The organism is Oerskovia enterophila, assembly GCF_044748475.1.
Taxonomy (GTDB): Bacteria; Actinomycetota; Actinomycetes; order Actinomycetales; family Cellulomonadaceae; genus Oerskovia; species Oerskovia enterophila.
The window spans coordinates 169,178-223,940 of the sequence record NZ_JBIVFZ010000005.1 but is presented as its reverse complement, the minus strand read 5'-3'; the positions used below and the strand labels follow the sequence as shown (position 1 = coordinate 223,940).

General features: G+C 73.5%; 56 protein-coding genes and 2 pseudogenes (1 of these 58 only partly in view). 26 read left to right on the top strand and 32 right to left on the bottom strand.

Annotated features, from left to right (window positions below; genetic code table 11):
* Positions 1–211 precede the first annotated feature (211 nt).
* The gene (locus ACIPWA_RS17185) at positions 212–547 is read right to left on the bottom strand and encodes a YnfA family protein (RefSeq protein ID WP_056654325.1); all 336 of its coding nucleotides are present in this window, start codon (positions 545–547) and stop codon (positions 212–214) included.
* Between the two features lie 240 nt (positions 548–787).
* On the opposite strand from ACIPWA_RS17185, the gene ACIPWA_RS17180 reads away from it, so the two are divergent.
* A complete protein-coding gene (locus ACIPWA_RS17180; protein ID WP_400291777.1) occupies positions 788–1,462 on the top strand; it encodes a hypothetical protein in 675 nt (224 codons plus the stop codon).
* Positions 1,463–1,482: 20 nt separating this feature from the next.
* Here the strand turns inward: ACIPWA_RS17180 and ACIPWA_RS17175 are convergent, their stop codons facing one another.
* The gene (locus ACIPWA_RS17175) at positions 1,483–1,698 is read right to left on the bottom strand and encodes a hypothetical protein (RefSeq protein ID WP_400291776.1); all 216 of its coding nucleotides are present in this window, start codon (positions 1,696–1,698) and stop codon (positions 1,483–1,485) included.
* Between the two features lie 111 nt (positions 1,699–1,809).
* Here ACIPWA_RS17175 and ACIPWA_RS17170 point away from each other — a divergent pair, with 111 nt between their 5' ends.
* From ACIPWA_RS17170 to ACIPWA_RS17155, 4 genes are all read left to right on the top strand, one after another.
* A complete protein-coding gene (locus tag ACIPWA_RS17170) occupies positions 1,810–2,811 on the top strand; it encodes an NAD-dependent epimerase/dehydratase family protein (protein WP_400291775.1) in 1,002 nt (333 codons plus the stop codon).
* Between the two features lie 103 nt (positions 2,812–2,914).
* Complete coding sequence (locus ACIPWA_RS17165) at positions 2,915–4,054, top strand: ABC transporter permease (RefSeq protein ID WP_400291774.1); 1,140 nt, start codon at positions 2,915–2,917, stop codon at positions 4,052–4,054.
* On the top strand, positions 4,051–4,761 hold the full coding sequence (locus ACIPWA_RS17160) for an ABC transporter ATP-binding protein (protein ID WP_056654314.1): 711 nt from the start codon (positions 4,051–4,053) through the stop codon (positions 4,759–4,761). The genes ACIPWA_RS17165 and ACIPWA_RS17160 overlap by 4 nt, the downstream gene beginning before the upstream one ends.
* 51 nt (positions 4,762–4,812) lie before the next feature.
* Entirely contained in the window at positions 4,813–5,421 is a 609-nt protein-coding gene (locus ACIPWA_RS17155) for a TetR/AcrR family transcriptional regulator (RefSeq protein ID WP_056765295.1), read from the top strand.
* Here the strand turns inward: ACIPWA_RS17155 and ACIPWA_RS17150 are convergent.
* On the bottom strand, positions 5,406–5,888 hold the full coding sequence (locus ACIPWA_RS17150) for an Lrp/AsnC family transcriptional regulator (protein WP_056654308.1): 483 nt from the start codon (positions 5,886–5,888) through the stop codon (positions 5,406–5,408). The genes ACIPWA_RS17155 and ACIPWA_RS17150 overlap by 16 nt on opposite strands.
* 190 nt (positions 5,889–6,078) lie before the next feature.
* Here ACIPWA_RS17150 and ACIPWA_RS17145 point away from each other — a divergent pair, with 190 nt between their 5' ends.
* The gene (locus ACIPWA_RS17145) at positions 6,079–7,482 is read left to right on the top strand and encodes an NAD(P)/FAD-dependent oxidoreductase (RefSeq protein WP_400291773.1); all 1,404 of its coding nucleotides are present in this window, start codon (positions 6,079–6,081) and stop codon (positions 7,480–7,482) included.
* A 248-nt stretch (positions 7,483–7,730) separates the two neighbouring features.
* Complete coding sequence (locus tag ACIPWA_RS17140) at positions 7,731–9,782, top strand: hypothetical protein (protein WP_400291772.1); 2,052 nt, start codon at positions 7,731–7,733, stop codon at positions 9,780–9,782.
* A gap of 49 nt (positions 9,783–9,831) precedes the next feature.
* On the opposite strand, the gene ACIPWA_RS17135 is transcribed toward ACIPWA_RS17140, so the two are convergent.
* Positions 9,832–10,239, bottom strand: coding sequence for a MerR family transcriptional regulator (locus tag ACIPWA_RS17135; protein ID WP_056765287.1), 408 nt, complete (start codon positions 10,237–10,239; stop codon positions 9,832–9,834).
* A 66-nt stretch (positions 10,240–10,305) separates the two neighbouring features.
* Between ACIPWA_RS17135 and ACIPWA_RS17130 the strand changes: the two genes are divergently transcribed.
* Positions 10,306–11,664 carry an MFS transporter gene (locus ACIPWA_RS17130; protein ID WP_400291771.1) on the top strand — a complete coding sequence of 453 codons (1,359 nt, stop codon included), beginning with the start codon at positions 10,306–10,308 and terminating at the stop codon, positions 11,662–11,664.
* Positions 11,665–11,830: 166 nt separating this feature from the next.
* Here the strand turns inward: ACIPWA_RS17130 and ACIPWA_RS17125 are convergent.
* Positions 11,831–12,610 (bottom strand): annotated as a pseudogene (locus ACIPWA_RS17125) (aldo/keto reductase); the annotation flags it as partial.
* A gap of 29 nt (positions 12,611–12,639) precedes the next feature.
* Positions 12,640–13,920: an MFS transporter gene (locus ACIPWA_RS17120; protein WP_400291770.1), complete on the bottom strand. Its 1,281-nt coding sequence runs from the start codon at positions 13,918–13,920 to the stop codon at positions 12,640–12,642.
* 160 nt (positions 13,921–14,080) lie between these two features.
* On the opposite strand from ACIPWA_RS17120, the gene ACIPWA_RS17115 reads away from it, so the two are divergent.
* The 5 genes from ACIPWA_RS17115 (at position 14,081) to ACIPWA_RS17095 (ending at position 18,185) form a co-directional block, all read left to right on the top strand.
* On the top strand, positions 14,081–14,575 hold the full coding sequence (locus ACIPWA_RS17115; protein ID WP_400291769.1) for a MarR family winged helix-turn-helix transcriptional regulator: 495 nt from the start codon (positions 14,081–14,083) through the stop codon (positions 14,573–14,575).
* Between the two features lie 122 nt (positions 14,576–14,697).
* Positions 14,698–15,774, top strand: a complete 1,077-nt coding sequence (locus ACIPWA_RS17110; protein ID WP_400291768.1) for an RDD family protein — start codon at positions 14,698–14,700, stop codon at positions 15,772–15,774.
* An 81-nt stretch (positions 15,775–15,855) separates the two neighbouring features.
* A complete protein-coding gene (locus ACIPWA_RS17105; RefSeq protein ID WP_400291767.1) occupies positions 15,856–16,302 on the top strand; it encodes a VOC family protein in 447 nt (148 codons plus the stop codon).
* A complete protein-coding gene (locus tag ACIPWA_RS17100; RefSeq protein WP_068707353.1) occupies positions 16,299–17,270 on the top strand; it encodes an FUSC family protein in 972 nt (323 codons plus the stop codon). Before ACIPWA_RS17105 ends, ACIPWA_RS17100 begins: the two co-directional genes overlap by 4 nt.
* Before the next feature lie 63 nt (positions 17,271–17,333).
* Entirely contained in the window at positions 17,334–18,185 is an 852-nt protein-coding gene (locus ACIPWA_RS17095) for an aminoglycoside phosphotransferase family protein (protein WP_400291766.1), read from the top strand.
* 33 nt (positions 18,186–18,218) lie between these two features.
* On the opposite strand, the gene ACIPWA_RS17090 is transcribed toward ACIPWA_RS17095, so the two are convergent.
* Complete coding sequence (locus ACIPWA_RS17090; protein ID WP_400291765.1) at positions 18,219–19,073, bottom strand: UbiA family prenyltransferase; 855 nt, start codon at positions 19,071–19,073, stop codon at positions 18,219–18,221.
* Positions 19,074–19,137: 64 nt separating this feature from the next.
* Between ACIPWA_RS17090 and ACIPWA_RS17085 the strand changes: the two genes are divergently transcribed.
* From ACIPWA_RS17085 to ACIPWA_RS17075, 3 genes and pseudogenes are all read left to right on the top strand, one after another.
* On the top strand, positions 19,138–20,319 hold the full coding sequence (locus ACIPWA_RS17085) for a type III polyketide synthase (RefSeq protein ID WP_400291764.1): 1,182 nt from the start codon (positions 19,138–19,140) through the stop codon (positions 20,317–20,319).
* A complete protein-coding gene (locus ACIPWA_RS17080; protein ID WP_068627718.1) occupies positions 20,319–20,867 on the top strand; it encodes an isoprenylcysteine carboxyl methyltransferase family protein in 549 nt (182 codons plus the stop codon). Before ACIPWA_RS17085 ends, ACIPWA_RS17080 begins: the two co-directional genes overlap by 1 nt.
* A 90-nt stretch (positions 20,868–20,957) precedes the next feature.
* Positions 20,958–22,223 (top strand): annotated as a pseudogene (locus tag ACIPWA_RS17075) (FAD-dependent monooxygenase); the annotation flags it as partial.
* 9 nt (positions 22,224–22,232) lie between these two features.
* Here ACIPWA_RS17075 and ACIPWA_RS17070 read toward each other — a convergent pair.
* The 7 genes from ACIPWA_RS17070 to ACIPWA_RS17040 form a co-directional block, all read right to left on the bottom strand.
* Positions 22,233–22,550, bottom strand: coding sequence for a cupin domain-containing protein (locus tag ACIPWA_RS17070; protein WP_400291763.1), 318 nt, complete (start codon positions 22,548–22,550; stop codon positions 22,233–22,235).
* 145 nt (positions 22,551–22,695) lie between these two features.
* Positions 22,696–22,944: a helix-turn-helix domain-containing protein gene (locus tag ACIPWA_RS17065; RefSeq protein ID WP_056654260.1), complete on the bottom strand. Its 249-nt coding sequence runs from the start codon at positions 22,942–22,944 to the stop codon at positions 22,696–22,698.
* A 170-nt stretch (positions 22,945–23,114) separates the two neighbouring features.
* On the bottom strand, positions 23,115–23,780 hold the full coding sequence (locus tag ACIPWA_RS17060; protein ID WP_068626031.1) for a response regulator: 666 nt from the start codon (positions 23,778–23,780) through the stop codon (positions 23,115–23,117).
* Positions 23,777–24,883: a sensor histidine kinase gene (locus ACIPWA_RS17055; protein ID WP_400291761.1), complete on the bottom strand. Its 1,107-nt coding sequence runs from the start codon at positions 24,881–24,883 to the stop codon at positions 23,777–23,779. The genes ACIPWA_RS17060 and ACIPWA_RS17055 overlap by 4 nt, the downstream gene beginning before the upstream one ends.
* Before the next feature lie 172 nt (positions 24,884–25,055).
* The gene (locus tag ACIPWA_RS17050; protein WP_400291760.1) at positions 25,056–27,062 is read right to left on the bottom strand and encodes a hypothetical protein; all 2,007 of its coding nucleotides are present in this window, start codon (positions 27,060–27,062) and stop codon (positions 25,056–25,058) included.
* Positions 27,063–27,207: 145 nt separating this feature from the next.
* Positions 27,208–28,404 (bottom strand): MFS transporter, encoded by a 1,197-nt coding sequence (locus ACIPWA_RS17045; RefSeq protein WP_400291759.1) that lies wholly within the window; start codon positions 28,402–28,404, stop codon positions 27,208–27,210.
* Between the two features lie 64 nt (positions 28,405–28,468).
* Positions 28,469–29,122, bottom strand: a complete 654-nt coding sequence (locus tag ACIPWA_RS17040; protein WP_056765224.1) for a GntR family transcriptional regulator — start codon at positions 29,120–29,122, stop codon at positions 28,469–28,471.
* Positions 29,123–29,265: 143 nt separating this feature from the next.
* Here ACIPWA_RS17040 and ACIPWA_RS17035 point away from each other — a divergent pair, with 143 nt between their 5' ends.
* Positions 29,266–29,688, top strand: coding sequence for a hypothetical protein (locus tag ACIPWA_RS17035; RefSeq protein WP_400291758.1), 423 nt, complete (start codon positions 29,266–29,268; stop codon positions 29,686–29,688).
* Positions 29,689–29,818: 130 nt separating this feature from the next.
* On the opposite strand, the gene ACIPWA_RS17030 is transcribed toward ACIPWA_RS17035, so the two are convergent.
* Together ACIPWA_RS17030 and ACIPWA_RS17025 are read right to left on the bottom strand one after the other, a co-directional pair.
* A complete protein-coding gene (locus ACIPWA_RS17030; RefSeq protein ID WP_400291757.1) occupies positions 29,819–31,684 on the bottom strand; it encodes a cation:proton antiporter in 1,866 nt (621 codons plus the stop codon).
* 62 nt (positions 31,685–31,746) lie between these two features.
* Positions 31,747–32,364, bottom strand: a complete 618-nt coding sequence (locus ACIPWA_RS17025; protein ID WP_400291756.1) for a TetR/AcrR family transcriptional regulator — start codon at positions 32,362–32,364, stop codon at positions 31,747–31,749.
* A gap of 145 nt (positions 32,365–32,509) precedes the next feature.
* Here ACIPWA_RS17025 and ACIPWA_RS17020 point away from each other — a divergent pair, with 145 nt between their 5' ends.
* Together ACIPWA_RS17020 and ACIPWA_RS17015 are read left to right on the top strand one after the other, a co-directional pair.
* Positions 32,510–32,896, top strand: coding sequence for a DUF1304 domain-containing protein (locus ACIPWA_RS17020; protein ID WP_056654240.1), 387 nt, complete (start codon positions 32,510–32,512; stop codon positions 32,894–32,896).
* 131 nt (positions 32,897–33,027) lie between these two features.
* Positions 33,028–34,032: an NADP-dependent oxidoreductase gene (locus tag ACIPWA_RS17015; protein WP_056654238.1), complete on the top strand. Its 1,005-nt coding sequence runs from the start codon at positions 33,028–33,030 to the stop codon at positions 34,030–34,032.
* Between the two features lie 43 nt (positions 34,033–34,075).
* On the opposite strand, the gene ACIPWA_RS17010 is transcribed toward ACIPWA_RS17015, so the two are convergent.
* On the bottom strand, positions 34,076–35,293 hold the full coding sequence (locus ACIPWA_RS17010) for an LLM class flavin-dependent oxidoreductase (protein WP_400291755.1): 1,218 nt from the start codon (positions 35,291–35,293) through the stop codon (positions 34,076–34,078).
* 120 nt (positions 35,294–35,413) lie between these two features.
* Entirely contained in the window at positions 35,414–36,457 is a 1,044-nt protein-coding gene (locus tag ACIPWA_RS17005; protein ID WP_400291753.1) for a CPBP family intramembrane glutamic endopeptidase, read from the bottom strand.
* 143 nt (positions 36,458–36,600) lie between these two features.
* On the opposite strand from ACIPWA_RS17005, the gene ACIPWA_RS17000 reads away from it, so the two are divergent.
* The 4 genes from ACIPWA_RS17000 to ACIPWA_RS16985 all read left to right on the top strand — a co-directional run bounded on the left by ACIPWA_RS17000 (position 36,601) and on the right by ACIPWA_RS16985 (position 41,495).
* Positions 36,601–38,259, top strand: a complete 1,659-nt coding sequence (locus ACIPWA_RS17000) for a sensor histidine kinase (RefSeq protein ID WP_400291752.1) — start codon at positions 36,601–36,603, stop codon at positions 38,257–38,259.
* A complete protein-coding gene (locus tag ACIPWA_RS16995) occupies positions 38,256–38,909 on the top strand; it encodes a response regulator transcription factor (protein WP_056654226.1) in 654 nt (217 codons plus the stop codon). Before ACIPWA_RS17000 ends, ACIPWA_RS16995 begins: the two co-directional genes overlap by 4 nt.
* A 72-nt stretch (positions 38,910–38,981) precedes the next feature.
* Entirely contained in the window at positions 38,982–39,788 is an 807-nt protein-coding gene (locus ACIPWA_RS16990) for a M15 family metallopeptidase (RefSeq protein ID WP_400291750.1), read from the top strand.
* Positions 39,789–39,887: 99 nt separating this feature from the next.
* Positions 39,888–41,495 carry a PP2C family protein-serine/threonine phosphatase gene (locus tag ACIPWA_RS16985; RefSeq protein WP_400291749.1) on the top strand — a complete coding sequence of 536 codons (1,608 nt, stop codon included), beginning with the start codon at positions 39,888–39,890 and terminating at the stop codon, positions 41,493–41,495.
* A gap of 30 nt (positions 41,496–41,525) precedes the next feature.
* On the opposite strand, the gene ACIPWA_RS16980 is transcribed toward ACIPWA_RS16985, so the two are convergent.
* The 3 genes from ACIPWA_RS16980 to ACIPWA_RS16970 all read right to left on the bottom strand — a co-directional run bounded on the left by ACIPWA_RS16980 (position 41,526) and on the right by ACIPWA_RS16970 (position 44,530).
* Positions 41,526–42,209: a response regulator gene (locus ACIPWA_RS16980; protein ID WP_400291748.1), complete on the bottom strand. Its 684-nt coding sequence runs from the start codon at positions 42,207–42,209 to the stop codon at positions 41,526–41,528.
* On the bottom strand, positions 42,200–43,426 hold the full coding sequence (locus ACIPWA_RS16975; RefSeq protein ID WP_400291747.1) for a sensor histidine kinase: 1,227 nt from the start codon (positions 43,424–43,426) through the stop codon (positions 42,200–42,202). The genes ACIPWA_RS16980 and ACIPWA_RS16975 overlap by 10 nt, the downstream gene beginning before the upstream one ends.
* 210 nt (positions 43,427–43,636) lie before the next feature.
* Positions 43,637–44,530, bottom strand: coding sequence for an Lsr2 family DNA-binding protein (locus ACIPWA_RS16970; protein WP_400291745.1), 894 nt, complete (start codon positions 44,528–44,530; stop codon positions 43,637–43,639).
* Positions 44,531–44,753: 223 nt separating this feature from the next.
* On the opposite strand from ACIPWA_RS16970, the gene ACIPWA_RS16965 reads away from it, so the two are divergent.
* Positions 44,754–45,644, top strand: a complete 891-nt coding sequence (locus ACIPWA_RS16965) for a pentapeptide repeat-containing protein (RefSeq protein WP_400291744.1) — start codon at positions 44,754–44,756, stop codon at positions 45,642–45,644.
* A 120-nt stretch (positions 45,645–45,764) separates the two neighbouring features.
* On the opposite strand, the gene ACIPWA_RS16960 is transcribed toward ACIPWA_RS16965, so the two are convergent.
* Both ACIPWA_RS16960 and ACIPWA_RS16955 read right to left on the bottom strand, forming a co-directional pair.
* On the bottom strand, positions 45,765–46,715 hold the full coding sequence (locus ACIPWA_RS16960; RefSeq protein WP_400291743.1) for a quinone oxidoreductase family protein: 951 nt from the start codon (positions 46,713–46,715) through the stop codon (positions 45,765–45,767).
* Positions 46,716–46,788: 73 nt separating this feature from the next.
* Entirely contained in the window at positions 46,789–47,610 is an 822-nt protein-coding gene (locus tag ACIPWA_RS16955; RefSeq protein WP_400291742.1) for a mechanosensitive ion channel family protein, read from the bottom strand.
* A gap of 267 nt (positions 47,611–47,877) precedes the next feature.
* Here ACIPWA_RS16955 and ACIPWA_RS16950 point away from each other — a divergent pair, with 267 nt between their 5' ends.
* Positions 47,878–48,687, top strand: a complete 810-nt coding sequence (locus ACIPWA_RS16950) for an SCO4651 family lipoprotein (protein WP_400291741.1) — start codon at positions 47,878–47,880, stop codon at positions 48,685–48,687.
* A gap of 167 nt (positions 48,688–48,854) precedes the next feature.
* Here ACIPWA_RS16950 and ACIPWA_RS16945 read toward each other — a convergent pair whose 3' ends face one another.
* The 6 genes from ACIPWA_RS16945 to ACIPWA_RS16920 all read right to left on the bottom strand — a co-directional run bounded on the left by ACIPWA_RS16945 (position 48,855) and on the right by ACIPWA_RS16920 (position 51,894).
* Positions 48,855–49,016, bottom strand: coding sequence for a helix-turn-helix domain-containing protein (locus tag ACIPWA_RS16945; protein WP_400291796.1), 162 nt, complete (start codon positions 49,014–49,016; stop codon positions 48,855–48,857).
* A gap of 36 nt (positions 49,017–49,052) precedes the next feature.
* The gene (locus ACIPWA_RS16940; protein ID WP_400291740.1) at positions 49,053–49,433 is read right to left on the bottom strand and encodes an antitoxin HicB; all 381 of its coding nucleotides are present in this window, start codon (positions 49,431–49,433) and stop codon (positions 49,053–49,055) included.
* 14 nt (positions 49,434–49,447) lie between these two features.
* Positions 49,448–49,639, bottom strand: coding sequence for a type II toxin-antitoxin system HicA family toxin (locus ACIPWA_RS16935; protein WP_400291739.1), 192 nt, complete (start codon positions 49,637–49,639; stop codon positions 49,448–49,450).
* 216 nt (positions 49,640–49,855) lie between these two features.
* Positions 49,856–50,263: an alternative ribosome rescue aminoacyl-tRNA hydrolase ArfB gene (arfB, locus tag ACIPWA_RS16930; RefSeq protein ID WP_235535497.1), complete on the bottom strand. Its 408-nt coding sequence runs from the start codon at positions 50,261–50,263 to the stop codon at positions 49,856–49,858.
* Positions 50,264–50,372: 109 nt separating this feature from the next.
* Complete coding sequence (locus tag ACIPWA_RS16925) at positions 50,373–51,011, bottom strand: SRPBCC family protein (protein WP_400291738.1); 639 nt, start codon at positions 51,009–51,011, stop codon at positions 50,373–50,375.
* 130 nt (positions 51,012–51,141) lie between these two features.
* A complete protein-coding gene (locus ACIPWA_RS16920) occupies positions 51,142–51,894 on the bottom strand; it encodes an SDR family oxidoreductase (protein WP_400291737.1) in 753 nt (250 codons plus the stop codon).
* A 64-nt stretch (positions 51,895–51,958) separates the two neighbouring features.
* Between ACIPWA_RS16920 and ACIPWA_RS16915 the strand changes: the two genes are divergently transcribed.
* Positions 51,959–52,558 (top strand): TetR/AcrR family transcriptional regulator, encoded by a 600-nt coding sequence (locus ACIPWA_RS16915; protein ID WP_400291736.1) that lies wholly within the window; start codon positions 51,959–51,961, stop codon positions 52,556–52,558.
* 24 nt (positions 52,559–52,582) lie between these two features.
* Here ACIPWA_RS16915 and ACIPWA_RS16910 read toward each other — a convergent pair whose 3' ends face one another.
* The 3 genes from ACIPWA_RS16910 to ACIPWA_RS16900 all read right to left on the bottom strand — a co-directional run.
* Positions 52,583–53,383, bottom strand: a complete 801-nt coding sequence (locus ACIPWA_RS16910; protein ID WP_400291735.1) for a class I SAM-dependent methyltransferase — start codon at positions 53,381–53,383, stop codon at positions 52,583–52,585.
* Between the two features lie 90 nt (positions 53,384–53,473).
* Positions 53,474–54,289, bottom strand: coding sequence for an MBL fold metallo-hydrolase (locus ACIPWA_RS16905; protein ID WP_400291734.1), 816 nt, complete (start codon positions 54,287–54,289; stop codon positions 53,474–53,476).
* Positions 54,290–54,483: 194 nt separating this feature from the next.
* Positions 54,484–54,763 carry the 3' portion of an MFS transporter gene (locus ACIPWA_RS16900; protein WP_400291733.1) on the bottom strand. Its footprint extends 1,121 nt past the window's final position, so the window shows 280 of its 1,401 coding nt (coding positions 1,122–1,401); the start codon falls outside the window, past its right edge; its stop codon occupies positions 54,484–54,486.

Genomic DNA, 54,763 nt, shown 5'->3' with positions numbered 1-54,763 from the left:
CCGGAGATCGAGGTGTCGTGGGTCACGCGCTGCGGACTCGTCGTCGACCAGTTGTCAGAGCTGGGCCGGGGTATGCCCCGGCCCAGCTCTGACAACGGATCGGGCGTCTGCGCGCGCCCGACGCCGGAGCGCACCCGGGGCGCTCGGGTGCGCTCCGGCGTCGGGCAGGCAGGACCCCACACACCGGGCGAGAGCGCCTGGCGGACGTCCCCTACGCCGGTCGTGGCGCGTACATGATGACCGCGACGCCCACGAGGCACAGCAGCGCACCGGTCACGTCCCAGCGGTCGGGCCGGAAGCCGTCGACCGCCATGCCCCACACCAGCGAGCCCGCGACGAACACTCCCCCGTACGCCGCGAGGATCCGCCCGAAGCTCGCGTCGGGCTGGAGCGTCGCGAAGAACCCGTAGAGCCCCAGCGCGACGATTCCCGCCCCGATCCAGACCCACCCCTTGTGCTCGCGGACGCCCTGCCAGATCAGCCACGCGCCACCGATCTCGAAGAGCGCAGCGGCGCCGAAGAGCAGGATCGAGCGCAGGACGGTCATGTGGTCTCCTCGGGACGGACGGGTGCAGCGGGACCGCAGCGGCGGCGCCGTGCGGCGCACCACATCATCGCGCGCGCCGGTCGCCACGAGGGAACCACGGGGGGCGCCGCGGGGGCGCCGCGGCGGGTCACCGCCGGGCCTCCCCAGAAGGCCCCCGCCCCTGGCGTTCTGCACAGCCCCCTCCCAGGGACCCGGGCCAGACTGGCACGAGCCCCCATCTCCCCGAGGACCGGAGACCCGATGCCCGACACCACGCACCCCGCTGCGACCGTCCGTCGCGCCCGCTTCATCGACGTGCCCGGCGTCGCCCGGCTGCTCACGACCGACCACCCCGTGGTCGACCTCGACGGCGACGGGCGCCCCGACGCCCCGGTCGACCCCGAGCAGCTCTCGTCCGCGACGCGCCTGGTCCTGGGCCACGGGATCCTCGAGCAGGGCGAGATCTGGGTCGCCGAGGACGCCGACGGTCTCCTCGCCACGACTGTGTGGCTGCCGCCCGAGGTCCCCGCGTTCGAGGACGAGCTCCGCGAGGTCCTGGTCCGCGAGGTCGGCGTCGACCCGCTCGACGAGCCGGCCGACGACGAGCCGGTCCGCGTCGCGACCCGTCAGGCGCTCGGCATCGCGCAGTCCGCGATCGCCGACGCGCTCGACGCCGTCCGCCCGCGCCTCGTCCTCGTCGCGTCGGCCGTGGCGCCCGACGTCGAGGGCGCGGAGCGGGTCGACACGCTGCGCCGGCTCGTCGACGCGCCCGCGAGCGCCCGGCACTCCCCGGACGGCTCACCGGTCGAGGGCCCGTTGTTCACCGCGATCGTCGACCCGGCGCGCGTCGAGGGGATGCGCTCGATCGGGTTCGTCGAGCACCGCAGCGTCGAGCTCGAGCCGCACGGGACCCTGTGGATCGGCGTGCGGGCCTGAGGGCCCACGCGCGGACCGGCCTACGCGACCGCGGCGACCGCGAGCGTCCCGGCGACCACGGCCAGGGGCGCGAGGACGAGTCCCTGGCGCACGAGCGGCCACCAGCCGACCTCGCGGAAGCCCATCCAGTGGCGTGAGCACTGGACCCACCAGAGCACGGTCGCGACCGAGGCCCACGGCGTGACGAGCCGGCCGGCGTCGACCGGTCCCCAGCCACTCGCCCGGCCCCCGCGCACGCGGGCGCCCGCTACCCGACGAGCGGCTCGGTCACTATCGCACGCGCCCAGCCGTCTGCCGTGGGCGTCGCTGGCTTTCGTCCCGGGTGCACAGCGGGCAGAGTCGGAGGCATGACGGACGCGACGCGGTTGCTGGTGCTGGGCGGGACGGAGTTCGTGGGTCGGGCGGTCGTCGACGACGCCCTGGCCCGCGGCTGGGACGTCACCATGTTCCACCGGGGCACGCGCGACGCCCCGCCCGGGGTGCGGGACCTGCGCGGCGACCGCTCCGCCGTCGGGGGCCTGGACGCCCTGGCCGAGGGCGAGTGGGACGTCGCGGTCGACACGTGGTCGTGGGCGCCGAGCGCGGTGCGCGACGCCGCGCGCCTGCTCGACGACCACGTGGGCCGGTACGTGTACGTGTCGAGCCGGTCGGTCTACACGTACCCGACGGGCGCGGGCCTCGGCGAGGACGCGCCCCTCGTGGAGGCCTCGCCCGACGACGGCGCCGACGTCGACTACGCGCGCGCCAAGCGCGGCGGCGAGCTGGCCGTCGAGGAGTCGTTCGGGCACCGCGCGATCCTCGCGCGGGCGGGCCTGGTCCTGGGGCCGTGGGAGAACGTCGGGCGCCTGCCGTGGTGGTTGCAGCGCGTCGCGCGCGGCGGGACCGTGCTCGCCCCGGGGCCGCGCGAGCTGCCCCTGCAGTACGTCGACGCGCGCGACCTCGCGGCGTTCGTGCTCGACGCGACCGAGCAGGGCCTGAGCGGGCCGTTCAACGTCGTGAGCCCCAGCGGGCACGCGACCATGGCCGAGCTGCTCGACGCGTGCGTGGCCGCGACGGGCTCCGACGCCGAGCTGCGCTGGACCGCGCCCGACGTGATCGAGGCCGCGGGCATCGCTCCCTGGACCGAGCTGCCCGTCTGGCTCCCGCCGGGCGAGCTGCACGACACCCTGCACCGCGGCGACGTGTCGCGCGCGGTCGCGGCGGGACTGCGCAACCGGCCCGTCGAGGAGACGGTCGCGGACACGTGGGCCTGGTTGCAGACCCAGCCCGACGGCGCTGCTCCCCAGCGCGCGGACCGCCCTCGGGTGGGGCTCGACCCGGACAAGGAGGCGCGGGCGCTCGCGCTCTGACGGCTTCGGCGCAGAGACCCCGGAGCGGCACCAGTTGCCGACGCCACGTTGGTATCCTTACCGACAAGGCGTCGGCAACCCGTGTCGACCCGGAAGGAGCACCATGTTTCTCGCGTGGCGCGAGCTGTCGTTCGCGCGCTCACGATTTGCCCTGATGGGGGGTGTCGTCGCGCTCGTGTCCGTGCTCGTCGTCCTCTTGTCGGGCCTGTCCTCGGGACTCGTCAACGACGGCGTGTCGGGCCTCAAGAAGCTCCCCGTCGCGGCCTTCGCGTTCGGCGCGGACACCTCCGTCGACTCGGCGTTCTCCCGTAGCACGGTCGACCGCGAGCAGGCCGAGCGCTGGGCCGCCCGCGACGACGTCGCCGACGCAGCACTGTTCGGCAACCAGCTCGTCAACGCCGAGGGCCCCGGCGGCGAGGCCGTCGACCTGGCACTGTTCGGCGTCGAGCCAGGGTCGTTCGTCGCGCCGTCCACGACCGACCTGGCCACCGGGGAGATCCTCGGGGACCCGCACGGGATCGTCGTCAGCGAGACAGTGGGCGACCTGGGCCTGGGTATCGGGGACACCGTGACGATCGAACGGCTGGGCACCGAGCTCACGATCGTCGGCGTGCTCGACGGGCAGCACACGTTCGGGCACGTCGACGTCGCCTACATCCCCCTGGCGACCTGGCAGGAGATCCACGCCGGCGCGACCGACGCCGCCGAGGTGCGGCCCGAGGCGTACGACGAGGCGACCGCCGTCGCGCTCGCGCCCGTCGACGGCGCCGACCTCGACCTCGCGGCCGGTGACGCGGCCGCAGGCACCGCTGCCGTCTCGCTCACGGAGTCCTTCGACGGGTCACCGGGCTATGCGGCCGAGACGCTCACGCTCAACCTCATCCAGGTCTTCCTCTACGCGATCTCGGCCCTCGTCGTCGGTGCGTTCTTCACGGTCTGGACCATCCAGCGCAAGCACGAGATCGCGGTTGCCCGCGCCATGGGCGCCTCGACGTCGTACCTCGTGCGCGACGCCCTCGGCCAGGCGGCGGTGCTCCTCGTGGTGTCCACCGCGATCGGCATGGGCGCGGGCGTGGGCTTCGGCGCGCTGCTCACGTCGACCCCCATGCCGTTCGCCCTCGAGGCCGGGCCCCTCGCGCTCGCCGCGGTGCTGCTCGTCGGGCTCGGCCTCGCGGGCGCCGCCGCCTCGGTCGGCCGCATCGCCCACGTCGATCCCCTGACGGCTCTCGGAGGCCAACGATGACGCACCCCACCCAGCAGGTCTCGAGCACCTCGACCGCCACCCGGGCCGGGCTCGAGATCGACGGCGTGACCCTGACCCTCGGCGACGGCGACTCGACCGTCACCGCGCTCGACCACGTGCACCTCACGGTCGCCCCAGGAGAGCTGCTCGCCGTCCTGGGCCCCTCGGGCGCGGGCAAGTCCAGCCTGCTGGCGGTCGCCGGTGCGTTGACCCGGCCGACCTCGGGCTCTGTCCGCATCGACGGCACCGACGTCTCGGCGATGCCCTCGGCCGGCCAGGCCGCGCTCCGACGCGAGCGGATCGGCTTCGTGTTCCAGTCCGGCAACCTCCTGCCCGCGCTGACCGCCCTCGACCAGCTGCGGTTCGCGCTCCACGTCTCGGGCGGGAAGAACCGCGGACGCGACCCCCTGACCCTGCTCGAGCAGGTGGGCATGGGGCACAAGGCCGACCGACGACCCCACGAGCTCTCGGGTGGTGAGCGCCAGCGCGTAGGGATCGCGCGCGCGCTCGTCACGGCCCCCGCGCTGCTCCTCGTCGACGAGCCCACGGCGGCACTCGACCGCGCGCGCAGCCACGAGGTGGTCCGGCTGCTCGCGGCCGAGACCCACGACCACGGTGTCGCGACCGTCATGGTGACCCACGACCACGACGTGCTCGAGCACTGCGACCGCGTCGTCCACATGGAGGATGGGAGACTGAGCGCTTGATCCACGCTTCCCTGCCCCGGGCGGGGCAGGGAAGCCGCCGTGAGGAGAACCGTGCCCCGCATCAGCGCCCCGACCGTCGCCGAGCACCGTGCGGCGCAGATGCGAGTGCTCCTCGACGCCGCACGGTCGCTCCTTGCCGAGACAGGCCGACCGCCGACGTTCGCGGCGCTCGCCGAACGCGCGGGCCTCGCCCGCCCCAGCCTCTACCAGTACTTCCGCTCCGCGGACGACCTGCTGCTCGCCATGGTCGAGGACGTCTTCCCGAGGTGGTCGGCGACCGTCGCACGGGCTATGGACGCTGCTCCTGACGACCGCGGCCGCGTCGTCGCCTACCTCCGAGCGAACCTCGAGCTCGTCGCCCAGGGCGAGCACGCCCTCGCGACGGCCCTCGCGACAGTCAGCCCGCCGAACGCCGTGATGGAAGGCTCGCGCGCCATGCACGACGAGCTCGTACGGCCGCTGAGTGACGCCTTGCAGGCGCTAGGGACCCGGGACGTCGCCCGCTCGGCAGAGCTGATCAACGCGGTGGTGAACTCCGCCTCACGCATGATCGAGTCCGGCACCCCCCTCGACGACGTGTGGAGCAGCGTCGAAGAGCTCGTCGAACCGTTCCTCGACCGCCTGGTCCACGAGCGAGGGGACGCTCACGGCTTCAGGTAGTCGAAGATGAGCGTCGTGCTCGTGCCCGCGACCTCGGGGCGCACGCTCAGCGTGCTCGCGACCAGGTCCCGCAGCGCCGACGAGTCGCGCACCGCGACGTGCACCATGAAGTCACGGTCCCCCGTCACGAAGTAGATGCCCTCGACGTTCGGCAGCCCCGCGAGGTAGTCGCGGAACGCCGTGAGCCCCGAGCGGGCGTGCGAGTGCAGGCGGATCGCGATGAGCGCCTGGAGGCTGCGCCCCATGGCTGCCGGGTCCACCTCGGTGCGGAACCCCTGGATGACCCCGCGCTCCTGGAGCGAGCGGATACGCGTGTGGCACGTCGACGGCGCGATCCCCACGGCGTCCGCGACGGCCTTGTTCGTGGCCCGCGCGTCGGCCTCGAGGAGAGCGAGGATGCGCCGGTCCGTCTCGTCGAGGACTGCGGCCTGGACGTGGCCTGCACCGGCCCGAATTTCGTTCGGCATGCTCGCCCTTTCGCTCCACAGGACAGAAGGATGTTCGCCGGACAGATCAGTTCCCGAAGATCAGACCGCCCACCTTGAACCGTACCGAAGATCCCTCCAACATTGACCGTGAGGCGCAACCCGTCTCCCACGACCCGGCCTCAGCATCCTCGAGGCCGGGTCGAAATCGTCCCAGGGCAAAGGAGCCCCGATGGCCACCCCTTCTCGCACCTCCACCACCGGTGCACGCACCCCCCGCACGGCAGTCGTCGTCGGCGCCGGCATGGTGGGTCTCGCGACCGCCTGGCACCTGCAGGAGCGCGGTGTCGACGTCACGGTCCTCGACCGCGAGGGCGTCGCCGCAGGCTCGTCGTGGGGCAACGCCGGCTGGCTCACGCCCGGCATGGCCATGCCGCTCGCCGACCCCACGCTGTGGACCTACGCCCCCAAGGCGCTGCTCGACCCGGCCGCGCCCCTGCACATCCCTGCACGGCTCGACCCGCGGTTGTGGTCGTTCCTCGCCCGGTTCGCGGCGCACGCGACCCCGCGCGCGTGGGACCGCGCCATGGCGGCGCTCACGCCGATCGACCGGCTCGCGCTCGACGCGTTCGACGAGCTCAGCGCGCACGGCGTCGCCGCCCGCTCGACGCCCGGTCCGTTCGTGATCGGGTTCGAGGACGAGAGGCAGGCCGCGCCGTTCCTCCACGAGATCGCCCAGGTCGAGGCTGCGGGGCAGGTGGTCCCGCTGCGGCGCATCGACCGGCCCGACGGCGCCGCGCACCTCTCCGGTCCGTCGCACCCGGGCGTGGCTCGAGCGCACGGGGCGAGCGGCGCCGTCGGGCATGCCTCCTCCTCGACGTCCCCGGACCGGGGCCGAGCACCCGAGGTGAGCGACGCCGTCGGGCGTCCTGCCCAGCTCACCGACCGCGTGCGCGCGGTCTACGCCCTCGAGGGCCAGCGGTTCATCGAGCCCGGACCGTTCGTCGGCGCGCTGGGCGACGCGGTCCGCGCGCGCGGCGGGCGCATCGTGACCGACGCGACCGTCACCGGGCTGCGTGCCCAGGCGGGGCGCGGCGTGCAGGTGCTCGTAGACGGGCAGGACCCCGTGGTCGCCGACGTCGCGGTCCTCGCGACCGGCGCCTGGCTGCCCGGGCTCGCGCGGCCGCTCGGCGTGCGCACGCTCGTCCAGGCCGGGCGCGGCTACTCGTTCACGGTCAAGACCGACGTGCCGGTCGAGCAGCCGATCTACCTGCCGTCGCGCCGCGTCGCGTGCACGCCCTACCAGGGGCGGTTCCGCATCGCGGGGACCATGGAGTTCCGGGGCCCCGACGAGCCGTTCCAGCCGCGGCGCATCGACGCGATCCTCGCGTCGGTGCGCGACCTGTTCCAGGGAGTCGACCTCGACGACCGGCACGACGAGTGGGTCGGCTCCCGGCCCGTGACCCCCGACGGGCTGCCGCTGGTCGGGGCGACCCGGGCGCCCGGCGTGTACGTCGCGGGCGGGCACGGGATGTGGGGCATCGTGCTCGGGCCCGCGACGGGGAAGCTGCTCGCCGAGCAGATCGTGACCGGGACGGTTCCGCAGGAGATCAGGGCGTTCGACCCGCTGCGGTGAGGGTGCGGGCGTGGGTGGCCGGCCGCTGGCCGCTTGCCGCTGGCCACCGAGAAGTGAGCAGACGCCCCTGGATCGCCCGGATCAGGGGCATCTGCCCACTTCTCGGCGAGAGCGGCAGTCACGAATTCACCCGCTCGCGCGCCTCCGTTCTGCCACGTCCACGGCCGGGCCGACCTCTCTCCTCTCAGGGGCAGGGCCAGCAGGTCCGCCGGGCGACGGCACGGCGCAACCACGACGAGGTGGCCGACATGCGTGCTCGATCAGCTCTCCCGCTCCTCTCTGCCCTTGCCCTCGGCGCCGTGCTCCCGCTCGCCGCGAGCGCCCAGGCCACCGTCGACGAGTCGCCGCCGCCCTCGTGCCAGGACGTGATCGAGCTCGCGACCTCCCATCGTCCGAGCGCAGCGCTCGTCGCCGCGGCCCAGGTCGAGGCCGCGGGTGGGGCTGCCTGCGAGGCCACCGTCCTGGCCGAGGCCGAGGAATCGGTCGCCGAGGCTGCGGTGCTCCTGCGTCGGGCACAGGGGCTGGACGCCGAGGCGGGCCGCGTCGCGACCGACACCGAGGCGGCCGCGGAGCTCCGCGGCGCTGCCGACACCTCCTACGCCCAGGCGCTCGCGCTCGACCTCGGCTCGACCGCTGCGTTCGACGGACTGACCTCGGACCCGGGATCCGAGGCCCCGCCGGCCGGCACCGCCGTGGCCGCTGCCCGGCTCGTCGACCTGGGGCATCGCGCCGAGGCCCGCGAGCTGCTCCTCACGGCGGTCAAGGAGGGCAAGGTGGAACCGGAGGACCTCGACCAGGCACTGCAGGACCTGCTGGCCCCGAGCCCCCCGGAGACCGTCGTGGACTGGTGGGACGAGGACGGCAGGACGTGGCTCACGGTCGGGGCCTGGTGCGTCGCGGGGCTCGCCCTGATCTACCTGGTGCTGTGGACCTGGGTCCGTCGCCCGCCCTACCGGATCGACCCCGCGACCCAGGCCGTGACCGCGGGGAAGGCCGACGACGTCGCCCAGGCATGGGCCGAGATGCTCCCGCGCCGGCTCGACGACCTCGCCGAGTCGACACCCGCCATGCGGATCTCGACAGGCCCGGACACCGACCTCACGCTCCCCGACATCGACGGGATGCCGTCGGGCTTCAAGGCCGTCGTGGAGTTCTGGACGTGGTTCCGACGCCTGCGCGTGCGTCACGTCTCGGCTCTCCTGCACGACGAGGGCGGGAAGGTCGGCGTGACGGTCTCGATCAGGAAGCGGTCCGGCAGGCTCATCGAGACCCGGACGCTCCGCCCCCTGGACGACGCCGCGCCCGTCGACCGGGCGACGTATCTCGGCCTGCTGCCACAGGCCGCCGTCTGGATCGCGTTCCAGACCACCGAGCGACGCCACCGGGTCGCCGTGCTCGGGACGAGGTCCGAGGTCGCGGTCCTCCATTTCGCCGACTCGGCCGCGCTCCTCGCCGCCGGAGACAAGGGGACCGCCCGCCAGGCTCTGCTCCGGGCGCGCGCCGCAGATCCCGCGATGCTCGCTGCCCGGCTCAACCTCGCGGTCCTCGACCTCCGGAGGGAGGGCGAGGATCCGGCCGTCGCCCCGCAGGACTGGCGGGCGCGGCTCGAGGCGCTCCACGGCGTGGAGCACGCGGCGTCCGCACGGCTCGCGGAACTCCTCGGCGGCACGCCTCACGTCCGTCCGACCACGCGCGACCACTGGTGGAGGGAGGTCGTCCGATGCCGTGCGACAGTCATGCGGGCCTGCTACAACCGGGCGATCAGCGTCCTCAACTGGTCGGTCGTCGACGACACCGACGAGATCCGGCAGCACCTGGGCGCAGCGTTGGACTCCACCAGGAAGGCTGCGGTCGAGCTGCGCGAGACCACCCCGCGACGGTCCCGGTGGACGGCCATCCGACGGACCGGGCACAACGTCCAACGGCACTCGGAGCTCATGCGTCGAGGGCACGTCGATCCCGGTCCGGCTGAGTTCCTGACCGACGTCCGGAAACAGCTCGCGGCCATCTACCCGAGCTGGGAGACCGCCTACCCGGACGTCCTCCCCGGATGGGTCGACTACGGCATCGCCTGCGTCGCGGCCACCGTCGTGCCGCGCAACGCCGACGCGCCGACCAGACCGGCCGCCGTCGCGCGTGTGCAGTCGTGGTTGGACCGCGCCTTCACCAAGCAGCCCGGACACTACGTCTCGGCCGCTCGACGGGACCCGTTCTTCTCGCACCTCGTGACCGTCTCCGACGAACCGGCCAGCGCCGAACCGCGCCCGGCGCCACCGGACGGTCCGGCCGCCGAGAACTGAGCGAGAAGTGAGTAGACGCCCCTGGATCGCCCGGATCAGGGGCATCTGCTCACTTCTCGGCGAGAGCGACCGGCTCGCGCACCACGTCGGCCGGCGCCGCGTCGACCCTGATGGCCTCGAGGTAGTCCGCGATCGCGTCACGGTTCCTCGTGAGGGTGTCGATGCGCTCGGTCATCCGCGCCAGCTCGGTCTCGAGCAGCGCGATCTTGTCCGGATAGGCGTTGTGCAGGTGGATCTCGCGCGGCTGGTTGAGGCACGGCAGCAGCTCGGCGATGATCCGCGTCGGGAAACCGACCTCCAGCAGGCCCCGGATCTGGAGCACGCGGTCGACGAGGTGCTCGCCGTACTCGCGGTAGCCGTTCTCCTCGCGCTGCGGGGTCAGGAGCCCCTGCTCCTCGTAGTACCGCAGCAGGCGCGTGGCCGTGCCGGTGCGGCGGGACAGCTCGCCGATGCGCATGTGATGCACCCCTCTCGCGGGTCGGGCTTGACCTTCACACCCATGTCAGACATTCATGCTAACCCCATGACCACGTGCACCACTCCGACCGAGTCGTCGACCGGCGCTCCCCCGCCGTCCACAGCGCCCGCCCCGCCCGCCGCGATCGCCGCGCCTGCGAGTCCCCCGACGTCCACAGCGCCCCCTGTGCCCCGGACGGCCACGCTCCCCGACCAGACCGACGCACCCGCGGACGCTCCGTCGTCGGGCACGAGCTTCCCCCTGCTGCCCCTGCTCGCCCTGGCCGCGACCGGGTTCGTCACGCTCCTCACCGAGGTGCTGCCCGCGGGCGTGCTGCCCGCGCTCAGCGCCGACCTCGGGGTCTCCGCGAGCGCCGCCGGGCAGACCGTCACGGTCTTCGCGATCGGGGCGATCGTCGCCGCGATCCCCCTCAGCCGCGCCACGGCCCGCTGGCCCAGGCGACGCCTGCTGCTCACGACGATCGCGGGGTTCGCGGTCGCGAACACCGTGACGGCCGTGTCGTCGAGCTACGCGCTCACGCTCGGCGCGCGCTTCGCGGCCGGGCTCGTCGCCGGGCTGACCTGGGCCCTGCTCGCCGGGTACGCACGGCGCCTGGCCGCGCCGGAGCAGGCCGGGCGAGCGCTCGCGATCGCGATGGGCGGCGCGCCGCTCGCGCTGGCTCTCGGTGTCCCGGCCGGGACAGCGCTGGGCGCGACCGTCGGGTGGCGCTGGGCGTTCGGCGCCATGACGATCCTCAGCCTCGGGCTGGCGGCGTGGGTGCGCTGGGGCGTGCGGGACTTCCCGGGCGAGCCGCGCGGGACGCAGGTGCCGATCGGGCAGGCGCTGCGGCTGCCCGGCGTCGCGCCGGTCGTGCTCGTGACGGGCCTGACCGTCCTCGCCTACAACGTGTTCTCGACGTACGTCGCGGTGTTCCTCGAGGACGTCGGGCTCGGTGCGCAGACCGGTGTGCTGCTCGCGGTGCTCGGCGCGACGTCGTTCGCGAGCCTCGTCGTGATCGGTGCCCTGATCGACACGCACCTGCGCGTCATGACGGTCCTCGCCGCCTCGCTCCTGGGGCTCGCGGGCCTGACGCTCGCGGTCGCGGCGGGCTCCCCCGTCGCGGTCTACGCCGCGGTCGCCGCGCTGGGCTTCGCGTTCGGCGGCAGCGGGACCCTGTTCCAGACGGCGCTCGCGCGAGCAGCGGGTCCCGCGGCCGACGTCGCACAGTCTGCGTTCGTCACCTCGTGGAACGGGGCCCTCGCGCTCGGCGGGATCGTGGGCGGTGTGGTGCTGGGTGCGGGCGGGTCCGGCGCGCTGCCGTGGGCGACGCTCGCGCTCGCGGTGCCGGTCGTGGGGATCGTGCTGGGGGCGCGGCGGCATGCGTTCCCAGCGGCATCGGGCGGGAACCGGCGCGTCGAGAAGTGAGCAGATGCCCCTGATCCGGGGAGATCGGGAGCATCTGCTCACTTCTCGGCGGCGACGGGTGCGGGTGCGGCAGCCACGGCAGGTGCCGCAGCGCAGGAGCTGCGGCTAAGCCGTTGAACGCGTCGGGGTCCGGTCCGATCCGGCCGTCGGCCCGGTCGAGGCCGTCGATCGCCTCGACCTGCTCGGCCGACAGCTCGAAGCCCAGCACGTCGAGGTTCGCCGCGATGCGCGCGGGGGTCACGGACTTGGGGATCGCGACGGTCCCGGCCTGCAGGTGCCAGCGGAGCACGACCTGCGCGGGCGTCACGCCGTGCGCGTCGGCGATCGCACCGAGGACCGGGTCGCCCAGCACCGTGCCCTGACCCAGCGGGCTCCACGCCTCGGTCACGATCCCGAGCTCGCGGTGGCGCTCGCGCAGGGCGCGCTGGGCGAACGCCGGGTGCAGCTCGACCTGGTTCACGGCCGGCGTCACACCCGTGGCCGCGATGATCGCGTCGAGGTGCGCAGGCTGGAAGTTCGAGACGCCGATCTCCCGGACGAGCCCCGCGTCGCGCAGCGCGACGAGCTCCTCCCACGCCTCGACGTACCGGCCCAGGCCCGGTGCGGGCCAGTGGATCAGGTACAGGTCGAGGCGGTCGAGCCCGAGGCGCTCGAGGCTCTGCTCGAACGCGGGGCGCACGGCATCGCGCGACAGGGCGTCGATCCACAGCTTGCTCGTCACGAAGACCTCGTCACGGGGCAGGCCCGACGCGGCGATGCCCGCGCCGACCCCCGCCTCGTTGCCGTAGACCGCGGCGGTGTCGATGCTGCGGTAGCCCGCGTCCAGGGCGAGCGAGACGGCCCGGGCGGTCTCGCCGTCGGGCACCTGGAAGACGCCGAAGCCGAGCTGCGGGATGCTCGTCCCGCCGCGCAGAGCGACCGCGGGGACGGTGGTGGTGCTGGTCATGGTTTCTCCTGAGGATGGTGGTGGGAGGGTCAGGCTGCAGGGACGGTGACGTGGGGGGCCGGGGCGGGCGCCACCGCGGTCCGCCGCTCCTGGAGCGTCGCGACGCCGAGCGCCACGACCGCGAGCAGCGTGAGCGCGGCTCCCACCCACAGGGGCGAGGTGAAGCCGAGGCCGGCCGCGATGGTCAGGCCGCCGATCCACGCACCCAGCGCGTTGCCCACGTTGAACGCCGCGATGTTGGCGCCCGAGGCCATGGTCGGGGCGGCCTGCGCGTGGCCCATGATGCGCATCTGGAGGCCGGGCACGGTCGCGAACCCGAACGCCCCCATGAGGACCAGCGAGACCACCGTCATGACCTGGCTCGTCGCGGTGAGCGCGAAGACCGCGAGGATCACGGTCAGCGCGCCGAGGATCGCGAGCAGGCTCGTGGTCAGGAAGCGGTCCGCGGCCTTGCCGCCCAGGTAGTTGCCGACGAACAGCCCCACGCCGAACAGCACGAGCAGCCACGGCACGCTCGTGGTCGCGAACCCGCCGACCTCGGTGACCGTGAACGCGATGTAGGTGAACGCGCCGAACATGCCGCCGAACCCGAGCACGGTGACCAGGATGGACCACCAGACCTGCGGGTTGCGGAAGGCCGCGAGCTCGGTCCGCAGGGACGGGGTGCCCGACGGCGCAGCCCCTGCCGGGAGGGCGAGGTCGCCCGCAGCGGGGGTCGTCGAGGCGGCGCGAGCCGGTGCGACGCCGTGCGCGCCGGACGCCCGGCGCGTGGACGGCACGAGCAGCAGGATCCCGACGAGCGCGACCACGCCGATGGCCGTGATGGCCCAGAACGTCGAGCGCCAGCCGTACTGCTGGCCCAGGAACGTGCCGAACGGCACGCCCAGGACGTTGGCGGCCGTGAGGCCCGCGAACATCATCGCGATGGCCCCGGCCCGCTTGGAGGGCGCGACCATGTCGGCCGCGACGACCGCGCCGATGCCGAAGAACGCACCGTGGCACAGCGCCGCGAGGATGCGTCCGGCGAGCAGCAGCTCGTAGGTGGGGGCGAGGGCCGAGACCAGGTTCCCGGCGATGAACAGGATCATGAGGCTGCCGAGGACCGTCTTGCGGTCGAGGCGGATCACGGCGGCGGTGAGGCCGATCGCGCCGACGGCCACCGCGAGCGCGTAGCCCGAGATGAGGTAGCCGGCGACGGCCTCGGTCACGCCGAACTCGGTGGCGATCTCCGGCAGGAGACCCATGATGACGAACTCGGTGAGCCCGATCCCGAAGCCCCCGACAGCGAGGGCGAGAAGACCCAGCGGCATGCGCTGCTCCTTGTCTGATTCAGGGCACCCGCGCTTGAGCGTGTGTGCAACAACCGGCGCTTGCAGTAGTTGCAGGCGCCTCCTAAATAGTTGCACGCGCCGGTAGTTCACACAAGCGGTATAGTTGAGAGCGACGTCACGACAGGCACAGGAGGCACGCATGGGCATCGGGGACGACGCGGTCGAGATCCGCTCGCAGGGCTGGCGCACGCTCGCCGCGCTGCACGGCATCCTCGACACCGCGCTCGAACGAGCGCTCCAGGCCGAACACGGCCTCTCGGTCGTCGAGTACACCGTGCTCGACGCGCTCTCGCGCCAGGACGGCTGGCACATGCGGATGCAGCAGCTCGCACGCGCCGCGGCCCTGAGCAGCAGCGCCACGACCCGCCTGGTCAACCGTCTCGAGGACCGCGGCCTGCTCACGCGCATCCTGTGCCAGGACGACCGCCGCGGCATCTACACCGAGCTGACCCCTCAGGGCGAGCAGCTCCTGCGCCAGGCCCGGCCCACGCACGACGCGGCCCTCGAGGACGCGCTCAACGAGGCCTGCCAGGTCGAGGAGCTCGCGCCCCTCGTCGCGGCCCTGCACGAGCTGCCGGCCGAGCCGTCGGTCGAGGCGTCGGCGCGCACAGCCCCCGTGGGCGCGACGGCCTGACCCTGGGGGCGCGCCCGGTGGCCCGACCCCCTGGGGCACGTGGGACGCGCCCGGTGGCCTGACCCCTGGGCTGCGCGACGGGCTGCCTGACAATTCGCAGCCGATCTGGGACCCTCGTCCCCATGGGGGACATCGCGACGACGCCGGCAGCGCACCACGAGGTGGACGAGCTCTCGACGCTCGGCCCCGCGGACATCCCGCCGTTCGGCGAGTACGCACGGTGGTCGCGGCGGGTCGTGGCGTTCCTGCTCGACAACGCGATCCTGGCCGGGCTCATGTTCGTCGCCGTCGGCCCCGGCCTCGCGCCGAGCATGCTCCCCGGTCTCGACAACGACGGGAGCCTGGGCCTGGCGGTCGGCGACCTCCGCTGGTCCGAGAGCGCGTGGATGCTCGGCGCGGTGATCGCGATGACGGTGCTCCAGGCCTACACCGGCGCGACGCCCGGCAAGCGGGCGGTGGGGATCGTCGTCGTCAACCGGGACTCGGGACGACCGGTCGGACTGGTGACGACGGTCCTGCGCTGGCTCGCGCACTTCCTCGACGCGATCCTCTGCATCGGCTACCTTCGTCCGCTCTGGGACAAGGAGCGCCGCACGTTCGCCGACAGCCTCCTGTCGACGGTCGTCGTGCTGTCCCGCTCCCCCGAGCCGCACCCGTGGATAGCGCCCCTCGTTCGACCCGGGCGACCTGGCGCACAGGTCGTGACCGCGGGCGCAGCCGTCCTGTGCACCGCAGGAGCGTTGTTCGCGGTGGGGCCCACCTCGTCCACGAGCGGAGACTTCGTGTCGTCGGCCATGTGCACCACGTGGGACCCGGCGACACGCCCCGGCGTGCCGCAGCTCAGCGAGGCGATCTTCACCTGGACCGGCGCGGGCACCATCTCTCGCTGGGGAGTGACCCACGCCATGCCGTCCACGGACGAAGGGTCGGAGATCACCATCGCCTGGGACGGCAGGCTCCCCGTCGACGCCGACGTGTCGCTCGAGGCCGTCCTCACGAGCCCGGACGGCAGCCGGCTCGAGTACTCGACGCCGCTCGACACCGACGGCACCGGCTTCGGTGCGGATCCGACGAGTCCCGGGACGATCGAGATCCCCGCGAACGACCTCCGGGGCATCGCCCCAGGGTGGAGCTGGAGCGCGCAGATGCGCGTCGACGGCGTCGCGATCCCGGGCTGTGGCGGGCGCGCGCCCTTCTGACCCCCGCGCATCCACCGGCCGCCCCTGCCCTGTCACCGTTTCGCCGAGCCGAACCCACCGGCCCGACCTAGGGTGTGGGCCATGAGCCCCCTCGCCCTGTTCGAGGTCTCCCTCGACTGCCCTGTCCCCCGCGACCTCGCGGAGTTCTACCGCCGCCTGCTCGGCTGGGAGTACGTGCCGGGCCACGAGACGTCGGACCCGGACGGCGACGAGTGGCTCGCGATCGTGCCGCCCGTTCCTGGCCCGCGGCTGGCCTTCCAGCGGTCGGACGCCGCGGTCGCCCCGTGGCGGACGGGTGCGCGGGTCCACTTCGACGTCGCGGTCCCGGACCTGGACGCGGGCCACGAGCTCGCGGTCGCGGCCGGGGCCCGGCCGCTGACCGGGACCCCCGCCGAGGAGGGCCACGCCGACGACCCGTTCCGGGTCTACGCGGACCCCGTGGGGCACCCGTTCTGCCTGACGCTGGTCGCCGCGCCCGCACCCGCAGCGCCGGCGGCGGCACCGGCAAGCGAGGAGGCCGCGCGATGAGCCCCAAGAAGATCGGCCTCGTCCTGCTGCTCGTGGCCCCCATGGTCGCGCTCATGCTCTCCCCGTGGAAGCACGACGGCACGCTCGTCTACCTCGGCATGCTGCCCGCGGGGGTGGGCCTGCTCGTGGGCCGGGGCCCCGCACTCGTCGCCGGGCCGCTCACGGCGGTCTGCATGGCGATCGGCGTCTCGCTGAGCGACTGGCCCCTCGCGGGGGCCCTCTTCATGGCCGCCCTCGGGGCGTGCGTGGGTCTCTCCGCGGTCAAGGGCTGGCACGGGATCGGCGGGTTCGTGGGCCCGCAGACGGCGTTCGCCCTCATCGGCGGCCCGCTCGTGGCCCTGCCCTCGGGCACGGTCGGCGCCTCGACGTCGTTCGGTGCCCTCGCGGCCATGGCCGGCTGGGTGGCGTTCGGCGGGCTGTGGACCGCGCTGATCGGCGGGGTCCTCACGCGCGGCATGCACCTACCGGGTCCAAAGGCCGTCCCCCGGCGCGCGGCGACGTACTTCGCGGTCGCGCTCGCGATCCTCACGGGCGTGGCGACCTACGTCGCGATGGGCTGGATCGACTCCCCGAACTCGTGGTGGCTGCTGCTCACCCTGTTCGTGATCGTCCAGCCGTACTTCGCGGCCACGCTCTCGCGCACGGCCGCGCGGGTCGGCGGCACGCTCGCGGGCGCGGTGCTCGCGGGCCTGGTGGCCCACTTCCTCAGCGGCTCTCCGGGCATCCTGTCGGCCGTGGCGCTCGTGCTCACGGGAGCGGCCGCGTGGGCCTACCTCAAGCGCCCGTACTGGGTCTTCACGCTCTTCCTCACGCCCGCGGTGATCCTGCAGACCTCGGGCGGCGAGGACGTGCTCCTCTCGGCCGACCTCGAGCGCGCCCTCTTCACGGCCGCGGCCGCCGTGGTCGCCGTCGCCGTCCTCGCGGTGGGGCACGGGATCCTCTCGTCCCGGTCACGCACCACGACCTGACGGTTCCCCTCGCGGGTGCTTGCGGGCGCTCGGCCTGCACGGCGATGTGCGAGGGTGGCCGGTATGAACGGTTCCACCAGGTACACCGCGGTCGACGACGAGCCGGAGGTCCCGCTCCTGGGCGGCGACGTCTCGGACGGCCTGGTACGCCGCGGTGGAACCGTCCGGCGGCCTCGGGGCGAGCACAGCCCGGCGGTCGAGGCCTATCTGCTCCACCTCGAACGGGCCGGCTTCGCACGAGCCCCGCGCTTCCTCGGGATCGACGACGCGGGTCGCGAGGTCGTCACGTTCGTCCCTGGCGAGTGGGGCGGCAGGCCGCCGTCGCCCTGGGCGCTCGACGAGGACGTGCTCGTCCAGCTCGGCGAGTGGCAGCGGGCCCTGCACGACGTCTCGCTCGACGTCGTGCTGCCCGACGGTGTCACCTGGCCCGAGCGCGTGCGGTTCGCCGAGGTTCCTGACGTCTTCGACGAGCCGGACGTCGTCGGGCACAACGACGTGACCCGCGAGAACACGATCTTCCGTACGGCGCCGGACGGTCGCCGGGGCCTCGCTGCGGTGGTCGACTTCGACATGGCCGGACCGACGACCCGGCTTCTCGACGTCGCGACGACCGTCCTGCACTGGGCCCCGATCGGTCCGCCCTCGGCGCGCGCCGAGGGCATGGCGTCGCTCGCCGCCCCCCGCCGGGCCCGGATCCTCGCCGAGGCCTACGGGTTCGACCGAGCCGACCGCCTCGCGATGCTCGACACCCTCGCGCGACGGTTCGCGCGGAGCTGGTACGCCATGCGACACGCTGCGGCGACGCGCGGCGGCGGCTGGCAGCGGATGTGGGAGGAGGGAGCGGGCGACAGGGTCCGGGAGAAGCAGGCGTGGTTCGCGGCGGAGCGGGAGGACTTCACGCGCGAGCTGGGCTAGGGGTCGGCCCGTCGGCCGGCCCGACGGCGCCGCTCACCCCGCCAGCGCGACGTCCGGTCCCGCGAGGACCAGCAGGGCCGCGCACACGGCCGCGACGGCCATGCTCAGCGCGAACGGCAACCGGCTCGTGGTCCGTCGCACGGCGACCACGCCTGCGGACACCGCGAGCACGACCGAGACCGCTCCGCCCACCCACGCGACCGTGGTCGGCGGTCCGGGCGGCCCGAGCACCACGACCCCGACCGCCGCGACGAGGACGGCGGGCGCGAGCACGCTGGCCCCCGTCCGACCGAGCCGGTGCGGCAGCCCCCGGATGCCGGTCGCCCGGTCGTCCTCGAGGTCCGGCAGGGTGTTCGCGACGTGCGCGCCGACGCCCAGCAGAGCGGTCGCGGTCATGGCCCAGGGGGCCGCGACCCGGTCGCCGGGCGCGGCGAGCACCACGAACAGCGGCAGGAGACCGAACGAGACCGCATAGGGGGCCCAGGACCACACGGTCGACTTGAGCCACGCGTTGTAGGACCACGCGCTCGCGACGGCCACGAGGTGCACGAGCCCCGCGACGAGCCCGGTCGCGAGCGACAGCACCACGCAGGCCGCTGCCGCGAGGAGCGCGGCCGCGTGCACCTGCCGGACCGAGACCAGCCCCGCGACGACGGGCTTGTCGGCGCGCTCGACCGCCCGGTCGCGTCGCGCGTCGAGCCAGTCGTTGGACCAGCCGACCGAGAGCTGACCGGACAGGACCGCGGCCGTGACGAGCGCCGTCGTGCCTGCGCCGGACCCGACGCCCACGGCGAAGAAGCCCGCGAGCACCGTGACCAGGACCGTGGGCCCCGCATGGCTCGCGAGCGCGAGTCCCCGCAGCGTCGTCGTCGCTGCTCGCGTCCTCACGAAGTCTCCACCCGCCCGACGCTAGCAACGCGCGGGCTGCGCGTCCCCGTGACACGATGCGGGAATGTCGCGGTTGCTCGCGGTCGGACCGGCCCTGCCGGGTACCGCGCACTCTCAGAGCGAGATCACGGACACGATCGGGCCCCTGCTGACCCGCTCGCCCGCGACGCGCGCCGTGCTCGCCCGGCTCCACGCCGCGAGCGGCGTCCGGACGCGCCACACGGCCCTGGCCCTCGACGAGTACGCGGGGCTCACGTCGTTCGGCGCGGCCAACGACCACTTCATCCGCGTCGGCACGGACCTCGCCGAGGAGGCGTGCCGGACCGCTCTCGACGCCGCGGGCATCGACCCCGGCGAGGTCGACTTCCTGCTCTTCACCTCTGTCACCGGGATCGCAGCGCCCTCGATCGACGCACAGCTCGTGACGCGGCTGGGGCTGCGGACCGACGTCAAGCGGCTGCCGTCGTTCGGGCTCGGCTGCGTCGCGGGCGCCGCAGGGATCGCGCGCGTGCACGACTACCTCGCCGGGCACCCGCAGGACGTGGCACTGCTCGTGTCGGTCGAGCTGTGCTCGCTCACGCTCCAGCACGGTGACGACTCCATGGCGAACCTCGTGTCGACGGGGCTGTTCGGCGACGGCGCGGCGGCCGTGGTCATGGTCGGGGACGCGCACCCGGCCGGCCGGCCGCCCACGCTGCCCGACGGCGCCACGCGAGATCCGGGGGCACGTGGCACCCGGGCGGAGCGTGCCTCGGCGGCACGAACCCCGCCCCGGGGCGTCGAGGTCGTCGACACCCGCAGCCGCCTCTACCCCGAGACCGCCGACCACCTGGGCTGGACGATCCGCGACAGCGGGTTCGGGATCGTGCTGTCCGCGGGCCTGCCCGAGGTCATCGCGGCCCACCTCGCGGGCGACGTGAAGTCGCTGCTCGTCGAGCACGACCTGACGACCGAGGACGTCGGGACCTGGGTCGTGCACGCGGGCGGGCCGCGCATCCTCGACGTCGTGCGCGACTCGCTGGGGCTCGACGAGGCAGACCTGAGGCACAGCCGGGAATCGCTCGCCGCCGTCGGGAACCTGTCCTCCTCCTCGGTGCTGCACGTGCTCGCCGCGACGCTCGACGCCCAGCGCGACGACGCGCCCGGCGACGGCGCCGGGCAGCACGGCGTCCTCATGGCGTTCGGCCCCGGGGTCTCTGCCGAGCTCGTGCTCCTGCGCCGCACCGCGTCACCGCTGGAGGGTTGATGCTCGCCTTCTTCTACGTCGTGCTCGGGGCGACCGCGCTCGAACGCCTCGCCGAGCTCGTCGTCTCGGCGCGCAACGCGAGGTGGTCGTTCGCGCGCGGGGGCGTCGAGACGGGCCGTGGCCACTTCCCCGCGATGGTCGCCCTGCACACGGGCCTGCTCGTCGCGTGCGTGGTCGAGGTCAACGTCGCGGACCGGCCGTTCATCCCGTGGGTCGGGTGGCCCGCGTTCGTGCTCGTGCTCGCGAGCCAGGCGCTGCGCTGGTGGTGCATCGCGTCGCTCGGGCCGCGCTGGAACACGCGCGTGATCGTGGTCCCCGGGCTGCCGTGGGTCGACAAGGGCCCGTACCGCTGGATCGCCCGGCACCCCGGGCAGCGCTGGTTCCGGCACCCCAACTACCTCGCGGTCGTCGTCGAGGGCCTCGCGCTCCCGCTCGTCCACTCGTGCTGGACCACCGCGCTCGTGTTCACGGTGCTCAACGCCGTGCTGCTGCTGCGGTTCCGGCTCCCCGCCGAGGAGCGCGCGCTCGACGCGCTGCCGCACGCGTGAGCCGGGCGAGCTCGTGAGACGGGCACAGGCGCAACCCGTGACGACCGGCGCGGGCGTACCCATGACGACCGGCGCAGGCGCACCCCTGACGACCGGCGCAGGCGCACCATGACCGACACCGACGTCCTGATCGTGGGCGGCGGCCCGATCGGCCTCGCCGCCGCGATCGAGGCACGGCTCGCGGGCTACGACGTCGTCGTGGTCGAGCCGCGCGACGGACCCGTCGACAAGGCGTGCGGCGAGGGCCTCATGCCCGGTGCGCTGCGCGCCCTGCAGGCCCTCGACGTCGACCCCGACGGCCACGTCCTGCGCGGCATCAGCTACCGCGACGCGCACCGCCACGCCGACCACCTCTTCACCGAGGGCCAGGGCAGGGGCGTGCGCCGCACCACGCTGCACGCCGCGCTCGCCGAGCGCGCGGCCGCCCTGGGCGCGACGACCGTCCGCGGCCGCGTCGAGCAGATCGACGAACGCTCCGAGGCCGTGACCGCGGCCGGGATCAGCGCGCGCTGGCTCCTGGGGTGCGACGGGCTCCACTCGACCGTGCGGCGCCTCGCAGGGCTCGAGGTGGGCGCCGACGCCCACGCGCACGAGTCCCTCCTGGCGCACGCGCGCCACGACCCCGACGCCCCGGGGCGATCCCCCGGCGGGCCGAGCGCTCGTGCTGCGGGGCAGGGAGGGCCGGGGGCCGGGAGTCCCGGGTCGGGCGGGCCGGCCACCCCGCGTGCCGCTGCTCTACCCACTCCGCGTGCCGCAGCCATACCCACCGAGCTCGGCGGCACCGCCCCACCCGTCCGCCCCGGTCCCGACCCGCGGCGCCGCTTCGGCCTGCGCCGCCACTTCCGCGTGCCCGCGTGGACGGACCTGGTCGAGGTCCACTGGGGGGACCGCGTCGAGGCGTACGTGACGCCCGTGGCGCCGGACGTCGTCGGGATCGCGATGCTCGGCCCCACCGGGACGCACTTCGACGAGGCCCTCGCGGGATTCGCCGAGCTGAGCGAGCGCCTGCGGGACGCCGAGCCCCTGGGCCCGGTCCGCGGGGCGGGCCCGCTCAGGCAACGGTCCCGACGGCGCAGCACCGGCCGGGTGCGCCTCGTCGGGGACGCCTCGGGGTACGTCGACGCCCTGACGGGCGAAGGACTGCGGGTCGGGCTCGCGCAGGCGAGCGCCGTCGTCGGGCACCTGGACGATCCCGACGCGTACGAACGCGACTGGACCCGCGTGACGCGTGACTACCGCGTGCTGACCTCGGGGCTCGTGGCCTGGGCGGCCTCGCCCGCGCGGCGCGCGATCGTGCCGCTCGCGGCGCACGCGCCCTGGCTCTACGGGAGGGTCGTGGAACGGCTCGCGCGGTGACCTCTGGACCTACTCCTTGAGCTCGAAGAAGATCGCGTGGGTCGCCGTCGAGCCGGTGTTCTCACCCACGTGCACCTGGCCCGGCAGCCAGCGCGTCTCACCAGGTTCGAGCGAGACCTCCATGACGCGGTCCCCCGCCGAGATGCGGCGCTCGAACCCGCTCAGGGTGTACATGACGCTGTCGGGGTGGTGGTGCGGGTGCGTCCGGGTCCCCGGTTCGTCGCGGTACTCCAGCACCCGGACCCGCTCGTTCTCGAAGATCGTCCGGTAGTGGTCCGGGTCGGTGACGGTCGGGTCGTCCGGTGCAGCGTTCTGGTCCTGTCCCATGCTCGCCTCGGAAGGTCGAGGCCCACCGCCGTCGGCAGGCGTTCCTTCGAGCATCCCACCGCTGACCGGCGTCGCACCCTGACCGGCACGGCGGCCCCGTGACGGCGGTCCGTCGTGCCGCGTCCCGCGCAGGACACGGGAGCCGTCAGCGGTCCGAGACGCCGTTCGCCCGCGCCCACGCGACCGCCTCGGAGCGCGTCGAGACGCCGAGCTTGCGATAGATGCTGCGCAGCTGTGACTTGACCGTGTTGCGCGTGACGAACAACCGCGCGGCGACCTGTTCGAGGGTCACGTCTTCCGACAGGTTCGCCAGGACGACGAGCTCGCGCCGGGACAGCACGACCTCGTCCTCGACCTGTGGTGGCTCCGGTGCCACTCGTTCGGTGATGGACATGGTTCCTCCGCTCCGCCGGCCGTCCGCGGGTCCACGTCACGGTCGGTCCAGTGCTGTCTCTCTATGGGAAGAGACACCCCGGACCGGGGATCATGACGCGACTTCCCGTCATCTCGTCCGGGCAGTCTCCTCGACCGGGGCGGCCGTCCGGCCCGGAGCCCGGGTGAGGCTCAGGTGGTGGCCGGGTCGTCGGGCAGGCCCGCGTCGTGACCGAGGATCGCCGCCTGCGTCCGGTTCGACACCCCCAGCTTGACCATGGCGTGCGTCAGGTGGGTCTTGACCGTCGGCTCGGCCATGAACAGGGCACGAGCGATCTCCGCGTTGGACAACCCTGTCGCGACCATCCCGACGACGTCCCGCTCCCGTTCGCTCAGCGTGCCCACCTTGGCCCGCGCCGCCGCCTGCCGGGTGCTCATGGCCGGACCGAGCGAATCCAGGAGGTGCCGCGTCACGGCCGGGGAGAGCATGGCCTCACCGGCCGCGGCCGCACGGATCCCCTGATGGACCTCGCTCACCGTGCTGTCCTTGAGCAGGTAGCCCGCCGCCCCGGCACGCAGCGCCGGGACGACGTACTCGTCGTACTGGAAGTTCGTCAGGATGACGACCTCGACCTCGGGCATCGACCGTCGGATCTCCCTGGTCGCCTCGATGCCGTTCATGACGGGCATCTGCATGTCCATGAGCACGACGTCGGGACGGTGCGCGAGCACGACCTCGACACCCTGGCGACCGTTCTCGGCCGTCCCGACGACGTCGAGGTCGTCGGCCGCGCCGACCAGGCTCACGATGCCCTCGCGGAACAGGCGCTCGTCGTCGACGACCACGACGCGGATCATGAGGCCTCCTGGGGGATCAGTGCTTCGACACGAAACCCGCCGTCGGGGGTCGGGCCGATCGTGGAGGTCCCTCCGACGAGGGCGACCCGCTCGCGGATCCCCTGCAGCCCGTGCCCGCCGCTGGGCAGGTCGACCTCTGGGATCGCCGACCTGCCGTTCACGACCGCGACCCGCAGCATGGCCCCCTCCTGGTGGATGCCCACGGTCGTGTCGGCCCCCGGCGCGTGCCTGACGGCGTTGGTCAGGGCCTCGCCCACGATGCGCACGGCTGTCCGCTCCGCCAGGTCCGGGGGCTCTCCGGGCACGACGTCGGCGTCCACCTCGACCGGTTGCCCCACGGCCCGCGCCTCCTCGACCAGGACGGCGACGTCCCGGAACGACGGCTGCTCGATCGCCGCCGGGCCCCCGTCCCGTCCGAGCAGGTGCAGCATGCTCCGCATCTCCTCGAGCGCCTCGCGCGCCGTGTCACGGATCCGGTCCACGTCCTCGCGGACCTGCGGATCGCTGACCCGGGTCTCCAGCAGGTTGCTCTGCAGCACGACGTAGCTGATCCGGTGGGCGACGACGTCGTGCATCTCCCGGGCGAGCCGCTCGCGCTCGGTGGTCCGCACCTGGGCCGCGAGCTGCTCTGCCGCTGCGACGCCGCGGTCCCTGAGCGCGGCCGTCGCGACCCGTTCGGCACGGCGGCTCCGACCGGCCAGCCACGGCCCCACCAGCAGGAGGACGAGGACAGCGGCCACGGCAAGGTCCGACCGGCCGAACGCCAGGGGGGCGGCCGGGAGGACCAGGACCGCCGCCGCGACCACCCAGGCCCTCCCCCGTCGGGGCGTGAGCCGCTCTCCCGCGTCGAAGGCCGCGAGGATCGTGGCGGGGACCGGTGAGACCCACGACAGGAGAGCGGCGCCCACGACTGCGGGTCCCGTGAGCGCGGGCCACAGGAGCAGGGACGCCCCGACGAGCTGGGCGAGGAGCTCGACCCACAGCGGTGCGCCCTGGGCACCGACGACCGCGCGCGAGACCGCGAGGGAGACCCCCGCGAGCGCGGCGAAGGCGGCGACCGCGGCGTCTCGCCGCGAGATCGACCCGAGGGCGGGCATCCGCATGCTGCCAGGCTAGCCAGGAACACCGTTCGAGGGCGGTCGAAGGCGTACCGCCCCCCGACAGCGTGTCCGTCATCCCGCGCCCGGGGCACGCGCCCGGGAACGACCGCAGGGCGCCCCTCCCGTGTCGCGGGGGGCGCCCTGCGGTCTCGTCACACCGTCAGGCCGTGAGCGTTCACCGGTCCGTGCTGGTCGCCGTCCGACGACGGCTGGCGAGCACGAGGCCTGTGCCGGTCAGGACGATGAAGGCTCCTGCGGCGGCCAGCATCCCGGCGTCCGCACCGGTCGAGGCGAGGCTCGCGGCGTCGGTCTGCCGGATCGCGGCGGCCACCGGGACGGCGTCCGTCAGGCCCAGGTTCGTCGGGTCGGTCGAGGAGACCGTCACGACCGTGCCGTCCGTGCCGACCGTGATCGGGTCGACGGGGTCCGGGTCGACGGGGTCCGGGACGGCGGGCGTGCCGGGGTCCGTCGGGTCCGTCGGGTCGACGGGCGCCTCGGGCTCGTCGGCCAGGCTGATGCCGACCCAGTCCCACGCGGTCGAGGGGCGGTCGAGCTCGCCGAGGCCGATCAGCCAGTGCGGGAACGTCGCGGGCGCCCACTGGCCGTTCTCGTCGATGGTCCCGTGGTTGTTGTGGTCGTTGCCCGTGTAGAAGTGCGGGCTGCCCTGCTCGGTGCCCTGCGCCGAGCCCCAGAGCTGGAACTGCGGGAGCGTCGCGACGTCGAGTCCGGCAGGGACGCGGACGAACACGCGCTGCCCCGGCGTCACGGACGAGACCGGGTTGCCGTTGGCGTCGACCAGGGTCACGCCGGCGGGCACTGCCGAGCCGTCGGCGGTGCGCAGCTCGACGTGGACGTCACCCGTCCCACCGACGAGCGAGGCCGTGAAGCCGTAGTCGGTCGAGCCGTCGGTGTTCCGGACGTAGCCGTGCGAGACGAACCCCGGCTGCGGCATGACGACGTTCGCGGTGAGCCCCTGCTCGATGAGCCAGGCCGCGGTCTGCAGCGTGGCCATGCGGTCGCTCTGGCTGTTCTGGTCCCAGTTGCGCGTCCAGTCCTGCTGGAAGGTCTCGTCGGCGTCCGCAGGGATCTCCTGAGCGGTGAACTGGTCGAGAGCCTTCTGGCTCAGCGTCACGTGACCGGCGTCGTCGACGTCGAAGAACAGGCCCATGACGTCGTGACCGGTCGAGAAGTACCAGACCGCGAACTGGGTCGCCTCGTACGCGGTGTAGTCGGCACGGCGCGCGTTCTCGGACGCGACGTACTCCTCGGCCTGGGCCTGCGTCCACCACCCGTTGTCGATGTACGACTGGTACTGCTCGATCGTGACGCCGTCCTGCACGACACCGGCCCGGTCGAAGAGTGCCTGCGCGTCGATCCCGCGGGCCGTCTCGTCGGCCCCGCCCTTGTACCCGTTGACGAGCACGGTCTGCTGGGCCGACGTGTTCTCCCAGTGGATGCCCTCGGCGTCCGGGGTCACGGTCTCGTCGCCCGACCACACGTGGTACCAGTAGTTGGCGATGTCGCGGTCGTAGACCATGTGGACCGTGCCGTCGTCGTCCTTGAGCGTGTGGTGCAGGATGTGCAGCTGCGGGGTGCCGCTCCAGCCCTGCCAGTCACGTCCCGAGGTCTTGTCCCCGAGCTCCATGAAGTACCAGTAGTCGCACCCGAACCCGTCCTCGCCGCCGTCCTCCCAGTGCGGGTGGTAGTCGGCGTCGGGGTAGACCGGCGTCGACTGCAGCGCACCGAAGGCGGACGCCGCGGCCAGAGGGGTGCCGACGGCCGTCTCCGTCGTCTCGTCCGTCGCCTGCTCGACGACGTCGGCCTCGGTCACGGTCTCGTCCCCGGGGTCTGCGGCAGGCGTCTCGGCGACGGGCTCGTCCTCCTCGACAGGGTCCTCGGGAGCGAGGTCCTCGGCGGCCGGGGCCTCGGAGACCGTGGGGGCCTCGGGAGCCGGGGCGATCACCGGGTCGACCGGCGTCGTGCTCTGCGTGGCGGGAACCGCGTCTCCCGCACCAGGCGCTGCCTGCTCGACGGCCGCCTCCGTCGAGGCCCTGGGGTCGGTCGTGGTGGGGGCGCCGGCCTCCGGGGCGTCGGTCGCCTCCGCGGCGAACGCCGCAGCTCCACCACCCAGCACGAGTGCGGCGGAGACAGCAGTGGTGGTGACGGTGCGAAGAACCTTCATGATCGTCGAGCTCCTACGTGGTGGGTGTGTGCGCTTGCCGCGCCCTGACCCCTCTACGTTCTCGCCCGACAGGGGGTCGTCGACTCACCCCTTCGGATCGACCGTCCTCGTCCGAACGTCTCGACCTCGACCCCGGCACGACGCCTCAGGCCGTGCGGCGCAGCCCCCGCGCGACCGCCACCAGACAGCCCGCGCACAGCACCGCGACCACGGCGAGGAGCACGGTGTACCCCGCGAGCGCCGTCGCGCCGGCCAGGACCACGGGGAGCAGGAAGCCCACGTAGGACAGGCTGTAGTAGACGCCCGTGAGCCCCGCGAGGTCCGTCGGGGTCGCGATGGCCTGGACCTCGATCAGCCCTGCGACCACGCAGATCCCGTACGCGGCCCCCAGCGTCACCGCGGCGACCCCGCCGAGCACGGGTGACAGGACAGCCCCGTTGGCCGCGGCGAGGACCATGCCGACCAGCATCAGGACCATGCCCACGACGATCGCGCGCCCGCCCGTGCGGACGTTGATCCCCTTGACGAACGGCTGGACGGCGGCGCCCGTGCCCAGCGTCAGGACGGTCAGGAGCGTCGCGTAGGCGAGCGACAGGTCGCCCGTCTGCTCGGTCACGAGCTGCGGCATGACCGCGTAGGCGATCCCGGCCGCCCCGAAGATCCACGGCGCGGCGGGCACGACGACCCGCACGAACCGGCGGTGGTGCGCGACGGGGACCCGCAGGTCGGCGAGGAGCGACGTCGTCGACCGATGGCCCCCGATGGTCTCGGTCGCGGTCGCGAGCAGAGCGAGCGCGAGCAGGCTCAGGACCACGTGACCGACGTAGGGCGTGATCGTGGGCCACGGCCCCCACTGGGCCAGCGCCCCCGAGACACCGGCGCCGACCCCGAACCCCAGGGTGAGCGAGAGCGACGGACGTCGCGCCCCCGCGGTCGCGTCGGCGACCAGGTCGAACGGCGCGCTCGACAGCTCCTTGACCCAGCTCGTCCCGACCGACATCGCGACCCCCACGCTCAGGCCCGCGAGGAGGCGTCCCAGGCAGATGACGAGCTCGCTGCCGAAGCCCAGCGCCAGCAGGACGCTGGCGCCGATCCCGCCCAGGACCCCGACGACGGCGAGCGGCTTGCGCCCGTACCTGTCGGACAGCGGCCCGGCCACGAGGAGGCCGGGCACGAGCCCCACCACGTACATGCCGAGGAACAGGTCGACCGTGACCACGGAGTAGTTCCCGAGGTCCTGGTACATGTGCAGGAGGGGCGTGAAGTGGTTGCCACCCCAGGCCATGACGACGAGGGCCGGTGCGACACGCAGCCAGCCGGGGAGCACGCGAAGGCGGTTCATGATCTTTCTCGGAGGACGACGAAACGGGTGGAGCAGGCGAGGAGGTGGTGGGTCCGGCGGGACGTCAGCCGTAGTTGCCGCGCTGGACGTGCGCGCGCAGCGCGGCCTCGTAGGCGTCCGCGTCCCCGGCGCGGGCGAGCGTCGCGAGCTCGCGGTGGTCGGCCAGGAGGCGCGTGGGCGAGGTCGCGTCGCGACGGACCGCGCGGTGCGTGAGGAGCTCGAGGCGCGGTCCGAGCTGCGTGAAGAGGTCCTCGATCACGTCGTTGTCCCCGGCCCGGATGACCCGGGAGTGGAACGCGAAGTCCGCCTGCGAGAACGCGAGCAGGTCGCCCTCGTGCTCGGCGACCACCTGCTGGGCGACGAGGTCGTCGAGGTCGCGAGCGACGCCGTCGGGCAGCGGCTGCCCACCCAGGGCGCGGATCGCGGACGACTCGAGCATGATCCTGACCGCCAGGAGGTCCGCGACCTCCTTGTCCGGGACCGACGCGACCACCGCGCCGCGCTTGGGGAACAGCGTCAGCAGGCGGCACGTCTGGAGCTGGAGGAACGCCTCGCGGACCGGGGTGCGGCTGATGCCGAGCTCGTCGGCCACCTCACCCTCGGTGAGGAGCGCCCCGGGCGCGATCTCCCCGGTGATGATCGAGGCGGACACCGCGGCGAACGCACGCTCGACCGCGCTGGGGGCCAGGTCCTCGGGCTTCTTGCGGGGCGACATCATTCGACGATAACACCTTAGATGCAAGGGAGCATCTAAGGTTCCCGTGCAACGGTGTGGTCACAGGTCCGCGCGCCCCGTCGCCCACCCCTGGCCCCGGCGCATAGCCTCGTCCGACCAGCCGACCCGACCGGATGGAGCCTTCCGTGCAGAAGACCGGCAACGACCCCGACGAGTACCTCGCGACCGTCCCCGAACGATTCCGCGCCGACGCCCTCCGGCTCGACGCCGCGATCTCGGAGGTGATGGCGGGCCGGTCCCGGGTCCTGTGGGAAGGGGTCTTCTGGGGCGGGACCGACCAGAAGATCATCGGGTACGGCGACCTGCTCCAGGCCCGCCCCCGCGGCGGGAGCGTCGAGTGGTTCACGGTCGGCCTCGCCGTCCAGCAGAACTACCTCAGCGTGTACATCAACGCCACCGAGGACGGGCAGAACGTCGCCCAGAAGTACGCCGACACCCTGGGGCGCGCCAAGATCGGCAGCTCGAGCGTGGGGTTCAAGGCGCTCGCGGACATCGACCTCGAGGCGCTGCTGCACCTCGTGCGGATCGCGCGGGACCAGACGACGTAGCGCGGAACAGCCGGGCACCAGCCGGGCACCAGCCGGGCCGAGAAGTGAGCAGATGCCCCTGGATCGCCGGATCCAGGGGCATCTGCTCACTTCTCGGCAGGGGCGGTAGTGCTCCGCATCCCGCGCAGCGCTACCGCTCCGCGGCCGGCGCGTGCATCTCGACGCTGATCTGGCTCGCGTCGAGCACCTTGAGCGTCTCGTCCATGGCCCCCGAGCTGTAGGTGCCGTGGTCGCGCACGTGCAGCAGCTCCTCGCGCTGCGCGGCCAGCACCGCGAGCCGCAGCTCGCGGTACTGCCGGTGCTGCTCGTCGGCCTCGGTGGCCTCACGGTCCACGAGGTCGTCGTGCGCGATCTCCTGGCGCACGCGCTCGATCGTCTCGGGTGCGTAGGGCGTCCCGTCGGGGCGCACGAGGCCGGGGGCGTCGATCACCTCGGAGGCCACGCGCGACAGCTCGCCCAGGAGCGCGAGCCGCTCGTCGCTCTCGGTCGAGGTGTCGACCGTCAGGTCGAGCCTGCGCACGACCCACGGGAGCGTGCCGCCCTGGACGAGCAGCGTCCCGGCCGCGACGAAGAACGCGATGAGGATGAGCAGCGCCCGGTGCGGGGTGTCGGCGGGGAGCGACTGCGCCGCGGCCAGCGTGACCACACCGCGCATGCCCGCCCACACGAGCAGCACGCCCTCGCGGCGCCCGAGCGGCTCCTGCGCCAGGTAGTCGATGTCCGCGATGCGCCGCGTGAGGAACGTCTGGACGCGGGCCATGCGGGACTGGAACCGTGGGTCGTCGGCCGCGAGCGGCTCGGCCCCCGGACCGCCATGGGCCCCGGCCAGGCCGCCAGGCCCACCCAGGCCCGGGACTCCCGCGCCGCCCGGCCCACCGGGGCCGCGGCGCGCTCGACGCTTCCGCCGCCCTGTGCCGTGCTCACGGTCCTCGATCGTCGGCAGCTCTCCGCGCTCTAGCTTCTCGGTGACCGCCGAGAGCTTCTCGCGGACCTCGGGGTTGCGCCGGTTGGAGCGCTTCATGAGCCACAGCAGCACCGCGACGAACACCGACCGCAGCGCGATGACCACGACCGCGGCCATGAGCGCGAGCCCCGCAGCCGTCCACAGGCTGCCGTGCTCCTCGCGGACCTCCTCGACGAGCCCGAACACCTCGAGGCCCATGAGCAGGAAGACCCCGCTCTCGAGCAGGAGCTCGACGGTCCGCCAGTTGGCCTTCTCGGCGATCCGGTCCTGGGGGCTCAGGTGCTTGGGCGCGCCGAGCCCCGTGACGATGCCGGCCGTCACGACCGCGACCAGCCCCGACGCACCCAGGTGCTCCGAGGGCAGGAACGCGATGAACGGCACGACGAACGAGATGGCCGTGTTGGACGTCGCCTCCCGCACGCGCGAGCGCAGCCACAGGTTGGCCTTGCCGACGACGAACCCGATCGCCACGGCGACCGCGACCGCGTAGACGAAGTCGCCCGCGACCTGCCCGACCGAGACCGTCGCAGCCGTGGCCGCGATGGCCGAGCGCAGCAGCACCAGGGCCGACGCGTCGTTGAGCAGGCTCTCGCCCTCGAGCACCGTCACGACGCGCGGCGAGACCCCGGCCTTCTTGACGATCGAGGTCGCGACCGCGTCGGTGGGGCTGATGATCGCGCCGAGCGCGATGCCCGTCGCGAGCCCGATCCCCGGGATGAGCAGGTGGAACAGGAAGCCCAGGACCACGGCGCTGATGACCACGAGGACCACGGACAGCCCGCTGATCGCCTTGAGATCTCGTCGGAAGTCCATCGCGGGCATGCTGACCGACGCCGAGTACAGCAGCGGGGGCAGCACGCCGGCCAGGATCCACTCGGGGTCGACCTCGACGGCCGAGACCGCGGGCAGGAACGACACCGCGACGCCCAGCAGCACGAGGATCAGCGGGGCGGCGACCCCCAGGCGCGGCGCGAGGGCGGTCACGCCGACCACCGCCAGGACGCCGGCGATCAGGTAGGGGGCGAACTCCATGGGCATCTCGTCTCGCTCGGGGAACTACTTCCTATCAGACGAAGCATCGGCCGGAGCGGGCGCTACGCGTCGCGCGAGACCCACTCGGCGGCCTGGTCGCGCGCGGTGCGCAGCATCGCGGTCGCCTCGTCCTGGTTGACGCGGGCGAGCGCGAGGGCGCCCAGCAGCAGCGAGAGCAGCATGCGTGCGCGCTGCTCGACGACCGGGTCCGCGAGCGCCGGGGTCGCGGCGCGCAGCGCGCCGGAGAGGGCGTCGCTCAGCTCGGCCCGGTAGGCGTCGACCACAGCGCGCAGCGTCTCGTCGTGCCCGGCGGGTCCGGTCGCGCAGTCGACCAGGAGGCAGCCGCGTCGCGGGGAGTCCGCGGGAAGCTGCCCGACGGCGGAGGCCAGGCCGTCGAAGTACGTCACCACGGCGGCGCCCGCCTCGCGCGGGGTGGTGCTCGCCCGGGCCGCGGCGACGAGGATGCGCAGGCGGGGGCGGATCACGGTGTCGAGGTAGTCCTCGACGGCCGCGTCGAAGAGCCCGCGCTTGGAGCCGAACGCGTGGTAGAGGCTCGACCGGTTCAGCCCGGTGGCGCGCTCGAGGTCGGGGAGAGATGCTCCCTCCAGGCCCTGGTCCCAGAACACGTCCCGGGCCGCCTGGACCACCGTGGTGGTGTCGAACGACTGCGACCTGCCCACGTGAACCACCTCACTTTCCGCGCCTCATATTGCACCGACCGGTACACAACTGTACCGTCGATTAATAGACCGAGCAGTTCACAATACCTTTCCGCCGGCAGCGGCAGGCACGAGAGCCCGCCCCTCACCCCCAAGGACACCTCCCATGACCGCGACCGCACTGGTCTTCGCCGGGCTCGCCGCAGTGATCCACGTCTACATCTTCGTGCTCGAGTCCGTGTCCTGGACGTCCCCCCGGACCCGGGCCACGTTCGGGACCACCGAGCAGGAGGCGCAGGCCACCCGCGAGCTCGCGTTCAACCAGGGCTTCTACAACCTGTTCCTCGCGGTCATCACGGCGATCGGGATCGTCGTGATCGCGACCGGGAGCACGGGCGTGGGCGCGGCCCTCGTGCTGAGCGCGACGGGCTCGATGGTCCTCGCGGGGCTCGTGCTGATCGTCTCGTCGCCCGCCAAGGCGCGCGCCGCGCTCGTCCAGCTCGTCCCGCCCGCGATCGCGGTCGTGCTCCTCGTGATCGCCCTGGTGTCCTGACCGCGGGCAGTCCCGCACCCACCGACCACCCCACCTGCCCGGACCACCGCACGCCGCACCGGCCCACCCGGCCGGAGCGGCGCCGTCGGGCATGCCGTACAGAACAACGACCGAAGGACCGAGAGACCCTCATGACCTCCTCCACGCAGATCCAGCTCGTCGCCCGCCCCACCGGCTGGCCCACGCACGACGACTTCCGCACCGTCCAGGTCGAGCTCCCCGAGCTCGCCCCCGGCCAGGTACGCGTCCGGAACGAGTTCGTGTCCGTCGACCCGTACATGCGCGGGCGCATGAACGACGTGAAGTCGTACACCCCGCCCTACGCGCTGGGCGAGACCATGACGGGCGGCGCCGTCGGGCGCGTCGAGGCCTCGACGGCCGAGGGCTTCGCGGTCGGCGACGTCGTGCTGCACCAGCTCGGATGGCGCGACGTGTCCCAGGCCGACGCCGCCGCGTTCCGCGTCGTCCCCGAGATCCCGGGCGTCCCGCTGTCCGCCTACCTGGGCATCCTCGGCATGACGGGGCTCACGGCCTACGTCGGGCTGCTCGAGATCGCGGGCCTGCGCGAGGGCGACACCGTGTTCGTCTCCGGTGCGGCTGGAGCCGTGGGCACCGCCGCGGGCCAGATCGCGCGCCTCAAGGGCGCGGGGCGCGTCGTCGGATCGGCCGGGACCCCCGAGAAGGTCGCGCTCCTGACCGAGCGCTACGGCTACGACGCGGCGTTCAGCTACAAGGACGGGCCGGTCGCCGACCAGCTCGCCGTGGCCGCGCCCGACGGCATCGACCTGTACTTCGACAACGTCGGCGGCGAGCACCTCGAGGCCGCGCTGGGCGCGTTCAACGACTTCGGCCGCGCGGCCCTGTGCGGCGCGATCTCGCAGTACAACGAGACCGAGCCCGCGGTGGGCCCGCGGAACATGGGCAACATGGTGACGCGCAGCCTCATGCTCAAGGGCTTCACGATCGGCAACCACCTCGAGCACTTCCCCGCGTTCTCGCGCGACATGGGCGCCTGGCTCCAGGCGGGCGAGGTCGTGTTCGACGAGACCGTGGTCGACGGGATCGAGAGCTCGGTCGACGCGTTCCTCGATCTCATGCGGGGCGCGAACACGGGCAAGATGGTCGTGCGCGTCTGAGGTTCTCCGGCCGGCCTCGTGCCGGCCCGGCCCGGGGCCGCGCCTAGAACGCCACCGAGTGCGTCCTGAGCGCGGCCTCGTCGCGTGCGGGCCGGGCACCCGCCGGACCGTCGCTCCCCTGGTCCCCCTGCCCGACGGCGCCACGCGCCCCGACAGGTCGCGTCACCCCGCGCTGGTCGAGGATCGGGCGCACGCCCTCGGCGAACCAGTGCGCCTCCTCGAGGTGCGGGTAGCCCGAGAGCACGAACTCGTCGAAGCCCGCCTCGTGGTACTCCTGCACGAGGTCGGCGACCTCCTCGTGGCTGCCCACGAGGGACGTCCCGGCCCCGCCGCGCACGAGCCCCACCCCCGCCCACAGGCCCGGGTGCACCTCGAGCGACCGCGAGCGGCCGTCGAAGCGGTCGCCGTGGAGCGCGGCCATGCGCCGCTGGCCCGTCGAGGACGACGAGCGGAACTGGGCCTGCGCGGCCGCGACCTGCTCGGGCGACCACGCGTCGAGGAACTTCTCGGTGACTCCCCACGCCTCGGCCGACGAGTCGCGGCTGATGGTGTGCAGCCGGATGCCGAACCGCAGGGTCCGGCCCCGCTCGGCAGCGAGCTCGCGCACCCGGTCGATCTTGGCCTTGGCCTGGGCGGGCGGCTCGCCCCACGTGAGGTAGACGTCGGCATGCTCGGCCGCGACGGGCAGCGCGGCCTCCGAGGAGCCGCCGAAGTAGATGGGCGGCGCAGGGTCCGGCGGCACCGGGACGCGACCGTCGCGGATCCGGTAGTGCTGCCCGTCGAGGTCGAGCGGCTCGCCCGAGAACAGCCCACGCACGACGGCCAGGAACTCGGCCGTGCGCGCGTAGCGCTCGTCGTGCTCGAGCCAGTCGCCGAACCTGCGCTGCTCGCTCTCGTCCCCGCCCGTCACGACGTTGAGGCGCACGCGCCCGCCCGAGAACCGCTGGAGCGTCGCGGCCATCTGCGCGGCGAGCGTCGGCGACACCAGGCCCGGGCGGAACGCGACGAGGAAGTGCAGCCGCTGCGTCTCGCGCAGCAGCGCCGCGGTCGTCAGCCATGCGTCCTCGCACCAGGTCCCGGTCGGGGTCAGGACGGCCTCGTAGCCCAGGCGGTCGGCCGTGCGCGCGACGTCGGTGAGGTAGTCGAGCGTCGGGGCCCGGAAGGCCTGGGCCGTGCCGGGGGTCGTCGCGGCGTGCGAGGACCCGACGACGGTGCGCCCGTCCCCCGACGTCGGCAGGAACCAGTGGATCGCCGCGGTCATGTCTCCTCCGTCCGGCGCGAACCCTCCTGTGGCCGGTCCTCGTGGGCCCGGCGGGCCGTTCGGTCGAGGAGGTCGCGGGTCGCGCGCGTCGGCGGACCGTAGGCCGCGACGAGGGGCCGGTCAAGCCGTTCGCGGAAGCTCTCGCGGGCTGGGACGGGGTGTGCGCTCACCCAGGAATGCGAAGGCCACGATCGCGAGGCCGACGTAGAGCGGCACGAGCAGCAGGACGTCAGGGCTCGCCAGGTCGACCTCGACCCCCGTCCCGCGCGCCGACAGCACGACCCGGTTGACCGTGAGGAAGGCCAGGTGGGCGCCGACGCACGTCCACACGCTCGCGGTCCGGCTCGCGTCGCGCGCGTAGGCGAGCATGAGCCCGAACACCACGAGCAGCAGGGCGTACGAGACCGGGTCCTCCCCCGGAGGGACGACGCCCCACGGGAACGGCTCGACGCCAAGCAGGCGCGTGAGCCCTGCGCCCACGACGACCGACGTCGAGGCCGCCGCCAGGAACAGGGCCGTCGTGACCACGATCGCGACCCAGCGCGGATACCGGGACCGGAGCGTCGTGAGCACGTAGCCGCGGAGCGAGATCTCCTCCGGCACGGCCTCGTAGAGCATCGCGATGAGCGCGTTGGTCACGAGGAAGAGCAGCAGGTCTCCGGCCGCGATCGCACGCCAGGTCACCCACCCCGCTGCGGTCGCTCCGCCCAGGACGACCAGGGCCGCAGCCAGGACGACGCCGAACCCCAGCACCGCCGTCCGGACCGCGGCGAGCGGGCCGACCAACCCGATGCCGCGCAGCGGACGGCCGTCGACCTGGCGCCGGAGGAACAGGATCGTCGGGACGACCAGCGACGTCACGAGCAGCGCGGGGACGAGTCGGGCGAGGAACCCGTCGAGTCCCCAGAGCTCTGCCGCCGCGATGCCGAGCGCGACCGAGGCACCGAGCCCGACCCCCATGACGGCGGCGCCGAGCACCGCGCGGGCGAGCGCGTGCGGGAGCGGCGGTTCGGTGGAGACGGGCGAGTCCCGACGGGCGGGCGTGGGCGGTTCTCGTCGGCCCGGCGCAGGAGGCGTGGCGCGTGCGGCCACCGGGGGCGCGGCCTCGGCCGGTCGAGGGGTCCTCGTGCTGGGCGTGGTGGGATCCGCGTCGTCGGGGGCCATCGGTCCATCCTGCCGTCGGACCGGTGCGCCACGCCAGGTTCCGGCCGCCTCAGGTGCGCCGCGCGCTCCTCCCCCGCAGGAGGGAGACGCGGTCCGTCGCGGGCCGGTGCCGCGGAGCTCCGGGACCCGCAAGAATCGTCCGCATGGTCATCGCCGCCCGGGCCCCCGGGTCCACCGCCCCGCCGTCGTCCTCCGGTCCCGACGGCACACCCGGACGCTTCCGGGTGGCCGGAGCCGCCGGTCCCGCCGGTGCCGGGACAGTGCGCGGGGGCTGGCGTCCCTGGGTCTTCCCGGGCGTCCTCGCGCTGCTCGTGGGGCTGTTCGCGATGATCACTCCCTTCATGTATCTCGTGGGAGCCCCGCCTGGCCTGTGGGGCGACACCCTCGCCACCATGCCGCTGATCAAGCCGGTCATGGAGCTGGGCAGCCTGAGCGCGACCATCGGGGTCCTCCTCTCGCGGCGTTCGCTCGGTCTGGCCTGTTCTCTCGCTGCCTGGCCCTTCCTCCTGGCGCCACTCGTCGCGACCTTCGTCTGGTCCTGGTGGCTCGCGCTGCTCGCGATCGCCGTCGTCTGCGCGTACGACGGGTGGCGACGGGCGGTCGTACCGTTCGTCCTCGCCGTGGGAATCGCCGCGGGGTACTGCCTCACGGGCATCTACGCGCTGCTCCCCGTCGGCCCGGTGACCCCTGGAGACGGGTCCAGCGGGTTGACGTTCGTCCTCTACATCGTCTACTCGGTCGCCGTGCTGGTCACGAGCGCTGCGATCGGCGCTGGCCGTCGTGCCAGGCTCCGCACGGTCGCCGCCGACCGCGCGTCCGAGCAGGCGCACGAGGTCGAGACCGTCGCGCTCGAGCGGGCCCGGATCGCGCACGACCTGCACGACGTCGTCGCGCACCACATCTCGCTCGTCGCCGTCCGCGCGGAGTCGGCACCGTACGTGCACCCCGCGATGGACGCCGAGTCCCGGGTCGTGCTCGCGGAGATCGCCGACGACGCCCGGCACGCGCTGGGGGAGCTGCGCCAGGTGCTCGCGGTGCTGCAACGCGCCGAGGGTGCCGACCGGGCCCCGCAACCTGGGTCCGGTGACATCGTGGCGCTCGTGGACGCGGCCCGCTCGGCCGGGCAGCAGGTGAAGGTCGTCGGTGACCTGCCGGTGCTGCCGTCGGCCCAGGGGCTCGTGCTCTACCGCGCGGTCCAGGAGTCGCTCACGAACGCGCGTCGCCACGCCCCGGGGCAGCCGGTGACGCTGACGCTGGCGCTCGGGACGGGAGCGGCGCCGTCGGGCACGGACCAGTTGTCAGAACTGAGCCGGGCGATACCCCGGGCCACTTCTGACAACAAGTCCCCGCTGGCGGGCTCCCACCAACCCACCGGTGCGTCCGACGCCGCAGCCGACACCGCTCCCCCCGAGCCTGCCAGCACACCCGACACCACCGGCACCCCCGCTACCGCCGCGCCCACCAGCACCTCCGGCGCCGACAGCACCTCCGGCACCCACAGCGCCTCGGCCACGCTGACCGCCCGCATCTCCAACCCCCTGGTCCCCCGCACGTCGCCCGCCGCCCCCGGCCGCGGGCTGCTCGGGATGCGCGAGCGCGTCGAGTCGATCGGTGGCTCGCTCACCGCGGGCGAGGAGGACGGCTCGTTCGTCGTCGAGGTCTCGCTGCCGGTCCACGCACCGGAGCACGTCGGCGCCCCGGAGCTCACAACGACCACGCCTACGACGCTCGCCACGTCGAGCGACGTGCCCGCGCCCGACATGCCCCACGGAACCGACGCACCCGACGGGACCGGCGCGTGACCCGCGTCGTCGTCGCCGACGACCAGCCCGTGGTCCGCTACGGCTTCGCCGCGATCCTCGACGCCGCCGACGACATCGACGTCGTCGGGTCGGCGGGGAACGGGGCCGAGCTGCTCGACGTCGTCGCCGCCCACCGGCCCGACGTCGCTGTCGTGGACGTGCGCATGCCCGTCATGGACGGGATCGCCGCGACGGCCGAGATCTGCGCGCGCCACCCCGGCACGAGCGTCCTCATCCTCACGACGTTCGACCTCGACGAGTACGTGTTCGACGCGCTCCAGGCCGGGGCCTCGGGCTTCCTGCTCAAGGACACCCCGGCTCCCCGGCTGGTCGAGGGTGTGCGTCTCGTCGCGGACGGCTCGATGCTCCTGGGCCCGACGATCACGCGCCGCCTGGTCGGCGACTTCGCGCAGCGCACGACCCGGGCCGCCCCCGGGATCGAGAACCTCACGGGCCGCGAGCGCGAGGTGCTGCTCACGGTCGCCCGCGGGCTGTCGAACGCGGAGATCGGTGCCGAGCTGTTCATCACCGAGCAGACCGTGAAGTCGCACGTCTCCGAGGTGCTGCGCAAGCTCGCGTGCCGCGACCGGGTGCAGCTCGTGATCGCGGCGTACGAGTCGGGGCTGGTCGGGCTGTCGGAGCGAGCCTGACCTCGACGCCGCGCCGCGCCGGTCCGGGCCCGACCCCTGGTGCGGGCGGCCGCCCACGTCGATACTGGCCGGGTGCGCCGCACGTCCTCTGGCAGGTCGCGGGTCGCCGTCCTCATGGGCGGCGGGCTGCTCCTGGGCGCGCTGAGCGGGTGCGTCGCGGGCAACCCGCCACCGACCAGCATCTCGGTCGCGCCGAGCGCGCCCTCGGCGGGCGACACTGCACCGGCACCCACCCCCTCGAAGCGCTCGCCCCCGGCGCCGCAGGCCCTTCCCGAGCCGACCACCGCGTCACCGGAACCCGGCGTGACCGAGTTCAGCGCCGCCGTCGTGCCGGTCACTCCCGAGCTCGCAGAGCGCATGACGCCCACGTCGTGGCGCGAGGGCTGCCCCGTCGCGCTCGCCGACCTGCGCTACCTGACCGTGTCCCACCGGACCTTCGAGGGCGGAGTCGCGACGGGCGAGCTCGTCGTGCACGCCGACGTCGCGGACGGTGTCGTCGAGGTGTTCCACGACCTGTTCGACGCGGGCTACCCGATCCGGTCGATGCGGCTCGTCGACGACTTCGGGGGCGACGACGACGCCTCGATGGCCGCCGACAACACCTCGGCGTTCAACTGCCGCCCGGTCGCGGGCACGGACCGGTGGTCCGAGCACGCGTACGGCCGCGCCCTGGACCTCAACCCGGTCGAGAACCCGTGGGTCTCGGGCGACGCGGTCGAGCCGCCCGCCGGAGCCGAGTTCGCGTCGCGCCCTGCGGTCGCAGGCGTGATCGCGCCCGACGACGCCACGGTCCGCGCGTTCCTGGCCGCCGGGTGGCTGTGGGGCGGGTACTGGACGGGGCCGGTCGACCATCAGCACTTCTCGACGACCGGGACCTGACGTCCTCACGGGCACTCGATCGTCCCTGCGCCCAGGCGATGCAGACGGCCGACCGACCGACGATGCACGCACATCGGCAGATGGCTCCTACGATGAGCCGTGAGTTCCGACTGGTTCGACCTGGCCACCCAGGGCACCGAGAGCGGTGAGCTGGCCCGGTCGATCGACTGGTCCGCCACCTCGATCGGCGCGCCCGACACCTGGCCCAAGACCCTGCGCGCCGCCGTGCGGCTGTGCTTCAGCACGCGCTTCCCCATCTTCATCGCCTGGGGCCCCGAGCTCCTGATGATCTACAACGACGGCTACCGTCCCATGCTCGGCGAGGACAAGCACCCGGCAGCGATGGGCGCCCCGGCGAGCGCCGTGTGGGCCGAGATCTGGCCGGAGATCGAGCCGCTGTTCGACTCGGTCCTCGCCACGGGCGTCCCTACGTGGTCCAAGGACCAGCCCCTGATCATGAACCGCTCGGGGTTCGATGAGGAGACGGCCTTCACGTTCTCCTACAGCCCCCTGCGCGACGAGGAGGGCACGATCTGCGGCGTCATGGACGTCGCGACCGAGACCACCGACCACGTGGTCGACGCCCGGCGCCTCCAGACCCTGGGCACCCTGACCGCTGCGCTCCAGCGGCTGCAGGGCGACGTGGACGAGCTCGCGGCTGCGACGGTGGCCGTGCTCGGACGCAGCCAGGACGTGACCCGGGCGGACCTGTACCTCGACACCTCGGCCGGGCTCGTGCCCTTCGCCTCGACGCACGAGCGTCACGACGAGTCGGTCCCACCGCACGTCCTGCGCGAGGTCGCCGACCGGCGCCGCCTGGACCACGTCGGCAACGCGCTCGTCGCACCCCTCGCTGCGACGCGTGACCGCGTCGCAGCGGGCGTCATCGTCCTCGAGGGCAACCCGCGCCGGCCCGACGACGACGCCCAGCGCTCGTTCCTCCAGCTCGTGGCGTCCGCGGTCGGCACGGCGCTGAGCAGCACGCTCGCCCAGATCCGCCAGGTCGACGAGCTGCGAACGGTCGCGAACGCGCTCCAGGACGCGATGCTCCCCGACGACCCGACGGCCCCCGGCTGGCACACCCGCTACCGACCGGCCGACGACAGTCTCCTCATCGGTGGCGACTGGTACGACGTCGTCGACCTGTCGGACGGGCGGTTCGGCCTGGTCGTCGGCGACTGCGTGGGCAAGGGCCTGCGTGCCGCCGCCGTCATGGGTCAGCTCCGCAGCGCGAGCCGCGCCCTGCTCCTCGAGAACCTCGGTCCGGCCGCGACGCTCGAGGGCCTCGACCGCTTCGCCCGGACGCTGCCCGGGGCCGAGCTCGCGACCGTCCTGTGCGCGATCGTCGACGAGAACGCCCGGACCATCACCTACTCGGCCGCAGGTCACCTGCCACCGCTCGTCGTCAACAAGGCCGAGACGTGCTGGCTCAACGACGGTCGGGGAACGCCGCTCGCGCTCACCTCGCTCCCTCGCCAGGAGGCCACCGCGGCGCTCGACAGCGGTGACGCCGTGGTCCTCTACACCGACGGGCTGGTCGAGCGTCGCGGCGAGCACCTCTCGGAGGGCCTGCGGCGGCTCGCGGACGTCGCGCTCGCGATCCGCGAGGAGCGCCCCGCGGCCGACCTCCCGGACGCGCTGCTCGCCGAGCTCCTCTCCGGCGGCGCGCGCGACGACGTCGCGCTGCTCCTCTACGAGGTCCCCTGACGCCGCAGCTGCGCGAGCCGCACGCGCGTCTCAGGCCAGGCCGGCGTCGTGCACGCAGATCGCGACCTGCACGCGGTTCTCGGCCCCGAGCTTGTCGAGCACCCGCCCCACGTGGGTCTTGACGGTCGCGACGCTCAGGAACAGCGCCGCGGCGATGTCCGCGTTGGACAGCCCCGACCCGATCGCGACCGCGACCTCCCGCTCGCGCTCGGTCAGGCGCGACAGGCGCTCGCGCGCGAACGCCGCGCGGTCGTCGGCCGGCGCCCGCGCGACCGCGGCGATGAGCTGCTGCGTGACCGACGGCGACAGCATCGAGCGCCCCTCGGCGACGAGGCGGACCGCCGCGACCAGCTCGGCAGGCGGGGTGTCCTTGAGCAGGAACCCGGCCGCGCCCAGCCGGAGCGCGGACAGCACCATGTCGTCGGCGTCGAACGTCGTGAGCACGATGACCTTGAGCCCCGGGTCCGCAGCGCGCGCGATCTCCAGGGCCGCGAGGCCGTCGCGGCGCGGCATCCGGATGTCCATGAGGACGACGTCGGGCCGGGCGCGCGCGATCTCCGCGACCGCCGCGACGCCGTCGGCGGCCTCACCCACGATCTCGATCGACCGGTCGCCGCCCAGGATGAGGCGCAGCCCGGCACGCACCAGGGTCTCGTCGTCGACCAGGACGACCCGCAGCGGTACCAGATCGGGGGTCTCGGGGGTCACGTCCACGGGAGCCACGCTCTCACGACGAAGGACCCGGCCCCGTCGGGCGCCGCACGGAGCTCGCCGCCCGTGAGGCGGGCGCGCTCCGCGAGCCCGGTCAGCCCCAGGCCCGACGGCGGCGCACCCGACGTGCGCGAGGCGGCGCCGTCGTCGGGCACGCGGACAGTGCAGACAGTGACGAGCGGGTTGGTGACCCGCAGCACGAGCCCCTCCCCCGGCTCCCCCGAGATCTCGACGCGCACGGGCGCTGCGGGCGCGTGCTTGCGCGCGTTCGTGAGCGACTCCTGGAGGATCCGGTACGCGCTCCGGCTCGTCTGCTCCGGCAGGTCCGGGAGCCGCTCGGCCGTCGCGGGGGCGATCTCGCAGCCGACGTCGGCGTCGCCACCACCGAGACCGCGGACCTCGTCCAGCAGGTCGGGCAGGGCGTCGAGCGTCGGCTGAGGGCGCTCGGGCACGCCCGCCGGGACGTCGGTCTCGCGCAGGACACCCAGGACCTCGCGCAGCTCGGTCATCGCGAGGTGCGCGTTGTCCTGGATCACGGCCGCGGCCGCCGACGTCTCCTCCCGCGTGAGGTCCGTGCGGTACGCGAGCGCCCCGGAGTGCATCGCGACGAGCGAGATGCGGTGCGCCAGGACGTCGTGCATCTCGCGGGCGATGCGCGTGCGCTCGGTCGTCCGTGCCTGGTCGAGCCGCGCGGCCTGCTCACGCTCGGCCGTCTCGGCACGCTCGCGCAGCGAGACCAGGAGGTCGCGACGGTTGCCGATCGAGACGCCGATCGCCACGAGGAGACCGTAGACGAGCACCGAGAGCACCACGAGGACCGCGCCCCACCACGGGAGGTCGAGCGTCGGGTGCAGGGCCTCGAACGCGAGCGTCGACGCCAACCACACGATCCCGACCGCAGCGATCTCCTGCCAGCGGCGGCGCGTCGCGAGCGAGACCAGCACGATGCAGACCGCACCGAGCGCGAAGCCCGAGAACCCCGAGAGTGCCGCGAGGATCAGGGCGATCGTCAGGGGCGCGTGCCGGCTGAACGGCATCAGGACGATCGCGACGACCCCCAGGAAGAGGTCGAGCAGCACGAAGAACCCCTGGCGGGCGGTCGGCTCGACCGGGATGTCCGAGAGCACGAGCCCGAAGGTCAGGAACCCTGCCCCCAGCGCAACGGCCAGGCGCCAGAGGATGCCCCAGGCGGAGCGGGGGACGTACGTGTCGGTCGGCATGCCGCGAGACTATGCGCGCGGCCCGCCGGGGCACATCGGCAGTCGGGACGACCCTGCGTCAGACCAAAGGATCAGTGGGGGGGCGGCCCTGGCGGTGCACCCCCCGGCGGGCGGCGGGGCTGACGGCTGGCGGCCTGGCCCGTGAGTGCGGAGTTCTTGCGCGACACGCCGGGCGTTTCGCGCAAGAACTCCGCACTCAGCGCGCGATCGTCAGCTCTCGCCGTTCGCCGCACGGTACGCGGTGAGGACCGCCTTGGGCAGGCGGCCCTTGGGGCTCACGGTGTGGCCGTTCGCGAGGGCCCACGCGCGGATCGCTGCGGTCGTCTCGCCCGGCAGCAGGTAGGCGGTGCTCTTGGGTGCCGCGGGGGCGACGGGCGCGAGCTCGACGGCGGCCTCAGCCTCGACGACAGGCGCGGGCTCGACGGCGACCTCAGCCTCGACGGCGGGCTCGACGACCTGCTCGGCAGGCTCGACGGCGGGCGCCGTCTCGAGGACGGGCTCTCCTGCTTGCTCGGCCGCTTCCGCGGCAACCGGCTCGGCCGGCTCGGGCGCGGTCTCGGGCTCTGCGGCAGCAACCGCCTCGACCTCGACCTTGACCTCGGTAGCCGCGACGTCCGTGTCGGACTTGGTGACCTCAGTGATCTCGGTGACCTCAGCGGTCTGGGGCTCGACGGGTGCGTCGGCCACGGCGGGCTTCGCCGCGGCGACCGGCTCGGCGACCGGCTTGGCGACCGGCACGACGGGCGCGGACTCGAGGACCGTCTCAGCAGGCTCGGACGCAGCCGCCGCGACCTCGGCAGCCGGCTCGACCGGCTTCACCGGCTCGACCTGCTTGACCGTCGCGACCTCGACGACCTCGACAGCGACCTCCGACTCGAGCACCTCCTCGCGCTCGAGGACCGCGATGGCGACGGGCGTCGCCGCGGGCTCGACGGCAGCAGAGGGGGCGGGAGCCGGTGCTGCGGCGGGCATCTCGACGGGCGCCGCCTCGACGGCCGGTGCGACGGGGGTCTTCTGAGCGTCGTCGAACAGCGACGCGACGCTCACCACCGGTGCGTCCTCCGCCTTCTTCCGACGACCCTTGAACCAGCTCAGCAGACCCATGACGACCTCTCCGCGAACGATGCCCACACCGACCGATGTGCGCGCGTCAACTCTTTCACATCTCGGACGAAGGCCCCGCGGGCGCCCATGTCCTTCCGGCTGCCCTCCGGGCCCGGCGTCTCGACAGCTCGCTCGACCCGGGCACCCGGGGCGCGATGTACTGGGAACGAGCACGCCCCGCACCGCCGATCGACCACGACCCCCGCAACCCGCCAGGAGCCCCATGCCCCCGACCACCGCGCACCCCGCCGCCGACCGCGAGCGTCTCGGCCTGCACGCGGACTGCGAGAGCTGCTTCGGGCTGTGCTGCGTGGCGCTGGCGTTCACGCGCTCGGCCGACTTCCCGATCGACAAGGACGCCGGCGACCCGTGCCGGAACCTGCGTCCCGACCACAGCTGCGGGATCCACCCCGAGCTGCGTGAGCGCGGGTTCGTCGGCTGCACGGTCTACGACTGCTTCGGCGCGGGCCAGAAGATCTCGCGCTCGACCTTCGCGGGCCAGGACTGGCGCGAGCACCCGGAGGTGCGGTCGTCGATGTTCGCGCTGCTGCCCGTGCTGCGCCACGTCCACGAGCTGCTCTGGTACCTCACCGAGGCCCAGGCGCTGACGCTGGGCCACGACGAGTCGCTCGCGGCGGAGCTCACCCAAGCCGTCGAGCGGATCGACCTCCTCTCCACCGGCTCACCGGACGAGCTGCTCGCCCTGGATCTCGGGGCGCTGCGCGACGGCGTGAACCCCCTCCTGGTGCGCGCGAGCGAGGCGGCCCGTGCCCGCTCGGTGCACCAGCCGCGGGGCAGGCGCGCGGACCGCCGGGGTGCGGACCTGGTCGGGCGGCGGTTGGAGGGCGCGGACCTGCGGGGCGCGAGCCTCCGCGGCGCGCTGCTCGTGGGGGCGGACCTGCGGGGCGCGGACCTGCGCAGCGCCGACCTCGTCGGTGCGGACCTGCGCGGGGCGGACCTCTCGGGCGCCGACCTCACCGACGCGCTCTTCCTCACCCAGGTCCAGGTCGACGCCGCGCGGGGCGACGCGACCACGCGGCTCCCCGCGGGCCTGACCCGCCCGGCGCACTGGGGCGCACCGCCCGTGGCGAGGTCGCGCTCCCGGCGCGCGTGACGTCGTCGGGCAGGAGGGCGGCCCGACGGCGCAGCGGCGTCCGCGGCGAGTCCCCCCGGGGCGCCGCTCCCGTCGGACCTGGCGTACGTCGCCGGCTCGTCGAGGGACGAGCGACGGGCGTCACGGGACCAGGACGACCCGCGTGCCCGACGCGGTCCTCGCCTCCCAGGCGGCCGCGACCTCGTGCAGAGGGACTGCGACGACGTCGACCGCGGGCCGTACCTGCGGCAGCAGCGTCGCGAGCTCGGTGATCGCAGCGACCATGCCCTCGGGCGACACCGAGCCCTGCCCGCTCCCGCTGACCTGCACGTTGGTCTTGCGCAGGGTCGCCGCCGGCAGCGTGATCGTGGGCCCTGCGGTCGCGCCGACGTGCACCCAGCGCAGGAGGTGGGCGGGATCGCTCCGAGCACCCGTCACGGCCGCGAGCGCCTGCTCGGTCGGGGCTCCCCAGACGTAGTCGACGACCACGTCGACGTCGGCGGCCTCGCGGGCGAGACGTTCGGCGACGTCGTCGGCCGTGAGCGGCACGATCGCGTCGGCCCCCAGGCGACGCACGACCTCGAGCGAGGTCGCGTCACGCCCCGCGCCCACGATGCGCCGGGCCCCCAGGTGCCGTGCGAGCTGCACGGCCAGGCGGCCCGCGTTGCCCGTCGCGCCCAGGACCAGGACGCTCTCGCCCGGCTGCAGGTCCGCGCGGTGCCGCAGCGCGAGCCACGCCGACATCGCAGGGTTCATGGCCGCGGCGATCGTCACGTCGTCGAGCCCGGGGGGCAGCTCGACGAGGCGCCCCGCGGGGACGGCGACGAGCTCGGCCATGCTGCCGCGCGGCGCGTGGAGCCCCGCGAAGAACACCCGACGGCCGTCCTCGGTGCGGCCCACGCCGTCGAACCCGGGGACGAGCGGCAGCGCGCCGTCGCTCGTGTAGTGCGTGCCGGCTGCCCCCGACCGGACGCGGGGGTGCAGCCCGGCGGCCAGGACGTGGACCAGGACCTCGTCCGGTCCGGGCTCGGGGTCCGGCACTTCCGTGTACTGCGGGGGCCGGTCGAACGAGGTGACGAGGGCGGCGTGCACGGTGGGTCCTCACTCTCGGTTGCTGGACGGGTCCGACGCCCGCCCGGTCGGCGGGGTGCGAGCACGACGCCCGTCAGACGGGCGCGGGCGGGACGAGCGGCGGTGCGGGCACCTGACCCGTGACGGCCCACTCGCCGGGGCGGTCGCGCAGCGCCTCGCCGATGGCCGCGACGACCGCCGACGTCACGTGCGGCTCGGTCGTGGGCGCGTGCCAGTAGCGGACGTGGACGGTCGTCCGGGCAGGCTCGACCGAGACCGTCAGGAACTCCGGGGCCGGCCGCTTGTGGACGCCGTGCGCCGCACCGACCGCGTGCAGGACGCTGGTCGCGACCTCGTCGGGCAGCGCGTCGCCGAGCCGCACCTCGACCGTGGCGCGGCGTGCGCCCAGCACCGAGTGGTTGACGAGCGGGGCCGCGAGCACCGCGGCGTTGGGCAGGTGGACCTCGCGCCCGTCGACCGTGCGGATGACGACCGACCGGCCGTTGAGCTCCTTGACGACGCCCGTCCAGTCCATCGACTCGATCTCGTCGCCCAGGCGCACGGGCATGCGGGTCTGGAGGATGATCGCGGCCCCGAAGTTGTCCGCGATCCCCCGCAGCGCGAGGACGGCGACGATCACGACGACGATCACCGCGCCGAGGATCGGCTCGGTACGGAAGCCCAGGAACGCCAGCGCCAGCCCGATCCCCACGAGGAGCAGGAAGTAGTGCACCACGCGGGTCGCGACCGCGAGGAGCTGCGGCGAGAGCCCCTTGGTGCGGGCGCCGATCGCAAGGATCGCCTTGCGGGACAGGCGCGACAGGATCCAGGCGCCGAGCACCGCGAGGACCGCGAACAGGACGTCCCACCCGGTGATGTCGCTGCCGGAGAACCAGCTCGTCACGGTGTCGATCACGCGGCTCCTCCCGGGGCGTCGGGGCGCGGTACCCGCCCAGCCCCCGCAGGCCCGACGGCGGCACGCGCCACGTCGATGCTCGCACCGTGGGAGGGGCTCGGCATCCGGACCGGGACCCGGGGACCCGCTCCGCGGGGCGGACCGCGTCGGGGGCAAAGATCATCCCTCCGGGGGACAACTCCCCATTGCGCAACGTCCGCCCACCACGGAGAGTGGAGAGGTGGCCCCACGCCACACCACCCCACCACCCTTGAGGGAGCCTTCTTCGTGCGTCTCGTCCGCGGTATCGCCGTCCTGTCCGTCGCCTCCGTCGGGGTCCTCGGCCTCGCCGCCTGCTCGTCCGGCACGGACGCGCCCGCCTCGTCGTCCTCCGCCTCGGCCTCGTCCGGGTCGGACAAGGCTCCCGCCAAGGAGGCCTCGTCGGACCTCACGGCCGAGAACTTCGTCCAGCGCATCACCGACGCGCAGCTCGCCGCGGGCAGCGTCTCGATGGCGACCACGACCGAGGTCCAGGGCACGAGCATGGACATGGCGGGTGACATCGTCTTCAAGGACGGGTCGCAGAACCTCGCCATGACCATGACGGTCCCGGGCTCGGGCGAGATGCAGGTCCGGTTCGTCGACGGCATCTTCTACATGAACATGGGCGAGCTCAGCCAGAACAAGTTCGTCGCGATCGACCCCGCGGACGAGTCCAACCCCATGGCCTCGTCGTTCGAGGGTCTGACCGAGCAGATGGACCCCGCCGCGAGCGTCGAGGCGCTCGAGGGCGCGATCACGAGCGTCGAGAAGGAGGGCGAGCCGGTCGACCTCGACGGCGTCAAGGCCCAGCAGTACACGGTCGTGGTCGACACGACCAAGCTCACGGGTTCGATCAAGGAGCAGGCCGACGCCGCGGGCACGGCCCTCCCCGAGACCCTGACCTACCAGTACTGGATCGACGCCGACGACCTCATGCGCAAGGTCGTCATGGACGTCATGGGCACGAGCATGGAGATGACGTTCTCCAACTGGGGCGAGGACCTCCAGGTCGTCGCCCCGTCGGCCGACGAGATCTCGACCGAGCCGCTCTTCTGATCCGAACGATCTCCTGAGGCCCTGGGACTCGGCTGTTGCGCGCACCCGATCGCGCTCGTCTCCGTTGTGCGCACGTAGCGTGGATTTGGCCGCTGTAGTCGCTTGTGCAAGCCCGTGGGGCTCCGGTCTTTGACTGCCAGAGCCCCACGGCCCCTACTTGTCAGGAGTCAACGAACCCGTTGGATGGTGGCGCGTGAGACGCCGACGAGTTCAGCGACGTCGCCGCTGGTGTGTTCACCGGCGGTGTGGAGGGCCAGGACGTGGCGTTGTTGGGCGGGGGTGAGTCCTCCCGCGCATGCGGCAGTGGCTTCGAAGACCCGGTAGTCCATGACCACCGGGCACGTGGTCACGGTCGGTGGGCCTGTCTAGCTGTGAATGAGTTGGCTGACGCGCTGTTGGCTGATGCCGAGGGCGCGGGCGCTGTCGGCCTGGCTGATGCCGGCGTGGGTCATCTTTCGGATGGCTTCGCGGCGCATGGCTGCGGCGGCGGCGACGGCTGCGCGGGCTTCGGCTTCGCGTTCGGCGGCGACGGTCCATAGCTCACGTGCTGCTTCGGGGAGTTCGATCTCCAATTTCACGGACACGGTCTCAGGCTCGATATCGAGGTAGAGGCCGATCACCTCTTGGGCAACGTCGCGGGCTTCTGACAGGGTGCGTGCCTGACCGGCGGTGTCGAGTTCGGGAACGTAGACGAACCACCACCGGCCGTCTCGGCGCACCTGTGCTTGATAGGTCGTGCTGCTCATGATGCTTGCTCCTTTCATCGCCAGTTCTGCGGGGCCTGGTCGAGCTTCTTGATCAGTTGTCCAACGATCCCGGCCGAGACCTCGCCGTGGCGAGGGATGGACGCCTTCTGGCTCTCGTCCGGCAGCCCCCACAAATCGTGGCTCCCCTTGCCGTCGCGCAGAAGCACCCAGCCGTTGGCCTTGAGGGCCTTGAGGGCCTTGATCACGTCACGGTACTTCTGTGGCTTCGGCACGATTCTACTACCCCCCTCTTGTTCTTCACGTGAAGGGGGGCTAGCAACTGCCGCGCACGTCTGGGGCAGGCGCCAATCGGGACCCGACGGCGGTGCGCCGGCCCTCCCGGCCGCGCACCGCCGTCGTGCTGTCCGCGCGCCGTGCGTACCGTGAGGTCGACGCTCGGGCGCGTGGCGCCGTCGGGCCGGTCAGTCCATGGGGCGGCGGCGCATCTGCTTGGTCGTGGTGCGCTGCTTCTTCGCCGCGAGGCGACGCTCCTGCGAGCCGCGCGTAGGGCGCGTCGCTCGCCGCTGGCGCGCGGGCGGGGCGAGACCCTCGGCGACGAGCGCCGCGAGCCGGGTCCGCGCCGCCGCTCGGTTGCGGAGCTGCTCGCGGTGCTCGGAGGCCACGACCGTGAGCACGTCGCCGACGAGCCGCTTGTCGAGGCGCTCGCGCAGGCGGGTCCGCTGAGAGTCGCTCAGGACGACCGACGCGGCGACGTCCCACGAGAGCTCGACGCGCGAGTCCGTGGTGTTGACGCCCTGGCCACCCGGGCCCGAGGCGCGCGAGAAGCGCCACGCGAGCTCGCCCTCGGGGATCGTCAGGGCAGGGCTCACCGCGAGACCTCGGTGCGGGGCGACGGACACGAGACCATCATCCCGGTTCGAGCGGGGCTCGGCGTCCTCGTCACCAGGACACGCGTCCTGCCCGACGGCGGCGCTCGCCTCAGGCGCTCGCCGCGCCCACGCGCCCCTCGGCGCGGTCGCGGATCCCGCGCAGCATGCCGGCGCTCATGACGAAGCTCACGGGCTGGACCGGCTCGACGACCGCCCCCGCCCACCAGCGCGTGTACCCGTAGCGCTCGCGCACGATCAGGCGAGTGCCCCCGTCGGGGGCGGGACGCAGCACGAACGACCAGCTGAAGTCGTAGGGAGGTGCGGACGCCTCGGCAGGGCCTGCGCCTCGCAGCACCAGGTGACGCTCGGGGACCATGGCGGCGACGCGCAGCGCGAGGTCGGGATGGAGCCGGACGTCGTCGCCCACCGCGAGGCGCTGCCACTGCGGGTCGATCCGGTCGGCGTTCTGGATGTCGCAGCCGACGAGGTTCTCGAGCCACTCGTAGCTGTAGAAGCCGCCCCTGCCCTGGCCGAGCTGGACGAGCCAGCGCCACACCTCGTGCGGCGGGGCGTCGATGCTGACCGCCCGGGTCGCGACGGCCTCGGCCTGCGGGACGATCTCGTCGCCCGGGAGCACGTCGGACGGCTCGCCGTCCCTGGTCCCCCAGGTCATGGTCAGACGCCGGGTCAGGAGAAGGGCGCCGATCACGGTCGCTGCAGCGACCGTCCTTCTGACGAGCGGACGCATGGCACTCTCCTTCGGCGGGGGACCTCGGACCGTCTCGATCGTCCCATCTCACCGGACCCCTGGACGGCGCTTGTGACGGATCGCACAAGCGGCCCCGGGTCCTCGGGGACCCGCTCCGTGGACGCCGCGGTCAGGCGATCCCGCCGTTGACGTACAGGACCTGACCGTTGACCCAGCGGGCCGGGCCCGCGAGGAACGAGACGACCTCGGCGATGTCGTCGGGGACCCCCAGACGTTCGAGGGGCGCGGCCTTCGCCAGGCCCGCGACCTGCTCGTCCGACTTCCCGTCGAGGAACAACGGGGTCGCCGTGGGGCCGGGCGCCACGGCGTTGACCGTCACGTCGCGCCCGCGCATCTCCTTGGCCATGACGAGCGTGGCCGCGTCGACGGCCCCCTTGGTCGCGGCGTAGGCGCTGTAGGTCGGGAACGCGAGGCGGGTGACCGACGACGAGAAGCTGACGATCGCCCCACCCTCCCGGACTCGGCGCGCGGCCTCGCGCAGGACGACGAACGTCCCGCGCACGTTGGTCCGCACCATGCGGTCGAAGTCGTCGAGGTCGAGCTCGACGAGGGGCGCGAGGAGCATGACGCCGGCCGTGTGCACCACGACGTCGGCCCCCCCGTGCTCGGACTCGGCGTGCGCGAAGAGCGCGGCGACCTGCTGCTCGTCGGCCACGTCGGCCTGGAAGGCCGTCGCGGTGCCGCCCGCGGAGCGGATCGTCGTGACGACCTCGTCCGCCCGGGCCTTGTTGCCCGCATAGGCGACGACGACCGTCTGGCCGTCCTGGGCCAGGCGCTCGGCGACCGCTCGGCCGATGCCGCCCGAGGCTCCGGTGACGATCGCTACGCGGTTCGTCGGGTGAGCTTCCTGATTAATGGACATGCCATCCATATAACGCTGGATATGGACAGTGTGTCAATATGTAGGTCGACGGAAGGTGGACACAGTGGCGAACGAGGAACCCGCCAAGCGGCGAGGGCGCGGGCGACGCCCCAGCGACGAGGTCCGTCAGGAGATCCTCGCGGCGGCCGGCGACCTGCTGCTGCGCGAGGGCATGGTGGCCTTCACGATCGAGAAGGTCGCGACGCTCGCGGGGGCGAGCCGCATGACGATCTACAAGTGGTGGCCCTCCAAGGGAGCGCTCGCGTTCGACGGGTACCGCGCGACCGTCGAGCCCACGCTCGCCTTCCCCGACACGGGCGACCTCACGGCCGACCTGCGCACGCAGCTCCACGCGTTCGTCCGCCTGCTCACCGAGACCCCCGCGGGCAGGGTCATGGCCGAGCTGATCGGGCAGGCGCAGACGGACCCCGAGCTGCGTGCCTCGCTGCTCGAGCACTACACCGTGCCGCGGCGGGAACGTGCTGCCGAGGTCATGCGGCGCGCGCAGGAGCGTGGCCAGATGCGCGCGGACGCCGACCCGCAGGTCGTCGTCGACCAGCTCTGGGGCGCCTGCTACCACCGGCTGCTCACGCCCGACCACCCGCTCACGGTCGAGTTCGCGGACGCGCTCGTCGACAACGTGCTGCGGGGCGTCGCGGCGTAGGACGGGCTCGCCGGGCGGGGCGCGTCAGAGCACCCGGCCGACCGCGAGGAAGTGCGGGCTCGCGCAGATCATGGCCGGGTCGGTCTCGAGCAGGCGGGCCGCACGGATCGCGGACCCGAGCATGGGCTCGGCCTGGTCGAGCGGCAGGTTGTCGAGCGCAGGAGCGCTGGGCCCCTCGACCCCGTAGACCGTGACCGCGTCGAGGCCGGCCTCCGCGAGCTCGCCCGAGAGCTCCTCGGGGAGGTGGAAGTACGCGGTCGTGAATCCCGAGCGCGGGTCGTGCAGTCCCGTCGCCACGGCCCGGCGCAGCGACGGCTCGGACTCCTCGGAGACCTCTCCCACGGCCGCGAGCTCGAGCAGGCCCGCGTAGCGGCTGATCGCCGCCGCGACCACGAGGCCGCCGGGGCGCGCGACGCGAGCGGCCTCGCGCAGCGCGAGCACCCGGTCGCGGCGCTCGGTCAGGTGGTAGAGCGGCCCGAGGAGGAGCACGACGTCGGCCGACGCGTCGTCGAAGGGCAGCGCCCGCGCGTCGCCGGCCTGCGCCCGGACACCGGGGATCTCGCCCGCCTGGGCGACGTGCGAGGGCACGGGGTCGATCAGGTCGACCGCGTGGCCGGCCTCGGCGAGCCAGCGCGCGTGCACGCCCGTGGCGCCGCCGACGTCGACGACGTGCGCCGGGGCAGCCGGGAGGAACCGGTCGAGGAGCTCGCGCGTGCGCAGCATCTCGAGGCGGCCGTGGGCGGTGCGCCGGAGCCGCGTGTCCTCCTCGTAGCGGTCGGAGTAGAACGCGAGGATCTCGGGGTCCAGTGCGGGGCCGGTGTTCACGCGGTCATCCTGCCGGGGTCGCGCGACGCTGTCCACGGTCTCCGGTCTCCGGTCTCAGGTCCTCGATCCCGTCGGCACGCACCGGCCCCGTCACGTGAGGTGGTCGAAGTCCCCGCGCACCCAGGCCGCGTGCCGGTCGGCCGAGCGCCGCACGACGGCCCGCGCGTCCACCGGGATCACGCCCTCGAAGTTGTTGTAGAGCCGGTCGAACGCGAAGCGCTCGACGTGCGTCGCGACCCGGTCCACGACGGCCCCCGACAACGGGATCCGGTTGGGGTAGCTGCGCATGAAGCTCACCGAGGTGCGGTCGGGGTTGGCGAAGATCGTGTCCCCGCTGAGCAGGACCCCGCGCCCCTCGGCTCCCGCGGCCCAGTGGACCACCGCGCTGCCGGGGAAGTGCCCGCCGGGCTGGCTCAGGGTCACGCCCGGCAGGACCTCGCGGTCCCCCGACCAGGTCTCGATCACCGGGTCGGGGCGGGCGACCCATCCCGCGTCGGCCTCGGCCACGAGGACCGGCACGCCGCCGAGCGCCCGGCTCCACTCGACCTGGACGCCGAACATGTGCGGGTGGCTCGCGACGACCGCGACGACCTCGCCCAGCGCGCGCACCTGCCGCACGGCGTCGTCGTCGAGGTACCCGACCGGGTCCCACAGCAGCATCCCAGCCGGGGTCCGCACGATCTTGGACTCCTGCCCGATCCCCACCCCCGGGTGCCCGTCGAGCGCGAACAGGTCGGGCTCGAGCTCGGTCACCGAGACCTCGTGCCCCTCCGCCGCGAGCTCGTCGAGCGTCGTCCACACCTGGCCGTCCGCGGGCACCCACTGGCGCTCGTCGGCGCAGATCGCGCACACCTCGGGCCGTTCGGCGTGCTCCACGGCGCACGTCCGGCAGATCCACCACGTCATCGGGGTCGTCCTCTCCGTCGTCGGTCCGGCAGGCAGCCGGAGCGAGCACGACCCATGCAACACCCACCCACCGACACCCGCGAGCTGCGTCGTCAGAGCTGGCCCGGGCTATAGCCCGGGCCAGCTCTGACAACTCGTCGGGGGCGCGCGGAGCAGGGCCTCACCGGCTCAGCAGCGCCACGGCACCGCGAGGGTCAGCGGCTCAGCACCTCGGCATCGCGAGGCTCGTCGCCGTCCGCCACCGCGTCACCGGCCGGCGGCACGTCCTGCCCGCGCAGCGGGTACGCCCAGAAGCAGAGCCACGCGAGCCCCGCCACGACGAACGGCACGCCGCCCATGAGCACGCGGATGCCCGTCGACACGGTCTCGGGCTGGTCGGCCACCGCGAGCCCCGCGTCGTAGCCCGACGTCGTGAGCACCACCGCGATCACCACGGCCTGCACGATGACCGAGCCGCGCACCACGAACCCGTTG

Coding starts and splice junctions, on each gene's coding strand:
- ACIPWA_RS17185 (WP_056654325.1), bottom strand. CDS start 547: ATGACCGTCCTGCGCTCGATCCTGCTCTTCGGCGCCGCTGCGCTCTTC.
- ACIPWA_RS17180 (WP_400291777.1), top strand. CDS start 788: ATGCCCGACACCACGCACCCCGCTGCGACCGTCCGTCGCGCCCGCTTC.
- ACIPWA_RS17170 (WP_400291775.1), top strand. CDS start 1,810: ATGACGGACGCGACGCGGTTGCTGGTGCTGGGCGGGACGGAGTTCGTG.
- ACIPWA_RS17165 (WP_400291774.1), top strand. CDS start 2,915: ATGTTTCTCGCGTGGCGCGAGCTGTCGTTCGCGCGCTCACGATTTGCC.
- ACIPWA_RS17160 (WP_056654314.1), top strand. CDS start 4,051: ATGACGCACCCCACCCAGCAGGTCTCGAGCACCTCGACCGCCACCCGG.
- ACIPWA_RS17150 (WP_056654308.1), bottom strand. CDS start 5,888: ATGCCGAACGAAATTCGGGCCGGTGCAGGCCACGTCCAGGCCGCAGTC.
- ACIPWA_RS17145 (WP_400291773.1), top strand. CDS start 6,079: ATGGCCACCCCTTCTCGCACCTCCACCACCGGTGCACGCACCCCCCGC.
- ACIPWA_RS17140 (WP_400291772.1), top strand. CDS start 7,731: ATGCGTGCTCGATCAGCTCTCCCGCTCCTCTCTGCCCTTGCCCTCGGC.
- ACIPWA_RS17135 (WP_056765287.1), bottom strand. CDS start 10,239: ATGCGCATCGGCGAGCTGTCCCGCCGCACCGGCACGGCCACGCGCCTG.
- ACIPWA_RS17130 (WP_400291771.1), top strand. CDS start 10,306: ATGACCACGTGCACCACTCCGACCGAGTCGTCGACCGGCGCTCCCCCG.
- ACIPWA_RS17120 (WP_400291770.1), bottom strand. CDS start 13,920: ATGCCGCTGGGTCTTCTCGCCCTCGCTGTCGGGGGCTTCGGGATCGGG.
- ACIPWA_RS17115 (WP_400291769.1), top strand. CDS start 14,081: ATGGGCATCGGGGACGACGCGGTCGAGATCCGCTCGCAGGGCTGGCGC.
- ACIPWA_RS17110 (WP_400291768.1), top strand. CDS start 14,698: ATGGGGGACATCGCGACGACGCCGGCAGCGCACCACGAGGTGGACGAG.
- ACIPWA_RS17105 (WP_400291767.1), top strand. CDS start 15,856: ATGAGCCCCCTCGCCCTGTTCGAGGTCTCCCTCGACTGCCCTGTCCCC.
- ACIPWA_RS17100 (WP_068707353.1), top strand. CDS start 16,299: ATGAGCCCCAAGAAGATCGGCCTCGTCCTGCTGCTCGTGGCCCCCATG.
- ACIPWA_RS17095 (WP_400291766.1), top strand. CDS start 17,334: ATGAACGGTTCCACCAGGTACACCGCGGTCGACGACGAGCCGGAGGTC.
- ACIPWA_RS17085 (WP_400291764.1), top strand. CDS start 19,138: ATGTCGCGGTTGCTCGCGGTCGGACCGGCCCTGCCGGGTACCGCGCAC.
- ACIPWA_RS17080 (WP_068627718.1), top strand. CDS start 20,319: ATGCTCGCCTTCTTCTACGTCGTGCTCGGGGCGACCGCGCTCGAACGC.
- ACIPWA_RS17070 (WP_400291763.1), bottom strand. CDS start 22,550: ATGGGACAGGACCAGAACGCTGCACCGGACGACCCGACCGTCACCGAC.
- ACIPWA_RS17065 (WP_056654260.1), bottom strand. CDS start 22,944: ATGTCCATCACCGAACGAGTGGCACCGGAGCCACCACAGGTCGAGGAC.
- ACIPWA_RS17060 (WP_068626031.1), bottom strand. CDS start 23,780: ATGATCCGCGTCGTGGTCGTCGACGACGAGCGCCTGTTCCGCGAGGGC.
- ACIPWA_RS17055 (WP_400291761.1), bottom strand. CDS start 24,883: ATGCGGATGCCCGCCCTCGGGTCGATCTCGCGGCGAGACGCCGCGGTC.
- ACIPWA_RS17050 (WP_400291760.1), bottom strand. CDS start 27,062: ATGAAGGTTCTTCGCACCGTCACCACCACTGCTGTCTCCGCCGCACTC.
- ACIPWA_RS17045 (WP_400291759.1), bottom strand. CDS start 28,404: ATGAACCGCCTTCGCGTGCTCCCCGGCTGGCTGCGTGTCGCACCGGCC.
- ACIPWA_RS17040 (WP_056765224.1), bottom strand. CDS start 29,122: ATGATGTCGCCCCGCAAGAAGCCCGAGGACCTGGCCCCCAGCGCGGTC.
- ACIPWA_RS17030 (WP_400291757.1), bottom strand. CDS start 31,684: ATGGAGTTCGCCCCCTACCTGATCGCCGGCGTCCTGGCGGTGGTCGGC.
- ACIPWA_RS17020 (WP_056654240.1), top strand. CDS start 32,510: ATGACCGCGACCGCACTGGTCTTCGCCGGGCTCGCCGCAGTGATCCAC.
- ACIPWA_RS17015 (WP_056654238.1), top strand. CDS start 33,028: ATGACCTCCTCCACGCAGATCCAGCTCGTCGCCCGCCCCACCGGCTGG.
- ACIPWA_RS17010 (WP_400291755.1), bottom strand. CDS start 35,293: ATGACCGCGGCGATCCACTGGTTCCTGCCGACGTCGGGGGACGGGCGC.
- ACIPWA_RS17005 (WP_400291753.1), bottom strand. CDS start 36,457: ATGGCCCCCGACGACGCGGATCCCACCACGCCCAGCACGAGGACCCCT.
- ACIPWA_RS17000 (WP_400291752.1), top strand. CDS start 36,601: ATGGTCATCGCCGCCCGGGCCCCCGGGTCCACCGCCCCGCCGTCGTCC.
- ACIPWA_RS16975 (WP_400291747.1), bottom strand. CDS start 43,426: ATGCCGACCGACACGTACGTCCCCCGCTCCGCCTGGGGCATCCTCTGG.
- ACIPWA_RS16970 (WP_400291745.1), bottom strand. CDS start 44,530: ATGGGTCTGCTGAGCTGGTTCAAGGGTCGTCGGAAGAAGGCGGAGGAC.
- ACIPWA_RS16965 (WP_400291744.1), top strand. CDS start 44,754: ATGCCCCCGACCACCGCGCACCCCGCCGCCGACCGCGAGCGTCTCGGC.
- ACIPWA_RS16945 (WP_400291796.1), bottom strand. CDS start 49,016: ATGGACTACCGGGTCTTCGAAGCCACTGCCGCATGCGCGGGAGGACTC.
- ACIPWA_RS16940 (WP_400291740.1), bottom strand. CDS start 49,433: ATGAGCAGCACGACCTATCAAGCACAGGTGCGCCGAGACGGCCGGTGG.
- ACIPWA_RS16925 (WP_400291738.1), bottom strand. CDS start 51,011: ATGCGTCCGCTCGTCAGAAGGACGGTCGCTGCAGCGACCGTGATCGGC.
- ACIPWA_RS16920 (WP_400291737.1), bottom strand. CDS start 51,894: ATGTCCATTAATCAGGAAGCTCACCCGACGAACCGCGTAGCGATCGTC.
- ACIPWA_RS16905 (WP_400291734.1), bottom strand. CDS start 54,289: ATGACGTGGTGGATCTGCCGGACGTGCGCCGTGGAGCACGCCGAACGG.